This is a genomic window from Roseinatronobacter sp., assembly GCF_051859525.1.
Lineage (GTDB): Bacteria > Pseudomonadota > Alphaproteobacteria > Rhodobacterales > Rhodobacteraceae > Roseinatronobacter.
The window spans coordinates 1-42,753 of record NZ_JBHYFM010000026.1 but is presented as its reverse complement, the minus strand read 5'-3'; the positions used below and the strand labels follow the sequence as shown (position 1 = coordinate 42,753).

Here is a 42,753-nt window from a genome sequence, read left to right as displayed (position 1 = left end):
CTCGGACAGGGCGGAACGTGCACCGGTCGCCGTGCTGACATCGATATCATTCAGGGCTTCCAAACGGCCACCGATTTCGACACCATCGGTTTGCACCGCCTGGAGGCTGAATGTATCAGCAGCCGCACCGGTTTCACCGGTGAACGTTATGGTTGCAACGCCATCTGCGTCAACGGCAACCGTCGCACCAATCGTCGTATCCTCACTCAGCGTGCCCGCTTCGATTGCGGCCGCGACACGTTCATTGAAGGCATTGGCAAGACCATTTGCCATATCGGCCTGCGTGTCACCGTCGCGTGCGACATAGCTGACAGCACGGTTTGCATCATCAAATGCATCCCCGACTTCACCGCCAGAGGCAGAGATGTTGATCTGAACACCCATACCCGCCACAACGTTCTGAACCTCGAGAGATTGCTCGTTGGGTGTCGCACCGCCACCGATCGCAGTCGCGGCCGCCAACCCGTCAAGGTTCAGGGTTGCTGCGGTCGACGCAGTGCCTGCGCCCCAATCCGTCGTATTGGTTCCCAAATCCTGTTTTGCAACACCAATATTGGCGGATGCAACAGAACCGTCAGACGCGCGATCAAGCGAGGACAGAACATTTACTGTTCCCGACCCTGCAGTTTGTTCACGGTTCGACAACAGGTTCAGACCGTTGAACTGCGCCGCAGTCGTGATCGAGGTGATCTGCTCGCGCAGCGCCACGATATCCGTCTGGATTTTCGCGCGGTCGACATTGTCTTCCTGCGCGGAAACGATTGCCCCTTTCATCTGGGTCAGCAGGTCGGTCACGGTTTCAGCTGCTTGTGTTGCAACAGCCACAGTGGACCGACCCAGCGCCAGACTGTCGGAAATGGCAGAGAACCCTTTGACATCTGCCTGCATGGTCTTGGAAATGGCCCAGACGGCAGCGTTATCCTTGGCAGAGTTGATCGATTTCCCCGTGGAGATTTCGCTTTGGGTTTGCGCCATGTTCTTGTTGATCCCGCGCATTGTTTGCAGGGCAACCATTGCGCCGGTATTTGTCAGAATGCTTGACATGTTATGCCTTTCAGTTTGTGCATTTTGCACATGGATTTTCAGTCACCCGTCAGGGGTGAGGGTTGATGCATTCTGCATTTGGACGATAAAATGATTTTCCGCCGGTCGGGTCTTCTGCCAACTTCCGCCAATCTACCGCCAGCAAGTTACCAGAGGATGAACAAGGCGCCGATTCGGTGCGCCCTGCGGCGCATATTCGCAAAACTGGTAAACGGCCCGTCACGCGCGACGCGCCAGCTTGCCCGAGGATGGCAATAGCGGCTGTTGAGAGCCATCCTTCTGATAACAGGACGTATTTCTTGCGCGAATATGTTGCGCGATGATCGTGCGCACCCCTGACACACCCCGCCCCAATGCCGCCAGCAGGGCCTGATTATGCGCATTCGCGTCACGCAAATCCTGCAGGCGGCCATCGCGCACCCCGGTGGTGGACAGTTCCGCAATGGCGGCCTCCTTGCGGGCGGCCAAAGTTGCAAGGCTGTCGAAATCCGCACGCAGCAACGCCTGCTTTTCGTCCGCCAGCAATTTATGAATGTCGGCGACCAGCTTGTCAGACATCGGCCTTGCCCCCCGGTGCGACCGCAGCGCGCAAAACCATCTCGGCCAGTCCAATTCCGCCGTTTGCCGCGATCGCCCTTGCCTGCGCATCGACCAGAAATGACGCGAATTGATCTTCCCCGACCCCTGATTCGAAGCCGCTGGTCGGTTTTCCCACACCGGCTGCGCGCAGAAACTCTGCAAGAACAAGCGCTTCAAACTCGACAGCGCCCGCACGCTGCTGGGCATTGCGCGCGCTGATCTGATTTTCGTGAACCGGCACAGGTGCCTGTAGCGGCATGATTCCCGACATGTTTATGACCCTTTCAAGCGGTTGGAACGCCAAAATACCTGCCTGCTGGTAAAGATTCGGTAATTACTTTGTCGGATTATGGGTCATCCAGGAGGATGTGATGATCACAGGATTGACCACCGACATGCCCGCAGTGCCGGGACAGGCAGATACGAAGCCCACAGCGCGACCGTCGGGGCACGGGTCCGATTTCGCGCGCGTTCTGGCCGGTCAGTCTGCCGCCCTGCGGGAAAAGGCGGGCGCATATCCGGATCGCGGTGCATCAGACGCGCAGCAGGATGATGACACGGGGCACGCGCAGCCCGATATGCCTGATGCGAAGCTGCCTGATGCGGATGAATTCAACGAAGCGGCGTCACCGACACACCATATTCCGCCCGAGGGGGTTGACACCGATATATCGACGCGGACAGGGGGGGCGGAGCTGGTCCAACCTGTCGCGCCACAGAACCCGCATTCCCACACGACGCCGCCCCCGCAACACGCGGGGGACACCGCCCCTGCGGGTCATCCGGCGGGGGCCACCATAAACGCAGCGGCCCCTGCACAGGGCGACGTCCCGCGCGTTGCCACATCTGGCACGGGCAAGACCAAGCACCCGCACATAGCGCAACTTTCGCTTCTGGCCGCAAATACCCCTTCTGTGGCGGCGACAGAACAAACCGGGGCACGCCAATCCCAAGCGGTAGCGACCGCGTTTTATGACGACACATCCGAACTGACGGAAACCGGACCTTTGTTGTTGGATGCGGCGCCTGATCCTGACCGGCAATTCGCCATGACCGGTGCGGCTTGGGGAACAAGCCCCGCCAATTTGCCAACCGGTCTGCCGGTGAACATCACCGTTGCGCTTCCCAAAACGCCGCCCTCCTCAGGACTTCTGCGCGGTCTGCGTGACACCACAGCGGATGCCAGGACACCCGCGCCATCCGAAAGCTATGCGGCGTTGCAACCAACTGGCGCGGCCCTTATGCGCCCGCCACCAGCGGGCTGGACGCATGAAATGGCCGCAGCGCTTCAGTATGCGGGTCCTGAAAATGCGGTGCCCGAACTGCCAAGCACAGCGATCGAAACGCCCCCGATTGCAGCGCCTGACGGGACGGGCAATCATATCACGCGCGCCCCCATGCCACTTTTGCGAAACGATGCCGCATTCTCGGCCAGTCTTGCGCAGGCGATCCAGACCGCCGCTGACACGGGAAAATCGGTTTTTGAACTGGATATTCTGGAGGGAACCGGCGGAAAAATGCGGGTTTCCATCTTTGCAATGGATGGCAGTGTGCAGGTCTCCATACTGGCCGGACGGGCAGACATGCTGGACATGTTGAAACGCTCGCTCAACCTGCTGGCAGCCGACCTGACAGCGCTTGGGTTTACGGATGTCGACCTGCATCTGGGCAATCAGGGCGGAAACGGAGCTGCGCATCATTTGCATATCTCGAATTCCGCCACAGCAAATGCGCCCGAGCAAAACACCGAACCGCCCCAAGGCATCCTGAGCACGCAAGGGGCCGGAATGGATTTACGCCTGTGACCGCAATGACCGCCGCGCATCCGGCCCTCAATCGCAAGTTGCCAGGACATGGACGCCGGATATGCGGCGAAAACAAGGCTCTGTGAAAGGTTATACTGGAATGCTCGAACGCGAATATGCGCAGCATGCATTAGGTTCCTATCCCGACACCGGGCAGCACCCCCTGCCTCGGCAAACAAGTGAGTATCTTCATGCTTAACATCGACACAGCCGCCGTGAATGGACAGCCAGCCGCAAACGCCCCGCGCGCGGACAAGGGCAGCTTCAGCGACGGGTCCGACTTCGCCATGTTCTTGCGCATGCTAACAACACAAATGCAGAACCAGAACCCGCTGAATCCTGTAGAGGCATCTGATTTTGCCGTCCAGCTTGCGACATTCTCGGGCGTCGAACAGCAGATCCAGACCAACCAGCTTCTGGGCAGGCTGGCAGATCAGATGATGTTTTCCGATCTGGCAAACTGGCTGAACAAGGAAGTGGCAACAGATGCGCCCGTCACCTATTCCGGCGCACCGCTGCGCCTGCACGCCCCCGCCATTTCCGGCGCAACCAGCCGCGACCTTGTTATCTCAACCATCGAAGGGCGGGAACTTGCGCGGGTTGCGGCCAGCACCGGACAAAACAGCCATGTATTTGACCCCGCGCAGGATTTGCCCGATTCCCTGCCGCATGGGCAATATATCTTCACGATTGAGGATTTTCGCGGGAATGACACGATATCCAGTATCAAGGCGGTCCAATATTCCCCGGTGACGGAAGTGCGCAACAATAACGGACAAGTCGTACTGGTGCTTGAAGGCGGCCAGCAGGTGACCAGCGCGCAGATCTCGGCAATCCGCTAGGCTGCGCTGCATCAAACCCGCAACCAATCCTGCGCAACACCACGCTAGCGCCTGTCACGTTCATTCGCATTCGCACGACAGGCTCTAACTTATTGGTTTTGCCTGTTCGAGAAGCTCAAAACCGGATCCCACTTTTGCGCAACACGCTCTAGCGTTGCCTCTCGGCCCAATCCGGCACCATGGTTGGCGCCAGATTTTCGGCAGGAAGCAGGCGCCCCAGAATATGGTCGGCAATCTTCTCGCCGACCATGATTGAGGGGGCGTTCAGGTTTCCATTGGTAATGCGTGGAAATATCGAACTGTCCGCAACACGCAGGCCATTCACCCCGATGACGCGCCCCTGCGGGTCAACAACGGCGTCGGGGTCGTCAGCCTTGCCCATTCGGGCTGTGCCGCAAGGGTGATACGCGCTTTCAACATGGTCACGAATGAATGCATCAAGCTGAGCATCCTCAGTGATATCCGCACCGGGCTGTATTTCATAGCCCATGAAGGGCTTGAACGCCGCCTGCCCCATGATTTCGCGCGTCAGCCGGATACAAGTGCGAAACTCCGTCCAGTCATCCGGATGGCTCATGTAATTGAAACACACGCGCGGGGCGTCTTGCGCGTGAGGCGAGCGTAGCTTGACCCAACCACGGCTTTTGGATCGCATCGGGCCGACATGGGTCTGGAACCCGTGGCCCTCGGCGACGGCCTTGCCGTCATAGCGCACCGCAATGGGCAGGAAATGATACTGGATATCGGGATAATCTATGCCTGCCCGCGACCTGATGAAAGCGCAGGATTCGAACTGGTTCGACGCCCCCGGCCCCTTGCGCGTGAACAGCCATCTGGCCCCGACCCATGCCTTGCCCAGCAGCGACCAGTATTTATACAAGGTAATCGGCTGCGTGGCTGCATATTGCAGATACAGTTCAAGATGGTCCTGCAAATTCTGCCCCACGCCCGGACGGTTGGCCCGTATCGCGATGCCATGCGCCGACAGATGGGCGGCTGGCCCGATCCCTGACAGCATCAGTAATTTCGGCGTGTTGATGCTTGATGCGGCAAGGACAACTTCGGCATTTGCATGCAGGATACGGCCATCTGTCAGCTGCACACCGGTTGCGCGCTGCGTGTCATCAAAGACAACATGCGCAACCTCGCCGCGCACCAGATCTGCGTGACCTATCGCAAGGGCGGGACGCAAATAGGCGTCAGCCGCCGACCAGCGCTGCCCTTGCCAGATCGTTGCCTCCATCGCGGCAAACCCTTCTTGCGCGGCCCCGTTGTAATCGTCCGTGACGCCATACCCGGCCTGTGCACCTGCCTGAATGAAGGCGTCAAACAACGGGTTCGCGCGCGTGCCGCGCGTCACATGTAACGGCCCGTCCGTGCCACGCCATGGGGACGGCTGCGCCCCGTGCCAATTTTCCATACGCTTGAAATAGGGCAGCACATTGCCATAGCCCCAGCCACTTGCGCCGCTCTCGGCCCAATGGTCGAAATCCCGCGCATGACCGCGCACATAGACCATGCCGTTAATGCTGGACGACCCCCCGATCACGCGCCCGCGCGGACATGCGAGGGTCCGCCCGCCCAGATGCGGCTCGGGCTCTGTCATGTATCCCCAGTCATAGCGGCGCATATTCATGGGATAGGACAATGCGCCGGGCATGCGGATAAACGGGCCGACATCACTACCGCCCGCCTCCACAATCAGGACCGAATGTCCGGCTTGCGCCAATCGATACGCCACGGCAGACCCGCCGGACCCCGCCCCTACGATGATATAGTCTGCCTTCATGTCACTCTACCCCCGCCAGCGGGATTGCGCCTGCGCGCGCCCGCATGGGCGCGCCTGAAAAATGGTGTCGCGCACCGCAAGGTGCGCGTCCGCAAGGTCAAACCAGCTTGACCTGTCAATAGGGTGCGTCGACATCCCCAAGCCCCAGATAGACGGATTTTATGCGGGTATAATGCTCCAGCGCGGCATGCCCGTTCTCGCGCCCCACACCGCTGGCCTTGACGCCCCCGAAGGGCATTTCCACAGGGGTCAGGTTATAGGCGTTGACCCAGACGGTGCCCGCCTGCAACGCGCCCGCAACCCTGTGGGCGCGCGCAAGATCACGGGTGAACACGCCTGCTGCCAGCCCGTATTCGGTCGCATTGGCGCGGGTGATCACCTCGTCCTCGTCAGTGAAATCCAGCACGGACATGACCGGCCCGAAAATTTCTTCGCGCGCAAGCGCCATCTCGTCACGCACATCGGCGAATACTGTGGGCTGGACAAAACACCCGACATCTCCATGCCGCGCGCCGCCGCAAACCAGCCGCGCGCCAGCCGCAACCCCGTCTGCAATATGGCCCAGCACCTTGTGCATTTGCTGGTCCGAGACAAGCGGCCCCATCTGGGTCTGCGCGTCCAGCGGGTCGCCCAGCCTGATCTGGCGGCTGCGCGCGGCCAGCCGGTCCAGAAACGCCGCCTTGATGTTGTGGTGCACAAAAACCCGCGTTCCGTTGGAACAGATTTGCCCCGCCGAATAGAAATTGGCCAGAATTGCCGCACTGACCGCATTTTCCAGATCGGCATCGTCAAAAATGATCAGCGGCGACTTGCCGCCCAGTTCCATTGTGACGGCGCGAATGCCTTCGGCTGCCGCGGCATAGACCTTGCGCCCCGTAGGCACCGATCCCGTCAACGAGACTTTGGCCACACGCGGGTCGGTAACAAGCCCCGCCCCCACCGCACCGCGCCCTTGCACAACATTGAACAGCCCCGCAGGCAGGCCCGCCTCATGCAGGATTTCGGCCAGGGCCAACGCACTTAGCGGCGTCATCTCGGACGGTTTGAACACGACCGAATTGCCGAAGGCCAGCGCGGGCGCCGCCTTCCAGCTGGCGATCTGGATGGGATAATTCCACGCCCCGATGCCCACGCAAACGCCCAGCGCCTCGCGCAGGGTATAGGCCATGTCGCGCCCCAGCGGGATCGTCTGGCCGGTTACCGTCGGCGCAAAACCTGCGAAATATTCAAACGCATCCGCCCCCGATGCGGCATCGGCGACCAGTGTTTCCTGCAACGGTTTGCCGGTGTCCAATGTTTCCAGCACCGATAAGTCGTGATTGCGCGCGCGCAGGATCATCGCCGCGCGGTGCAGGATGCGCCCGCGTTCCACAGGGGCCAGCGCGGCCCATGCGGGTTGTGCGGCCTGCGCCGCGTCCAGTGCGCGCGACATGATGTCAGGTGTGGCTTCATGCAGCCGCGCGATCACCTCGCCCGTGGCGGGGTGGATGCTGTCGAATGCGGCCCCAGCGGTGTCCTCGACCCATTCGCCTGCAATGAAGTGGCTGGCTTTCGGTTGTGATTTCATCTTGCCCTCTTGTCCAAAGCGGCTTGCAGCCATCCCGTAACCTGTTGTTCGGCGCGGTCGCCATTCGGTTCCCCCGGCCCCAGCGCCTCGCGCAGGTAAACCCCGTCAATCATGGCCGCCGCCCCTTCTGCCAGATCCGCCGCCGCGCCGTCGCCCGCAAGCGGTCGCAGGGCGTGGCGCAGATTGCTGCGCAGGCGTTGCTGGTAAATGCGCAGCAGGCGCGCTGCCTGCGCATTGCGCTGCGCCATCACATAGAAATTCAACCATGCCGACACAGCGTCTCGACGAAAGTTGGTGCCGCTGAAGGACACACGGATCAGCGCCTGCAGGCGTTGCTGCGGGCTGTTGGCCATGGCCAGCGCGCCGCGCATTTCCGCGCCGTAAACCGCCAGAATATGGCGCATGGCCGCCAGAAACATCTGTTCCTTCGATCCGAAATAATGATGCGCAAGCGCCGATGACATGCCTGCACGCCGCGCGATACGGCTGACCGTCACCTCCAGCGCGCCGGTTGCGCCGATCTCGGCAATTGCTGCCTTGATCAGCGCGTCCCGCCTGATAGGTTCCATTCCAAGCTTCGGCATGGTCAATCCCTGTAACAACAAGACATGTTTTTGGTTGCAAGATGACTAGCTGATTGTTTATTGATTGGTCAATCAAGAAAAATCAAATCCGGGAGAAATGCCTATGACCCTACGTCTGACAACATTCGCCGCCGCCGCGACAGTTGCTGCCGCCCCTGCATTTGCGACATGCGAACAGATCACCTTTTCCGATGTGGGCTGGACCGACATCACCGCCACAACGGCTGTCGCGACCACGATACTGGACGCGCTTGGCTATGAAACAAATACACTGGTTCTGTCTGTGCCCGTGACCTACACATCCATGGCCAATGGCGATGTGGATGTGTTTCTTGGCAACTGGATGCCCACGATGGAGGCAGACATTGCCACCTACCGCGACGCGGGCACAGTGGACACCGTGCGCCGCAACCTTGCGGGGGCAAAATACACGCTTGCCACCAATTCCGCAGGCGCGGCCCTCGGGATTGAGAATTTCGGCGATATTGCCGCACAGGCCGACGCGCTGGAAAACCGCATCTACGGGATCGAGCCGGGCAATGACGGCAATCGTCTGATCCTTGACATGATCGAGGCTGATGCCTTTGGCCTGTCGGCATTTGAAGTTGTCGAAAGTTCCGAACAAGGCATGCTGGCGCAAGTCGCCCGCGCCGACCGTCGCGGCGAACCCGTTGTCTTTCTGGGGTGGGAACCGCACCCGATGAATGCGAATTTCGACCTGACCTATCTGGCCGGTGGCGATGACTGGTTCGGCCCCGATTTTGGCGGTGCGGAAGTCTATACCAACACCCGTGCCGGACTGGTCGAGGAATGCCCAAATCTGGGCCAGTTCCTGAACAATCTGGAATTCACGCTGGAGTTGGAAAACGAGATCATGGGCGCCATCCTGAATGACGGTGCCGTGCCCGAAGATGCCGCGCGCACATGGCTGTCGGCCAATCGTGATGCGCTGACCCCTTGGCTGGACGGTGTAACCACCCGTGATGGCGGCGACGGGCTGGAGGCTGTTCTGGCAGCGCTGGACGACTGATATAATGCCCGCTGGCCCCGGCAGCATGCCCGGGGCCGCAGGCGCGCGCCGGACACGCCGCCGGCGCCACTTGCCAGAACAGGAGCAGATGCGTGTCCGACATGCTTACAAAACCCATCACCGATGCGAAAATCCCTGTCGGGCGCAGCATCGCCGCCGCCTTTGACTGGCTACAGGACACGTTTATCACGGCCTTTGACGGGTTGGAGGCCGGGTTGCGCAGCATGATCGGGCTGCTTGCCACCATGTTGCAATCCCCCCACCCGTTTGCCGTGATTGCAGGATTTTGTGCCGTAACATGGGTGCTGCAACGGCGTCTGGTTCCGGTTCTGATTGTCGCGGCCTGTGCATTATTTGCCCTGAACCAGGGCTATTGGGTGCTGACGATGCAGACCCTGACGCTGGTGCTGGCGTCATGTATCGTGTGCATGGGTGTGGGGGTTCCCTTGGGCATTTATTCCGCCCATCACCCGCGCTTTTACCGCGTATTGACGCCGGTTCTGGACCTGATGCAAACCTTGCCGGTCTTCGTCTACCTGATCCCTGTGCTGGTCCTGTTCGGGCTGGGTATGGTTCCGGGGCTGGTCGCAACAGTGATCTTCGCAATGCCTGCCGCAATCCGCCTGACGGAACTTGGCATACGGTCCACGCCCACCGCCCTGAACGAGGCCGCCACCGCCTTCGGCGCGACCACCGGCCAGCGCATCCGCAAGGTGGAACTGCCCTATGCCTTTCCGCAGATCATGGCAGGGCTGAACCAGACCATCATGCTGTCGCTGTCCATGGTTGTGATTGCGGGGCTTGTCGGTGCCCCCGGTCTGGGCGTGCCGATTGTGCGCGCCTTGAACACGGTCAATGCGTCACTGGGGTTTGAGGCAGGCGCGGTTATCGTCACAGTCGCGATCATGCTGGACCGCATGCTGCGCGTAGAGGTGAAACCATGACCGACCCCGCAATTCGCTTTCGCAACGTCTCGATCGTGTTCGGAAACAACCCCTACAAGGCGATTCCGCTGATGGAAACCGGCCAAAGCCGCGATGACATCAAGCGCGCCACCGGACAGGTTCTAGGGGTGCATGACTGCACGCTGGATGTGGGACATGGTGAAATTGTCGTGCTGATGGGCCTGTCGGGGTCGGGCAAATCGACCCTGCTGCGCGCCGTGAACGGGTTGAACCCGATTGTGCAGGGGGATGTGCTGGTCCATGATGGCGATGCGCTGGTCAGCGTGCCGAAGGCGAACCGCGCCTCTCTGCGGCGGTTGCGCACACGCAGTGTTGCGATGGTGTTCCAGCAATTCGGCCTGCTGCCATGGCGCAGTGTGCGCGAGAATGTGGGCTTCGGGCTGGAACTGGCCGGTGTGGGGCGACGTGAGCGGCGCGAGAAGGTGGCCGAACAACTGGAACTGGTGGGCCTGTCGCAATGGGCGGACCAGCCGGTCAGCGCCCTGTCCGGGGGCATGCAGCAACGCGTGGGGCTGGCGCGCGCCTTCGCCACAGATGCGCCGATCCTGCTGATGGATGAACCGTTTTCCGCGCTGGACCCGTTGATCCGCGCGAAACTGCAAGATGAGCTGCTGGAATTGCAGCAACGCCTGAAACGCAGCATTGTATTTGTCAGCCATGATCTGGACGAGGCGTTCAAGCTGGGCAACCGCATTGCCATTCTCGAAGGCGGGCGCATCATTCAGTGCGGCACGCCCGCGCAGATCTATTCCCGCCCCGCAAACCAGTATGTCGCTGATTTCGTCGCCAATATGAACCCGCTTCAGGTGTTGCGCGCGCGCGATGCGCTGGCGCGCGCGAACACGCCCGCCGCCATCAAGACCATTGATGCCGATATGCCGATCCGGCAGGTAATGGACCTGATGGACACCCGCACCACCTGCCTTGCCGTCACCGAAAACGGGCACACGCTTGGCTTTGTGACACCGCAATCGGTTCTGGCCGCCCTGACCTCCACACGCGGGGTGGTGAACTGACGCGGGGTGCGCTGCGACGGGCCTGAGGGGGATCACCCAAGGCGCGGGCTTCATTCAGGTGCGAATGTGCCCGTCATGCGACAAAACACACGCACCCCTACCCCGCCTGCCCGATCCGGAACACGCAGCCGTCACTGGGCAGTTCCGGCAAGGTTGCGCACAAGCCGCGCGCAACCATCCACGACGCCAGCACCTTGGGCACATAATCGCGGGTTTCGGCAAAAGGCGGCACGCCCCCGTTACGCCGCACCGCCCCCTCGCCCGCGTTATAGCCCGCAAGCGCCAGCACGATGTCATTGTCGAAATGGCCCATCAGCCAGTTCAGATAGGCCACGCCCCCACGAATATTCTGGCCGCTGTCAAACGCATCCGCGACGGAAAACCGCGCCGCCGTCGCGGGGATCAACTGCATAAGCCCCTGTGCCCCCGCATGGCTGACCGCATCCACGCGGCCTGCAGATTCCACCGCAATGACCGCCAGCACGAGGGCGGGTGACACATTCGTGCCGACCGTGGCGCGCAGGATATCCGGCCCGTGAGCCTGTGCCAATTCTTGCAGGAACTGCAACCGCGGCACGGGCACATCGCGGCCCTGCGGGGGGGCATTCAACGTGGTCATTGCCGCCATGAACCGCCCCGAACTATCCTCCAGCGCGGGCGACACGCTGTCCCAGAACCACGCCAGACTGGACGCGGGCGCCGCCGCCGGCCCCTGCCCGTCACGGCCGGAACGCGCAATGGATTGCGGGCTGGGACGGGCCGCCATGAAGCGCGCCTGTTCTTCGGGGTCAATCTGCACCGTGATACGCGGCCCCGCAGTTGCCCCGGGAACCACACGCCGGAACGTAAAATCCGCCCCTTCGGCAAACACATGCTCGGGCATGACCGCGAATCCCGCCCCCAGAATCAAGGGCGCAGCCCAAAGCAGGGACAGGCGCGACGGCACGATTTTCTGCATCTGATTAACTGCTCTTTCAGCTTTTTGCAGCAGTATGACCTGAAATCAGGATTCGATCCAGCCCATTCCACATGGCAGGGAACCCAGCAAAAACAGACAGATACCAGACTTATACGTTATTTCCACAAAGGACGATTCAGCGTTTTTCCGGCCAGATACCCAAAATTAAAAAAACGTAAAAAAAAGCGAACGCACGAAAATCGTACCTTTTCTGCCCAAATCAGAACACGATTCACTGGCTTATTCAGTCTCAGCCAAGCGGTGAACAAAACATGGTCTGAGTAACCGGTTAGGCAGAGTAGTAAACGTTCAAATCTGGAGAATATATTATGAAACTGTTCGCAAACATCAAAAACTTCGCCGCTGATGAATCTGGTGCTGTTACCGTGGATTGGGTCGTTCTGACCGCCGCGATCGTGGGTCTGGGCATTGCAGTTATTGCGTCGGTTCGCACTGGAACCAGCGAACTGGCAGGTACAATCAGTACTGCAATCGGCGGCGCTACCGTCGGCGCGGGCGGTATTGAAATCACCGACACAACAGGCGGCGGCGACGAATAATACTCGCGACAGCATCAAAACCGACTTCCTGTTTGCCGCGCATCACCAGATGCGCGGCAACGTACTGTTGCATGCCACCTACCGACAACGGCACACGATCCCCACGGCCTTAATCTCCCGTGTGACTGCGCCCCCGCGCCGCCGGAATCCCAGCATCATTGCGCCACATTCGGCCGCTAGTGTCAGACATAGAAACAGTTGCAGCATCGTAATACGTACAATACCAAACAAGGACCAACGCTATGCGCCTTTTATTCGCAGCAATTCTTCTGGCAGGGCTTGGGCTTGCGGGCTTTGCCGTGTACCAGACCCAGCAATATGTCGGCCAGATGGAACGCGAACTGGTGGCGGCCCGCGCGGCGCAACCTGCGGGCAACACCATCGAAACCGTCGATGTCTACCTGACCAGCCGCAACCTGCGCTATGGCGAACGCATGACACCTGCCGACCTGATCACCGCGCCCTTCCCCGCCAATGCCGTGCCGGTGGGCAGCTTCACCGATATCGACGCCATTTTCCCAGATGGCATTCCGCACCGCACAGTCCTGCGCGCCATGGACACGCGCGAACCGCTGCTGACCAGCAAACTGACCGAACCGGGCAAGGAAGCGGGCATCACATCGCACCTGACACCGGGCAAACGCGCATTTACCATTGACGTGAACCAGACCAGCGGCGTTGCGGGTTTCTTGCGCCCTGGTGACCATGTTGATGTGTTCTGGACAGGGCGCACGCGCGAATCCGGCGATATGACCAGCCTGATCGAGCCGCGCATGCGCATCATCGCCGTGGACCAAAGCGCCGATATGGAACGCCGGTCGGAAGCCACACTTGCACGCAATGTCACCGTTGAGGCGCTGCCGGAACAAGCCGCGGCACTGGCGCAGGCGCAAAGTTCGGGCCGCCTGTCGCTGGCGCTGGTCGGCATCAATGACGATTCCATTTCCGGTGCCATCGAAATGACGCAAGACCGCCTGCTGGGTGTCGTGCGCGAAGAACAGGTCGCGGTTGAGGCAGAACGCACCTGTCATGTGCGCACCCGTCGCGGCAACCAGCTAGTGCTGATTGAAACCCCCTGCACCAACTGACAGTTTTCCGACTTTCTACATATAAACAGGCGCGCGACGACCCATCGCGCGCCTTTTCATGTGCCGCCCCGCCCCATAAGCCAGTTCTTGCCCCCTTGCCCGCACACTATATCCGGTAACATACGGGACGGTCGCCGCCACATGCAGCCGCTAGCCTGCCAGAAGTTGCAAATTTCACATCATCCCCTGCTGTGAGACACTGAAAAACTTGCAAAAAAATCGCTTTTGGGCCATCCTGTCGCAAAATGGGGAAAACCCCGCATATAAACAGGCAGTTGTTCGAGGCAGGTTCAGATGAATTTCAAGACATTGGCGGCGGCGCTGCTGGCAGGAAGCGCGATTGCGTTTGTGGTCCCGTCGCACGGGTATGCGGAAACGCTGCGCGTGCTGAATGGCGCGTCCTCCTCGACGCTGAGTATTCCGATGAACAGGGCGGTCGTGGTTGAAACCGACACACCCTTTGCCGAACTCTCGATCGCGAATCCGGGCATTGCCGATATTTCCACCCTCTCCGACCGGTCCATCTATGTGTTGGGCAAGGCGCCGGGGCGCACCACCCTGACAATCCTTGGGGCGGATGGCAGCCTGTTTTCCAATGTCGATGTGCAAGTCACCCCCGATATTGCCGAATTCCGCGAAAGATTGCGCCAGATCCTGCCGAATGAGCGTATTGAAGTGCGCACCGCCAATGACGGGATTGTCCTGTCGGGCGTGGTGTCCACTGCCGCGCGTCTGGATGCGGCAATGGAGCTGGCGCAGCGCTACGCGCCTGAACGTGTCTCCAACCTGATGAGTGTGGGGGGAACACAACAGGTCATGCTGAAAGTGCGGTTCGCGGAAATGAACCGCGAAGTGCGCAAGAACCTTGGCATCAGTTTCCAGCTGAATTCCAGCATCAGTTCCGGCCCGAATGTGCGTCTGGGCACAGGCGCACTTGACGGGTCGGCAAGCAGTGTGGACCTGCCCGGTTCGACCACGGGCCGCCAGGGCGCATTGGGCTTTCGCGTGGGTGGCGGCAGCCTGACTGCGCAAGTGCTTCTGGAAGCGCTGGAGGCACAGGGCATGGCACGCACATTGGCCGAACCGAACCTGACTGCCCTGTCGGGGCAGGAAGCGTCGTTCCTTGCGGGGGGCGAAGTGCCGGTGCCCGTGGCATCAACCGATGGAAATATCGCCGTGCAGTACCGCCCGTTCGGGGTCGAATTGCAATTCACACCGCGTGTTCTGGATGACAATGTCATCAACCTGTCGCTGAATGCGTCGGTCAGTTCGATCGACACGGCCCTGTCAGGCGATGGTATCGGCGCAGGCGGCATTCCGGCGCGCGCCTTCCGCACACGGGCCACGCAAACGACCGTTGAATTGCGCGACGGCGAGAGTTTTGCAATCGCGGGCCTTCTGGAAGATGATTTCCGCGCCAATTCCAGTTCAATCCCGTGGTTGTCCGATATTCCCGTTCTTGGGGCGTTGTTCCGCAGTTCGGGATATGAGCGCCGCCAGACAGAGCTGGTGATCATAATCACGGCGCATCTTGTCACGCCCACCCGCGGCGAGGCCCTGATGCTGCCCACCGACCGCGTGCGCCCGCCATCAGAACGCGACCTGTTCCTAAGCGGACGCCTGACATCGCGCAACAGCGGGGCCGAGGGCGAGGTTGCGCGCCAGGATTTCGGCGGCTCTTACGGGTATGTGTTTGATTGACTTAAGCGGCCGCGCTGGCCAGGCACTATGAAACGGGTGAATGCAATGAACAGACGTTTTTTCATGCTTGGCGGTGCGGGTCTTGTCCTTGCTGCATGCGATGGCCCCAATGCCCGCGAAGCAGGGATTGGGCTGGATGAGGGCGGATTTGGCAATCCGACGATGCACAACACACTGGTTCAGACCGGCCGTATCAACATTGCGGAAATCATGACCCGCCGCTTCGAGGCGGAAGTGCCCGCGATGGTGAATTTCGCCTTTGACAGCGCCACCCTTGATGGCGAAGCACAACGCATTTTGCGCCATCAGGCCCATTGGATGAAACAGTTTCCGGAACTGCGTTTCCGCATTTTCGGACATACAGATCTGGTCGGCAGCGCGGCTTACAACCAGCGTCTGGGCCAGCGCCGTGCGGATGCCGCGCGCCGCTATCTGATGCAGCAGGGCGTGCCAAGCAACAGCATTATCGCAACAGTTTCGCGCGGACAATCGCAGCCGTTGATTGTCACCCAGGGACGGGAACGCGCAAACCGCAGGACAGTCACCGAAATCGCCGGTGCAATCCGGCGGCACCCCACGGTCATGAACGGCGAATATGCGCGTATCCTGCACCGCGAATATGTGGCAAGTGCGGCCCCCGCGCCAACCATGGGCGAAAGCTCCCTTTAAACCGTCAGGTTGATATGCCGGTGTGGCCCTTGCTGGCGCAACTGCGCCAGATCTGCGCCTTTGCACCTGTAATATGCAGCAGGTGACAACGGCAACGCCCCCCCCCGCCAAAGAACGACACACTTGCGCATGCACTTATGTCGCGCATCATGCCCGCAAATCACCGTTTGGGGGCGAACTTGTCGAACAATTGCATTTGTTTGGCCTAAATCTTGCCAGATTTGTGGACAATCTTGGGACAGTATCCAAGGGAAGGTCTGTCTGACCACACCTTTGGGCAATGCCACCGCGTGGCATTTTTGTTTGTATTGAGGTTGGTCGAATGACGGGTAGCGCGAGCGGAGAACCAAAAATCAGGGCCTGCACAGTATGTCGGGACGTGCGCAACTTCGATCTTCTGATCGAAGACATGGAGGCAATCTACGCCGACACATGGGGCGAACTGACCTTTATCGAAACCGTGTCATTTCTGGACGATCCCGATGCGTCTGAACTGGAACTTCTGGCGATTGCGCTGGATGATGAGGACAGCGCACAGACAAATCTTGTGCGGCTGATCATCGAACGCGCGACGGCAAAATCCATTCGGGTCCTGCTGATCGCCGAGTCGCTCTCGCCAATTTTGCTGCACCAGATGCTGCGCGCCGGTGCCGATGATTTCGTGCCCTACCCGCTGCCGGAAAATGCCCTGAAGGACGCGATAGAGCGCCTTCGCAAAGCCGCCCAGACTGCGGCTGGTGTCCAAACCGCCGCCACACCCAGCGGTCGGAACGGCACGATTTTCGCGGTTCAATCGCTTGCAGGTGGTGCGGGTGCCACGACATTTGCCGTGAACCTGGCGTGGGAACTGATGCAGACGAAGGACAAATCCGATCTGTCGGTCTGCATCCTTGATCTGGACTTCCAATCCGGGACAGTCTCGACCTATCTGGACCTGCCGCGCACTGAAAAAGTTTATGAAATGCTGTCGCAAACCAGCACGATGGACCGCGATTCCTTCTTCTCGGCGCTGCAACGGTTTCAGGAAAAGCTGCATGTGCTGACCGCGCCGTCGGACATGCTGCCGCTGGACTTGCTGTCGCCCGATGAGATTGAGCGTGTCATCAGCATTGCGAGCGACAGTTTCGACATCGTCGTAATCGATATGCCCAGAACAATCGTTCATTGGACCGAAACTGTCCTGAGCGCGTCCGAGCAGTATTTCGCAATCATGGAACTGGACATGCGCAGCGCCCAGAACACGCTGCGGCTGATCCGCGCGCTAAAGGCGGACGGGCTGTCCATGGACCGTTTCCATTTCGTTTTGAACCGCGCGCCGCGTTTCACCGATCTTGGCGGGCGTTCGCGTGCCAAGCGCATGGCGGAAAGTCTGGGAATTTCCTTCACAACCTTCATTCCCGACGGTGGCGCGCAGGTGCGCGACGCGAATGATCACGGACTGCCCTTGGGGGAGTTCGCCGCCAAGAACCCCGCCGGAAAAGAAATACGCAAGCTGGCCCAATCAATTTCCGAGGCCAGAAACACCGCGAAAATCGCAGCAGAATAATAGGGGCTGTAACCATGTTTGCACGGTATCGCAAAGACACCACCTCAAAGCCGGTATCGGCCACCCCGCCACAAGTGGCGCCCAAGCCTGCCGCCCCTGCGGCTGCCCCAGCCGAGGCCCCTGTCGTACCCAGACGTGACACCGCGCGACAGGCCGCGCGCCCCGACGCATCGGACAAACTGGCGCAACGCAAGCTGCGGATAAACACAATCAAAAGCGACCTGCACAAGCGTTTGCTGGAAGACCTGAACCTTGCTGCGCTGGAAAAGGCCAGCGAAGCGGAAGTGCGCACTGAAATCAGCGCAATCGTCGCCGAGGCGCTGTCAGAATTCGATGTGGTCCTGAACCATGACGAACGGATGATGCTGAACCATGACCTGTATTTCGAGGTTATGGGTCTTGGCCCGCTGGAACCGTTGCTAAATGACGATTCCATCAACGATATTCTGGTGAACGGCCCGAAACAGATTTTCATCGAACGCGCTGGCAAGCTGGAACTTAGCGATGTGACATTCCGCGATGACCGCCACCTGATGCGGATTATCGACAAGATTGTTTCGGCCGTAGGGCGTCGTGTGGACGAATCCAACCCCTATGTCGATGCACGGCTGGCAGATGGATCACGCTTTAACGCGATGGTGTCGCCGGTTGCCGTGGACGGGGCGCTTGTCTCGATCCGGAAGTTCAAGAAAGAAAAGCTGGGCGTTCAGGATCTGGTCGATTTTGGCGCATTCTCGCCCGAAATGGCGCTGTATCTGGAAGCCGCTGTTGCCACGCGCCTGAATGTCATTGTGTCGGGGGGAACAGGGTCGGGCAAAACCACAACCCTGAACGCCCTGTCCGGCTTCATCGGGAACGAGGAACGCGTTCTGACGATCGAGGATACGGCAGAATTGCAACTACAGCAAATTCATGTCGGCCGTATGGAAAGCCGCCCCGCCAATATGGAAGGCAAAGGTGCCGTGACCCAGCGCGACTGTTTGCGCAACGCCCTGCGTATGCGCCCCGACCGCATTATCGTGGGCGAAACCCGCGGCGAGGAAGTCATCGACATGTTGCAGGCCATGAATACCGGCCATGACGGGTCAATGACGACAATTCACGCCAACAATGCCCGCGACGGCATCAGCCGGCTGGAAAACATGGTTGCGATGGCGGGGCTGGAAATGCCGTTGCGCGCGGTGCGCAGCCAGATCGGCTCGGCGGTGAACCTGATCGTGCAGGTGTCGCGCCTGCAGGACGGGTCGCGCCGAATGATGTCGATCACCGAGATCACCGGCATGGAGGGGGAAATCATCACCATGCAGGAAATCTTCCGGTTTGAACGCACAGGGCTGGAACCGGGTGGCAAGATCGTCGGGCATTTCACGGCAACAGGCATTCGATCGCATTTCGCGGACCGGTTCGCGCGCTGGGGGTATGAACTGCCAGCAACACTTTATGAACCCACAGGACCGAGGTAACACATGTCAGAGTCATTCGGCCTTCTGGTATATCTGGCGATATTTGGCGCCGTGGTTCTGGTTGTGCAGGGCGTCTACCTGCTGACCTTTGGCAAAAGTATCGAACATGCCAAAACAATGAACCGGCGCCTTGACCTGATGGAGCAAGGCCAGACCAAAAAAGAAGTGCTGGAACATCTGCGCAAGGAACGCGGGGCGCACGGGCGCGGGGTATCGGCACTGCCGCTATATGGTTTGCTGGAATCGCATGCCCGCAAGGCGAATGTCGCCTTCTCTCCGATGCAGCTGATCTTGTTGATGTGCGGCTTGTCCGCCTTCAGCCTCATCATGCTGACATTAAGCACGGCATCGGGCACAGGCCTGCGGGTCGCCCTTTCGGCGGCATTCGGATTTGGCGGGGTCTATTTCTGGCTGGCCAGCAAGGCCAAGAAGCGTGTTGCCGCCATCGAGGAACAACTGCCCGAAGCCATCGAACTGATTGTGCGCAGCTTGCGTGTCGGGCACCCTTTTGGCGCGGCGCTGAACATCGCATCAGAAGAAATCGCAGACCCGCTTGGCACCGAACTGGGCTTGATCGCCGACGAGGTCGCTTATGGCCGTGACGCTGGCGAGGCGATCGCAGAGTTTGGCGAGCGTGTCGACATGCAGGATTTGCGCTTTCTGGCGGTCTCTGTGTCCATCCAACAAAAATCCGGCGGCAACCTGGCCGAGATCCTTGAGGGGTTGTCGCGGGTCATTCGCGCGCGGTTCAAATTGTTCCGCCGCGTCAAGGCCATCACTGCCGAGGCAAAATGGTCAGGCATGTTCCTGTCAGCGTTTCCAATTGGCGCGATGGTCATGATTCAGGGCATCAAGCCCGACTATTATGACAGTGTGAAAGAGACCCCGATGTATATTCCGCTGGCCATTGTCGTCTGCGTCTTTCTGGTCGTGAATATTCTATACATGCGCAAGATGACAAATATCAAAGTGTAGCGTCGCCCCTGCTGCGGTGCGGGCGGATTTAACAAGGACAGGCATAAGGTGTTGGACATGTTTCAGGGTGCATTCGGAATGATCATTCTGGCCGGACTGGGTGGTCTGGCACTGATCGCGGTTGCCGGGCTGGCCTTTGTCGTCAATGCGCGTCCGGACCCTATGGCGAAATTCAGCGAAACCGCATCACGCGCGCGCGCATCCAAATCCGACGCACAGGCATTGCGCCGCGCCAGCACGGGCCTTGATCTGGCGGCATTGCGCAAATACGCCAAGTTTCTGGAACCCACGGACGAAAAGGAACTGTCCGAGGCGCGCAAGAAAATGGTGCTGGCAGGCTATCACAGCAAAAACGCCGTGCGCGACATGCACGCTGTGCAGTTCCTGCTGGCCATTGGCGGTATCACACTGTCGCTGTTGCTGGTTTTTGTTATCCTACCGGGCAAACTGGACGGAACTGCGGTTCTGGCGGCGGTCATGGTGGCGCCCATGCTGATCGGGTATTTCCTGCCGCGCCGTTGGGTGGAACAACGTGCCGCAGCCCGTCAGGAAGAAATCATGGCAGGGTTCCCCGATGCGTTGGACATGTTGCTGATCTGCGTCGAGGCGGGACAATCGCTGGACCAATCCATGCAGCGCGTCGCCAAGGAAATCCGGCCCGCATACCCCGCCCTGAGCGAGGAACTGACAACTGTTAGCGATCAGGTGCGCGCCGGTCGTGAACGCGGCGAGGTGTTGCGCGAAATGGCCAAGCGTGTGGATCTGCCCGACATCACATCCTTTGTCACGGTTATCGTGCAGGCGGCAACCTATGGCACATCCATCACCCAGGCCTTGCGCGTGTTTGCCGCCGAAATGCGGGACAAGCGCATTATGCGCGCCGAAGAAAAAGCCAACCTCTTGCCGACCAAGATGACATTGGGCACAATGATGTTCACGGTGCCGCCATTGCTGATCATTCTGATCGGCCCGTCTGTTGTTGGTGTGATGACAGAACTTAACCCGGCCGCCATTATGGGGAATTGATGCCGCGATCTGTTCTTGTTGCCTGCCTTTGCCTGTCCGGGCTGGTTGCGGCCTGTGCCCCTGCCCCGCAAAATGGCGCTGTCGATCTTGGCATGGGACCGGATCAGATGGGACCGCAGGCCAGCCGTAACGACATAGCCGAAGCCGTGGACGGTCTGATCGTCGGGCACAGGCTGATGGCCGCGGGCGAATTTGAACTGGCATTGCGCGCCTATTACCGGTCCATGGCCGAACAAGGCACATCGGTCGATGCGCTGTCTGCCATCGGTTCGGCCAATTTGCGATTGGGGCGCGTGCAGCAAGCCGAACAGATATTGCGGCGCGCACTGGAACTGGACCAGCAATTCGTGCCTGCGCATAACAATCTGGGTGTTGCCCTTGCAGAACAAAACCGCTGGGGCGAAGCGCAATTGCATTTTCGCAACGCTTTCGCCTTTGACAGCGGGCACTCGCGTGAAATCCGCGATAACTTGCGTTTAGCCATCGAAAAGACCGCCGAAACAGGCTATGATGACTCCGAGGCACATCAGCTTTCGCTGATGCGGCGCGGGAGTGGCAGGTTCTTGCTGCTGTCTGCGCCACTATAAGAGCAGTGAGGACGCAAAAATGCGCCACCCCGGATTGATTGCGCTGCTGGCAGGCAGTGTCTTTTTTGTATCTGCATGCGAAGACAGCAAGCAGGCATCAGTTTCCCGTGCGATTGACAGCGTGATCGATGTCGACAACCAGAATATGGCCGACCTGATGCTTGCTGCCGGAAACCCCGAAGAAGCGGTTTCCTATTTTACCACGCAAGTTGAACGTGACCCCGCACATCTGGGCAACCAGCGCGGTCTGGCACGATCGCTTGTGCGTGCCGGACGCGTTTCCGACGCGGTGCCAGTGTGGCGAACCGTAACAGCGCATGCAGACGCCACCAATGATGACCGCGTCATGCTGGCCGATGCGCTTATTCGTGCCAATCGCTGGGCCGACGCCGAACAGACGTTGAATGCCATCCCCCCGACACATGAGAGTTTTGACCGCTACCGGCTGGAAGCGATTATCGCCGACAGCAAGCAGGACTGGAACAAGGCCGATCATTTCTATGAAACGGCAGCGGGCATGACCACCAGACCGGCAAGCGTGTTGAACAACTGGGGGTATTCCAAGCTGACGCGCGGTGCACCGCGTGACGCGGAGGCGCTGTTTAGTCAGGCCCTGCAACATGATCCGGACATGTTTACGGCCAAAAACAACATGGCGCTGGCGCGTGCCGCACAGGGCAATTACAGCCTGCCGCTTGTCCGCATGAGTCAGCAGGAACGCGCAATGCTGCTGCATACGATGGCAATCGCCGCCATCCGCAAGGGCGATACCAATGTCGGCCGCACCATGCTGAGCGAGGCCATTGAGACCCATCCGCAGCATTTCGACGAAGCCGTGCGCGCGCTTCGCGCCCTCGAAGGCGGAGGGCGCGGCTGATGATGCTAAGCAGTTCTGCGGCACTGTGGTTCCTGCCATTCATCGCCCCCATCAGCCTGTGGGTCGCCTGGAGTGACATGAAATGGATGAAAATCCACAACAAGGCTGTTCTGGCCCTTATCGGCATCTATCTGGTCATCGGGCTTATTGCGCTGCCCCTGAATAGCTGGGCGTGGGGCTGGGCAAATTTCGCGGCCGTTCTGGGCGTGGGTTTCGTGTTAAGTTCCGTGGGGTTGCTGGGTGCGGGCGATGCAAAATTTGCAGCCGCCATGGCCCCGTTCATTGCGCTGGGGGATTTAAGCCTGTTCCTGCCCTTGTTAGGTGTGGTCATCATCATCAGCTTTGTCGCGCATCGCATTTTGCGCAGCACACCCGTTGCATTGCGCTTCCTGCCAGAATGGGAAAGCTGGCATCGCAGGGAATTTCCATTGGGGCTGGCCTTGGGGCCGGCATTGCTGTTCTATATCGCGCTTGCGGCATTCCTTGGAAACGGTTCGGTAAGCTAGAACGTCATCAGGGCTTGCCTGCCATCATTGCCCCCCGACCAGAGTATTGTGCATGAATAGTCCTACATCACAGATCCAGCCGCCGCAGACATTGCGCTCCCTTGGTGCCACCGGCCTGAATACAGTGCTGATGCGCGATATTCTGATCAAGACGATCTATCGCATGTCCCTGTCGCGGATAACGGATATTGCGCGCCAGATATGCCTGCCTATTCCGCAAACAATCGAACTGGTCGATCTGGTGCGCGCAGAACGCCTGCTGGAAGCGCGCAGCACCAAGGCCGGGGATGACGGCACCGAAGCCGCGTTCGAATTGACCGAGGCAGGCAAGGCACGCGCGATGTATGCGCTGTCACAGTCGGAATATTACGGACCAATGCCCGTGCCGCTGGACAGTTACCGCGAACAGCTGCAACGCCAGTCCATTCGGAATATCAAGATCACGCGGCGTGAACTGAAAATCGCGATGGGTGACCTGATCCTGCCGCCCACGCTTATGGACGACCTTGGCCCTGCTGTCAGTTCTGGGCGTTCCATCCTGATGTATGGGCCACCGGGAAACGGAAAGTCGTCAATCTCGAACGGAATTCGTGCGGCGATGGGGGATTGCATTTATGTTCCCCGCGCCATTGAAACGGCAGGTCAGGTGATCAGCGTTTATGACCCGATCGTGCATAAGCTGGTCAAAACCTCTGACGACAACCCGTCGCTGCTGCGCCAAAGCGGCAACCGTTTTGACAACCGGTATGTGTATTGCGAGCGCCCGACGGTCATTACCGGCGGCGAACTGACACTGTCGATGCTGGACCTGAACTATAACCCCACCACCCGGACCTATCAGGCGCCGCTGCAATTCAAGGCAATGGGGGGGGTGTTCATCATCGACGATCTGGGCCGGCAGGAGGAGCCGCCACAGGCGATTATCAACCGCTGGATCGTGCCCATGGAAATGAATTACGACATTCTGGCGCTGGCCTCGGGGGAAAAATTCATCGTCCCCTTCGATACACTGGTGATTTTTTCGACCAACTTTCACCCGAATGAAATATTCGATCAGGCGGCGCTGCGGCGCATTTTTTACAAGGTCAAGATTGATGGTCCCAGTCAGGCCGATTTCCTGAAAATTTTTGCGATGGTCGCTAAGAAACGCAGGGTGCCGCTGGATGAGGATGCGATCATTTATATGATCCAGAAAAAATACCCGACAATCAACAATGTTTATGCGAATTACCAGCCGGTCTTCCTGATCGACCAGATGATCAATATTTGCGATTTTGAAGGCAAACCGCGTCACATGTCACCGGAGCTGATTGACCGTGCATGGAAAAACATGTTCGTGCAGGTGGAAGAAATAACACGTTAAACTGTTATGGGGCCGCCATTTATGGCCGAAGTCAACCTTCGCACTTGGATAAAGCCCGCGCCATTGGTGGGCCGGGGTCTGCCGATCCGGCGTTGGTGAAGTTCACTTTATGCAGGCGGCATACTCCGACTTTCAAGGCCGGAAGCCCCATCAGCGCAATCGGCAGGCCGCGGGACGGCCCGCCGATGGTGTGGGCCACCTGCGGCCTTGTCCCGCACCTTCTGGCAATGCCTAGAGCGTGTTGCGCAAAACCGGTTCCCACTTTTGGGCAACATGCTCTAGCCCAGATCAACCGCCCGCGCTTCCAGCACATCAAACGGCACGCCCGGTTCGGCCTTCGCGCAGCGGATCACCAGCGATGTCTTGACCGTGGCCACGTTGTCGGCAGCCAGCAGGTCTTCTGTCAGAAAACTTTGGAAACTGGACAGATCAGGGGCCACGCATTTCAGGATAAAGTCGATCTCGCCGTTCAGCATGTGGCATTCGCGCACAAACGGCCACTCACGGCAGCGTTGCTCGAAACGCGACAGGTCGGCCTCGGCTTGCGAATTCAGCCCGACCATGGCGAAAACCTGCACCTCGAAGCCCAGATCACGCGCATTCACCTGCGCATGATAGCCGCGGATGTAGCCTGCCTCTTCCAACGTTCGCACACGCCGCAAGCATGGCGGCGCGGATATTCCGACACGCTTGGCCAGCTCGACATTCGTCATGCGGCCATCTGCCTGCAATTCAGCCAGTATCTTGCGGTCAATGGGATCAAGCTTGCTGCCTGACATGCGAAAACTCCTTGATATTTGCGCCTTATGTATGCCGAAGCGCCCGCACGCGCAATAATATTTCAAAGTTGCGCAATAAATTGTTGGCAGGAACACGCCGGCAAATGCCCAGCCCATTGCCCCCTTGTGTTGGCGGGCCACATGCCTACATTGCCCGTGAAATACAGTGACAAGGACATCACCATGACTGACACCCGCCACACACGGCTTCTGATCATCGGCTCCGGACCAGCGGGCTACACGGCTGCGGTGTATGGCGCGCGTGCCATGCTGGAACCTGTTCTGGTGCAAGGCATCCAGCCCGGCGGGCAGTTGACCATCACCACCGAGGTCGAAAACTGGCCCGGCGATTCCATGGTGACAGGGCCGGACCTGATGGTGCGCATGGAAGCGCATGCGCGCGAGATGGGCACCGAGATCATCTCGGACCATATTTCCACGCTTGATCTGTCCAAACGCCCCTTTACCGCCACCGGCGACACCGGCACCACCTATACCGCTGATGCTGTGGTTCTGGCCACGGGTGCACAGGCGCGCTGGCTGGGCCTGCCTTCGGAAGAAAAATACAAGGGCATGGGCGTTTCTGCCTGCGCGACCTGCGACGGGTTCTTCTATCGCGGCAAGGATGTCGTGGTAATCGGGGGCGGGAACACTGCGGTCGAGGAAGCGCTGTTCCTTACGAATTTCGCATCCAAGGTCACCTTGGTGCACCGCCGTGACAGCTTGCGCGCTGAAAAGATCCTGCAACACCGTTTGTTGAACCATCCCAAGATTCAGGTTCTGTGGGATCACAATCTGGACGAGGTTCTGGGCGATGCGGCAGCACCGGGTGTCGAAGGGGTGCGCCTGCGCCATGTGGCCACCGGCACCACGCAGGATATTGCCTGTGCAGGCGTGTTCATCGCCATCGGACACAGCCCCGCAAGCGAGTTGGTGAAGGACCAGCTGAAAATGCAGGAAGGCGGCTATGTCTGGGTCGACCCCGGCAGCACGCGCACATCCATTCCCGGCGTCTTCGCCGCAGGTGATCTGACGGACCACACCTATCGTCAGGCCGTGACCAGCGCGGGCATGGGGTGCATGGCGGCGCTGGATGCCGAAAAATATCTGGCCGGACAGGAGTAAGCCCCCGTATCGCGGCCCGGTCATGACGCCGGGTCGCAGTTGCGTCATCAACGCCATCCGGCACTGGTGCAGCGCCATCGCCCTGCCTATATTGTCGGAATGAAGAAATATGTCTTTGCATTCCTGCTTCTGCCAGCACCCGCCATCGCGGAATGTGTGGTCCTGTTGCATGGCCTTGCGCGCAGCGAATATTCCATGGCTGTCATGGAAGAAGCGCTGGAACTGCACGGGTACCAGACGGTAAACCACGGCTACCCGTCAACAGCAGCCCCGATCAAGGATTTGCTGGCCCATGTCGGCACCGCGGTTCAGGATTGCGACGCCGGGCCGGTCCATTTCGTCACCCATTCCATGGGCGGCATTCTGGCGCGCGGCTGGCTGGCACGCGAACGACCTGACCGGATGGGCCGTGTTGTCATGCTCGCGCCACCCAATCACGGCTCGGAACTGGTGGATTACTTCTCGGATATTGAGGCGTTTTCGTGGATGAACGGCCCTGCGGGGCTTGAGCTTGGCACACATGATGACGCGACACCGCAGACCCTGCCCGCATTCCCTGATTACGATCTGGGCATCATTGCAGGCGATGTCTCTTTGAACCCGTTCCTGTCAGCGCTGATCGACGGGGCAGATGATGGCAAGGTATCGGTTGAGAGCACGCGTCTGGACGGAATGCGCGACCATATCGTGATATCAGCCACCCACACCTTCATCATGAACAACCCGCTGGTTATTGCCCATACGCTGGAGTTTCTGGAAGATGGCCGGTTTGACCATGACATGACACTGCCGGACGCGCTGCGGTATCTGGCCACCCCGACACCCTTGGGCACATTCACGGAACCGGGGGCGTTCCAGTCCCTGCTGGATCGCAATGTCTTGCAGCATATCCCTGATTCAGACACGCTAAGCCGCTGGGTGAACCCCGAGATGCTGCGCAATCTGACCGGCACGCAGCCCAAGGGCACTGACTAGATTCGCGCTCAGGACTTGGGGCGCTGGATGTGGTTTACATGGCCCATTTTCCGCCCTGCGCGGCGTTCGGGTTTGCCATACAGGTGCAGCGCCACATCGCGCGCTTTCATCAGGTCCGGCACGCGGTCCATGTCATCCCCGATCAGGTTTTCCATGACCACATCCGCATATCGGCCCCCATCGCCCAAGGGCAGGCCGACAACCGCACGGATATGCTGTTCAAACTGGTCCACCGCGCAGCCATTCTGCGTCCAATGGCCCGAATTATGCACACGCGGCGCGATCTCATTGACGACCAGCCCCTGCGCGGTGACGAATAATTCCACACCCAGCACGCCGACATAGTCCAACGCATTCAATATTCTGGCGGCCATCAGCACCGCATCGCTGCGCTGTGCGGCGGTCAGGCGGGCGGGCACACGGGTTTCGCGCAAAATGCCGTCGCGGTGCAGGTTTTCACCGGGGTCATAGGCCGCCACTTCGCCCGACAGCCCCCGCGCGGCGATCACCGACACTTCGTGACTGAAGGTGACAAACCCTTCCAGAATTGCGGGCGCGCCCTGCATCGCGTCCCATGCGGCAGCGGCATCCTGCGCGCCCTGCAACCGCGCCTGCCCCTTGCCGTCATATCCCAGACGGCGGGTTTTCAGAATGGACGGCGTGCCAATATCCAGCAACGCGGCATCCAGTTCATCGGCAGTATCCACCGCCGCATAAGGGGCAGTCTGTAACCCCAGATCGCGCAGAAAATCCTTTTCGGTCAGCCTGTCTTGCGACACGGCCAGCGCCTGCCTGCCCGGACGGATGGGGCATACCGGTTCCAGCAGGTCCAGCGTGGCTGCGGGAATATTCTCGAACTCGAAGGTAATCACATCGACAGATGCGGCAAACTGCTGCAACGCGCGCAGATCATCCCATGCGGCGGTGACCACCTTCTCGGCGACATGGCCCGCAGGTGGCAGGGGGGCCGGATCATAGATGTGGCAACGATACCCCAACCGTGCCGCCGCAACCGACAGCATGCGTCCCAACTGCCCGCCGCCCAGAATTCCGATGGTGCTGCCCGCGCCCAAGGTTTCAGTCATCGCTAGGCTCCTGCGGGATAGAGGCCGAAAGATCGTCGCGCCATTTGTCCAGACGTTCGGCAATCGCCGCATCATTCAAGGCCAGAATACCAGCGGCCATAAGACCTGCATTCGCGGCACCGGCCGCCCCGATGGCCATTGTCGCGACAGGAAAGCCGCGCGGCATTTGCAAAATTGAATACAGGCTGTCCACCCCCGACAGGGCGCGGGTCTGGACCGGCACGCCAATCACGGGCACCCGCGTTTTCGACGCCATCATGCCGGGCAGATGTGCAGCCCCCCCCGCACCAGCGATAATCACCTGCAACCCGCGCGCCACCGCACCGCGCCCGTAATCCCAAAGCCGGTCCGGCGTGCGATGTGCGGACACGATTCGCGCCTCATAGGCGATACCCAGATCATCCAGCACAGTCGCAGCCTCGCGCATGGTCGGCCAGTCGGACTGGCTGCCCATGATGATTCCAACCTTGATATCCGTCATATTGCCCCCGGATTAGTATTTACGCGCACTATAGCGATGGTCTGCGCGGGCGCAATTCCATCACGCAATGATATCGGGGGTCAGTTCGTCCTCGATGCGGGAAATCTGGTCCTTCAGGCGCAGTTTTTCCTTCTTCAGGCGCTGGATGGTCAGTTGCTGCAATGCGCCCTGCTCCTGCAAGGCGGCAATCGCTTCGTCCAGATCACGGTGTTTCTGACGCAGCACTTCCAGTTTGACGCGCAGCACGCCTTCATGATCCAGTTCCTGAGGAGAATTCATTTTTGACCGTCATCTTTGTGTAACCTGCGCCCATAATAGCCGGAAATTCCGGTTCGCAAAAGTAATAGTGCAAATGACGGCCCAACTTTGCACGGTATGCGCGACTTGCGATTTTCAACAAGCGCCCCATATTAGGGATACGGGCTGCCGGAACGGGGCCTGCAGCAATGTCGCTTTTGAAAGGGCCGCGCTGATGAGCAAACTGACTTTTCCGTCGCACCCCCTTCTATTGGGGTTCGACCAACTTGAACGCCTTGTCGAACGCACCGCGCGGACAGGTGCAGACGGCTATCCGCCGTTCAATATAGAAGTGACTGGCAAGAACAGCTTTCGCATCACGCTTGCCCTTGCCGGTTTTCGTGAGCAGGATTTGTCCATCACCGTGGAAAAGCGCCAGCTTATGGTGCGCGGGCAACAACAAGATGATGGCAAGGATGACCGCGTTTTCCTGCATCGTGGCATAGCCGCGCGCCAGTTCCAGCGTGTCTTTGCGCTGGCGGAAGGTGTGGATGTCGCGCAGGCATGTCTGGAAAACGGCCTGTTGCATATCGACCTGAGCCGTCAGGAACCCGAAGACAGCGTGCAAACCATCACCATCAATCGTGCCTGAGGGAAAGGACTAATCCATGGATAAAACCTATCCTGTAAACAAATCAGAGCGGCCGATCGTCTATGTCCGCCCCATCAAGGCCAGTGATCTGCCCGAAGAAATTCGCGCGCAGCTGCCGAATGTGGCGCAGCTCTATGCCATTCACCATGAAGAAGGGGAACAGATGGCGGTTGTAACAGACCGCACACTGGCCTTTGTCATGGCGCGTCAGAATGATTACGACCCTGTCAGCGTGCACTGACAGGGCCGTGGTGTTGCTTGCGCGGGCGGCACAAACCCCGCCCCGCTGCTTGATCTTGTTCAGGTGAACATGTCGGCCACGATGCCGTTATACCAGCCAATGCTTTCTTCATAGGTTTGCTGGCGCAGCTCTGCATCCTCGCCGACCTGACTGATGAACCCCTCGACGCTGGCGATCTTCTCGTCGGTCGCCTCATAGGACGCGCCAACCTTTACCCCGTCATCCGTCGCAATCAGCGACCAGCAGGTATTGGCATAGCGTGCGGGGAACAGGCGCGCATCGGTCAGTTCATGCCGGATGGAATTCGCCGCAACCTTCGCCTGACTATTGGCCGAGAAACCGGATTTCGGCATGTCGCCCTGCGCAGATGCATCGCCAAGGATATAGACCTTGTCATCCATCCGGCTTTTCATGTTGGCGGGAACGGCAGGTGCCCAGCCACTATCGTCGGTTATTCCGGCCAGTTCGGCAATGCGTCCGGCCTTCTGGCCCGGAATGACATTGCACACATCAACATTCTCCACCACGCCATCAATGGACACGGTCATCGCTTCGGGATCGACTGACACAATGTCACCGCCAAAATCGGGGCCGACACGTTCGATCATGCCCGGATAGTGCCGCGCCCAGCCATCTTCAAACAGACCTTGTTTCGAGAAATTCTCTTTCGGGTCCACAATCAGGATTTTCGCTGTCGGATTGCGCTGCGACAGCACATGCGCGACCATCGAAATCCGTTCATACGGGCCAGGGGGGCAGCGGTAGGGGTTGGGGGGCGCGACCATGCAATAGGTGCCGCCTTCGCGCATGTTCTCGACCTGCGCTTTCAGCAGCTCCGACTGGCTGCCCGCCTTATAGGCGTGCGGCATGCGGTTTTGCGCAGCCACCGACCAGCCCGGCACACTGTCGTCGCGGAAATCGATACCCGGTGAAATGACCAGCCGGTCATAGGGCAGCGTGTCACCGCCCGCCAGCGTGACCGTCTGCGCATCGCGGTCTACGCCCACAGCCCAGTCATGCACGACATTGATACCGTGCCGTGCGGCCAGCGTGCCGTAGGAATGGCCCATATCCGCCAGTTCCCAGAACCCGCCCAGATACAGGTTGGAAAAATAGCAGGTGTAATACACGCGCGACGGTTCAACCAGCGTCACATCAATCGCGCCCTGACTGTCGCGCGCGATATAGCGCGCTGCAGTCGCCCCGCCCGATCCGCCGCCAATAACCACCACGCGCGGGCGCGTCTGGCCCATCACTGCAGGCGCGGACAGGATTGCAGCCCCTGCCGCCATCCCGCCCAGAACTGTGCGTCTTTTAAATTCCATCAGATATTCCTCCCTTACTGATGTTCTCAGTCGTCTATCGTGGCGAAATAGGCGGCCAGCGCCGCGATTTCCTCGTTATCCAGCCTGCGTGCCACGTTTTGCATGACCGCATGCGGGCGCAACCCTTCCTTATAGGCGTGCATGGCAACCACGAAACGGTCCTCTGGCCAGTATGTTATGGACGGGATCCCCATGGCCGCACCATCACGTTGATGACAGGTCGTGCATTCGCTGGCAAGATATTCGCCCCATTCCCTGTCCCCGCGAATGGCCAGCACTTCTGGCGGCAGCTCGATCTCGACGCGGCGCGCAGTGGGTTCGGCTTCGGGAATATTTGCGGGCATGTCGGAAAACTGGCGCATGAAGGCCAGAATATCCGCGCGGTCCTGCGCATCGGGCAGGCCGGGGTAACTCATGCGGGTGCCAGACACCAGCGCATAGGGGTTTTCGATATAGGCATCAAGGGTCCGGAACGTCCAGCGCAACCCGTCACGGCCCATGCGTTCAATCGATTCGGAATAAGGGAAATCCGCCACATCTGCGGCGCGCCTGCCATAGACCCGCGTCAGTTGGGGACCGATCCCGTTTTCGGCACCGCGCCCCATTTCATGGCAGGCCGCGCATTCATAGTCCCACAACTCCGCGCCGCGCTCGGCATTGCCCAGCGGTTCGGCCCCGCTGCCACTTTGGGCTTGCACCCCCGATGCACCCAAGGCGGCAAGGGTTGCCCCTGCCGCCAAGACTGCCTTAACTTTGTTGATCACCATCAAGCCTTACTCCGAATAGGTTGACAGATAGGCCACCAGCGCGCGCCGTTCATCCGCATCGCGCATGCCCGCATAAGACATGCGATTGCGGGGCAGATACCCGCGCGGGTCGGCGATGAACTCTGACACTGTCTCCTCTGTCCAGATCAAACCCGTATCGCCCGCTTCGGTCAAGACCGGCGAATAGCGAAACCCGTCAACAGTGCCTGCTGCGCGGCCAATAATGCCATTCAGCATTGGCCCGACCGCATTGCGCGCGCCCTCGCCCACTTGGTGGCAGGTGCGACAGGCGCGATACAGGCTTTCGCCTTGTGCAATCAGTTCGGGGCTATGGGCTACGCTGGCCTCCTGCGCCGCGCCGTCATCTGTATCATCGGGGGCCTGCACGGGTTCGGGCGCATCATCCGCCCCGCCACCGCCACCGGATGCCGCAGCCATGGCCCGCGCCTGTTCGCGCCGCGCATCGGCAATGGGATCATCCGGCGTGACATCCAGAACGGCCGCGCGCATGGTCACCTGCACTTCGGGTTTGCAATCACTCATGCATGGCTCTTGGGTGAACAGCGGCCATTCCAGTTCAACACGGTCATCCATATAGAAGCCGTCTTCATTGGGCAGGCGGATTTCCGTGAAGTTTTCGCGGCTTAATTCAAAATCATCATCCACCAGATCATTCAGATACATCAGATATGCCGTGATCGCATAGACTTCATCCGGTGTCAGGGATTGCGCCATTCCATAGGGCATGGCGCGATTGACATAATCCCACACTGTGGACAGATACGGCCAGTAAGACCCGATCGTCTTTTCCGGGTGTTCATGCGTCAATGTGCCGTGACCGCCCGCAACAACAGGCCACGACCCCATGCCTTCGCCAAAGGTGCCATGGCAATGGGCGCATTGCGCTTCGTACAGATCCTCACCCGTCCAGACATCGCCGGACCCGTCCGGCAGGCCCTTGCCATCGGGGCGGATATCAATGTCCCATGCAGCGACTTCTTCGGGCAAGGCCGGGCGCCCCAGACCATGGGTTTGCGCGATTGCAGGCAGCGCCGCCAGCGCGGCCCCTGCACAGAGCAGTGTAGATTTAAGAAACCTCGACATTCTCGGCCTCCCCGTTGGAATGGACATGCCATGTCTGGATGCCGTTATTGTGGTAAACGGAACTGACCCCGCGGAAGTTGCGCAACGCGTCCTTGGTGGGCTGGACATAGCCCGCCTCATCAATGGCGCGCGATTGCAGCAGCAGTTCACGCCCGTCCCAATCGAATTCAAAATAGAAGCGGTGCAGCGATTTATCGAAACTTGGCCCGCTGAGGCGCGCCTGCCCCCAGTTGCGCCCGCCATCTATGGACACATCCACCCGCGCAATCTTGCCCACGCCAGACCATGCCAAGCCGGTTATCACAGTTGGCCCATGGCCGTGCAGAATGGGGGCCTGGGGGCTGGGGTTGGTGATGACCGATTTTGCGTGCATTTCCCATGTGAAGCGGCGCGCGCGCCCGTCAGCCAGCAGGTCGGTATATTTCGACGTTTCTTCACGGTGGTGCCATGGCGCATCGCCCACTTCCAGACGGCGCAGCCATTTGACCCACATATTGCCTTCCCAGCCCGGCACGATCAGCCGCACCGGATAACCCTGTTCGGGGCGCAGCGCCTCGCCGTTCATCTTGAAGGCGATCATGCAATCATCCAGCGCCTTTTCCATGGGAATGGACCGCGACATGGCTGATGCATCTGCCCCTTCGGCCAGAAGCCAGCTGCCTTCGGGCTTTACGCCCGCTTCATTCAGCAGCGTGCGCAGCGTGACGCCCGTATACATGCAGTTATGGATCATCCCATGCGTAAACTGCGCGCCATTCAGCTGCGCCCCCCGCCATTCCATGCCGGAATTGGCCGCACATTCCAGAAAATAGACATGGTTTTCGCGCGGCAGGCGCAGCAGGTCTTGCAGCGTGAACACCAGTTCGCGATCGACCAACCCGTTGATCATCAGCCGGTAATCCTGTGGTGCGATATCGGCGACACCGGCATGATGGCGTTCAAAGCACACACCATTCGGCGTGATAATCCCGTCCAGTTCATGGATGGGCGTGAAATTGACGGAACTGGACGTGTCCGCCGTCAACCATTCCACATTGCGCCGGATCACATGCGCTTCATGGCGCGACGGCTTGCCATAGGGGGCGGCGTCCACACCGTCGCCCAGAAACTGCGCCCAAGGCTGCACTTCGGTAATCAGCGGATCGGGCGAGGCCGCGCGCGCAGCACCTGATCCCGCGACCAGCCCCGCACCCGCAAGCCCTGCCCCGCGCAGAAACCCGCGCCTGCTGGTTGTGCCAGACCGGCCAGCACTGGCCCTGCCTGTAAGTTCTTCCGACATCTGCCATGTCCTCCCTAGCAGTCAGGCCCGCCTCCCGCAGGCCGCAAATACATCCGGGCCTTAGCCCGTTATCACATCAATCCTTGTGCTTTCGGGCACGCTGACGCGGCCCTGCTGGCGAATATAGCTTTCGACCACATCCCATATCTGCGGCCCCTCGGTGCCTTCATTCACGCTGGCCCAGCCCGCGACCATATAGGCGCGGTCCATCGCGACGGGCGCACCGCTGGCCAGATGCACCATGTCCGAGATCCGTTCCCCCATCGGTGCGTCAACGGCAATCCGGTAGCCCAGCCCGCCCACGCGCACCATATCGCCGCCCTGCTGGAAATAGGGGTCGGGGTGGAACAGGTTTTCGGCAATATCTTCCAGCGCGCCATGCAGTTCTGCGCCCGTCATTTCGCGGCGGTACACCTGCCCGTAACTCATGGCGGTCATGCTATAAATATCTTCGCGGGTGATCGCATCCCCCGGCATCAGGCTTGGCCCCCAACGCACACCGGGCGACAACGCGATTTCGGCGTCACGTTCCTGCATCAAGGCATCGCAGATCAGGTCATCCCATGTGCCGTTGAAATTGCCGCGCCGGTACAGCAGGCTGTCGGTATGGCCCACAATTTCAGTCAGTTCATCCAGATAGGGGGCGCGTTCGGCGTCAATCAATGCGGCCATATCGGCATCAGGTTCAATTGCATCGGCAAACACCGGTATCAACTTGTGCCGGAACCCCATCATGCGCCCGTCGCGCACATCCAGATCAAGCCGCGTGACGAACTTGCCGTTTGATCCCGATGCAATCAACAGCGTTTCCCCAACCAGCAGCGGTTCGGGCAAGGCGTCATGGGTATGGCCGGTCAGCACAATATCAATCCCCCGCACCCGCGCGGCCATCTGGCGGTCCACGTCGAACCCGTTATGCGACAACACCACCACCAGATCAGCGCCCAGCCCGCGCACCTCATCGACCATCTCCTGCATGCGCTGTTCGCGTATGCCGAAACTTAAGCCCGGAAACATCCAGGACGGGTTGGCAATGGGCGTATAGGGGAAAGCCTGCCCGATCACGGCAACCTGCACACCCCCGCGTTCAAATATGCGGTAGGGGTCATAAACAGGCTCGTTCCAGTCGGTGTCAAAAATATTCTGGCCCAGAAACGCGAATGGCAGGTCCGCCACAATTTCGTCCACGCGCTCCGCCCCAAGGGTGAATTCCCAATGCGAGGTCATGGCATCCACGCCCAGTGCATTCATCACATTAACCATATCCTGCCCATTGCTGCGCAGCGCGGTCATGGACCCGTGCCATGTATCGCCCCCGTCCAGCAACAACGCATCGGGGCGGTCGGCGCGGATGGCATTGATGACCGTGGCCACCCTGTCCATGCCCCCCATCCGCCCGTATGCCTGCCCCAAGGCCACAAAATCATCATGCGTCAAGGCGTGCGCCATGGCCGATGTGGCCTCCAGCCCGTAATGCGCCAGAAAATCCTGCCCGACCAGATGCGGTGGCTGGCCGCGCACCGGTGCCGCCCCCAGTTTGACCGAGGCTTCGCGAAACCAGACCGGTTTAAGCTGCGCGTGAATATCGGTGATATGAATCAGTGACACATTCCCGAATGTATCAAACTGCAACAAGTCATCCTGATGCAGCGCCTGCTGCGCCATGGCCCGTGTCCAGCCCCCCTGCCAGCCAAGCAAGGCACCGGCCGCAAGGGACGCCTGCAAAAACTCTCGCCGCGAAATCATGGCCGTTTCCCTTTTTGGCACAGCGGTATCAGGCGCGGGAACCGTGCCCCGCGTCCAGCCGTGGTATCGATTGTCTGGATTAGAGAATGTCGCGTTCATTCGCGTTCACGCGACATGCTCTAACTTATTGGTTTTGCATGTTCGAGAACCTCAAAACCGGTTCCCACTTTTGAGCAACATGCTCCAATCGAAAGCGTTTCAGCTTTGGGTCGCGCTGGTTACATCCACCGAAACACCCTGCCCCATGGTCGAGCTGAGCGAGACTTTACGCAGATATGCGCCTTTCGCACCCGTGGGTTTGGCTTTCGCAACCGCATCCACGAAGGCGCGAATGTTTTCAGCCAGTTGGGCCGCATCGAAGGATGCCTTGCCAACGCCTGCGTGAATCACACCGGCTTTCTCCGCCTTGAACTGGACCTGCCCGCCCTTGGCGCTTTCCACAGCCTGTGCAACATCCATGGTCACCGTGCCCACTTTGGGGTTCGGCATCAAGTTGCGCGGACCAAGGATTTTACCCAGACGGCCCACGATGGGCATCATGTCGGGGGTTGCGATGCAGCGGTCGAATTCGATCTTGCCGGACTGGATGGTTTCCATCAAATCCTCGGCGCCAACGATATCCGCGCCAGCGGCTTTGGCCTCGTCCGCTTTGGGACCGCGGGCAAAAACAGCGACGCGCACGGTTTTACCCGTGCCATTGGGCAGGGTCACAACGCCGCGCACCATCTGGTCGGCATGGCGCGGGTCGACACCCAGATTCATGGCAATCTCAACTGTTTCGTCGAATTTTGCCGTTGCATTCGCCTTGATCAGCGCAACAGCATCTTCAACGCTCAGGTTCTCTTTACCGGCAAAGGCTTCACGGGCGGCCTTAACGCGTTTTGCAATTTTAGCCATGACTTACCCTTTCACCTCGATACCGATCGATTTCGCGGAACCGGCGATGATTTCCATCGCGCCCTCGATGCTGTTGGCATTCAGGTCTTTCATCTTGGCTTCTGCGATTTCGCGAATCTGCTTTGTGGTCACGCTGCCAGCCACAACACGGCCCGGCGCTTCGGACCCTTTGGCGCGGTTGCGCTTGCCCACAGGCTTCAGACCGGCGGCCTTCTTCAGGTACCATGACGCGGGCGGCGTCTTCAGGTCCATGGTGAAGGATTTGTCCTGATAATATGTAATCAGCGTTGGGATCGGTGCGCCCGGTTCAAGCTCCGCAGTGCGGGCATTGAATTCCTTGGTGAACATCATGATGTTCAACCCGCGCTGACCCAATGCCGGACCAACGGGGGGGGACGGGTTGGCTTTGCCCGCCGGAATTTGCAGCTTCAGCTGCCCTATAACCTTCTTGGCCATCTGGCCTCTCCTTTATCACCTCACCCCATGCACGCCTGCGCGGGGCATCTGCGGTTTAGTGGTCCGGCCGGATCAGGTGCGCCTGACGACCTCCCACGCGTGTATTCACATCAGAGTTCCTTGGAAACCTGTGTGAATTCCAGATCGACCGGGGTTGCCCGGCCAAAAATCGATACCATGACCTTCAGACGATTCGCGCCCTCGTCAACTTCTTCCACCAGACCGGCGAACCCTTCAAACGGGCCATCCGTCACCTTCACCTGTTCGCCCACTTCAAAGTGGATCAGGGTGCGTGGTGCGGCCTCGCCTTCCTCAACACGGTTCAGAATGGCGTTCACTTCCTCATCGCGCATGGGCATTGGTTTGCCCTGCGCTCCAAGGAAGCCCGTCACACGGTTGATGGAGTTGATCAGATGGTAGCCCTTAGGCGTCATTTCCATGCGCACCAGCACATATCCGGGCATGAAACGGCGTTCAGACGTCACCTTCTTGCCGCGCCGCACTTCGATCACTTCTTCGGTCGGAACCAGAACCTCTTCGATCAGGTCTTCCAGTCCGCCTTCTTGCACAGCAACGCGGATCGCCTCGGCGACTTTCTTTTCGAAATTCGACAGAACGCTTACCGAATACCAGCGCTTGGCCATGGATGTTCTTCCTGTTCCTGATGGCCTTGCGGCCAGTGTTGGTCCCTGCCAAGTGGCGAACCTGTCATCGACTCAAACAAAACAGCGCACCAGTGCGGTGCGCTTTTCTTGTCGATGCTGTTACAGCGCAATGCGCGCCATTTCAAGCCCTGCGCGCATCAAACGCACATGGCTGGCCGTATTAATTGAACATCCCCAACAGGCCCGACAGGCCCGTGCGGATTGTCAGGTCCACAAGGAAGAAAAACACCGCCGTCAATGCCGCCATGATCAGCACCATAACAGTGGTTACTGTCACTTCGCGGCGTGTGGGCCAGGTGACCTTGGCGGTTTCCGCCCGGACCTGTTGCATGAACTGAAAAGGGTTCGTCTTGGCCATGAATGCATACCTGTTCTTGTCTAGGGGCTGACATACGCAGCCAAAGCCCCAGATTCAAGCGCGATTCGCCCTATTGGCCGGATTCCGCGCCGGTATGGGGCTGAACAAACACCACCTTGTCCAGTGATTGCAGCGTGATCAGGTCATCGCGATAGGCTTGCATCCCTTTGGCCAGATCCTGAGCTGTGAAATACTGCGGGCCAGGCCATTGCGCAGATTTCGGGAATTGCGCCTCTGCTTCGGCAATGGCGGCCTTGGGCGGCAGCGCGGGGTCTGCCTGAATGCGCGCGCGTGCATGTTCAATCGCGCGGGCCGAGCTGCCAACCTGACGGGGCAATGATGACATGTGCAGGCCCGCTGCTGCATCAGGGCCCAGCAACGTCGCAAGTATGTCGGGCAGGATCCGACCGTAATCCTCGTATCGCCACAGTACCAGCCGCCCCACTGCCGGACATGCAACAAGGCGTTCGACCAGTTCCGACCAGCGTAGCGCCACAGGGTCGAACCCCGCAACATAGCGTTCGAAATCAATCAGGTTTCCGCCTTTGATTTGTTGGCCATAGGCAGAATTCACAAAATCCGGCGGATTGCGCACCGCCAGATACAATGTCGCGTCCTGCGCGCCCAGCAGTGCCAGAAACCGCGCGACCCGCCCGTCCGCATGCGGATAAAGCCTGTCACCACAGGCAATGATGTCGGCCCGCGTGGTGCCCAGAATATTTTCTTCTGAAATGACCAGTCGCTGCCCGCGCGATCGGGCCTTTTGCAACGCAAGGGCCAAAGGGGCAATACTGCGGCGGCTGGCAGGATGGTCGGCCCCAAGTTGGGGCAGTTTCATCTTGTTGCGCAGCAGTTTCGGCCCGAAACAGGCAACACCACCGGCCCGAAGATGCGAAACATTCTGCCGAAGCAATTCCTGCAAATGCGTGCTGGCGGTTTTATGCGCACCGATATGAAGGTGAAGTTTCATTCCGACCCCCGCGCGGGCAATACTCAATGCACGCAGGCGGTATTGTCCGGAATGGCAGGGGCAGAGGGACTCGAACCCACGACCCTCGGTTTTGGAGACCGATGCTCTACCAACTGAGCTATACCCCTATTCCATGCGCATCGATTACTGGAGCAGTGGCGCGGTTGCAAGCCACCAATGCAGCGTTGCGGGTCTTTTTTTATACACGGCGCAGCAGGCCGCCCCGAAACCTGACAAATTCAGAATGATGACCAGACACCCAGACGCCACCCCGATTCGTGCCACCCCCCGAATGTGCGGCTGTATCCGACTGTCATCGAGAACCGCTTTGTCACGTCGACCGCCGCAGAAACTGTCATGCGCGACAAGCGCACATCGTCCGTGAAAATCCGTCCCGCATCCACCCAAGCCCGCACGCGGGGCAGGATTGTGACGCCAAGCTGCGCAGTAATATCGCGCTGGCCCTGTTCCCCGCCATCCGACAGACCTGCCGATGCCCCAAGCCTTGCCCATGCTGCGACATCAAGCACCTCGAAACTATGGCCAATATGCGCCGCCAGACGCACGCGGTCCCCGTCAAGCGGGGCATTATGTGCGACCTGCACCTCCAGCGCGACAGGTGTTCGGGCCACCACCTCGCCCATATGCACGCGCAAGAACAATCCACTTTGCACTGGCACACCATAGAACCGCGCCAAAGGGGGCAGTTGTGCGGGATTGTCCCATCCGGTCTGCTGTTCCACCTTCGCGCCAATGGTCAGGTGATCTGTCAGGCCGTATTCCAGATAATGCCGGTGTGACAGGCGATCTGCACCGCCCTGCCGGTCCACCGCAACCTCGCTTGCGAAAAACACGTTCCCTGCCCCGCGCGGCCAAGGACCGGCCAGCCCCGTGCCTGCGTACACGACACTGATGCCCAGAACCAGAACTGCAATAAGACTTAGGGGGCGACATACAAGCATGTGCCCATCAGCGCTGAAAATGGTTAACAACCGGTTACGATTTGCAGCCGCCCCTGTGGTATCCGCCCGTGCGCGGAAACGGCGGGCAAACCTGCCCGCCCCCGCTTATGCCTGCGGCAGAAACCCGCCCGATTGCCGCGCCCAAAGCCGCGCATAAAGCCCGCCTTCGGCCAGCAGTTCCGCATGGGTGCCCTGCTCCACGATGCGGCCTTCATCCATGATGATCAGCCGGTCCATCGCCGCAATCGTGGACAGGCGGTGTGCAATCGCAATCACGGTTTTGCCTTGCATCAGGCGGTCAAGCTGGCCCTGAATGGCTGCCTCCACCTCGGAATCCAGTGCGGATGTGGCCTCGTCCAGAATAAGGATCGGCGCATCTTTCAGGGCGACACGCGCAATCGCGATACGCTGGCGCTGGCCGCCTGACAGTTTGACGCCGCGTTCGCCCACATGCGCGTCAAGGCCGCGGCGTCCCTTCGCATCGACCAGATCGCCAATGAACTCGTCCGCTTCGGCCATGCGCGCCGCCTGCCAGATTTCGGCATCGGTCGCATCGGGCCTGCCATAGGCAATATTGTCGCGCACGGACCTGTGCAAAAGCGCCGTATCCTGCGTGACCATGCCAATGGCCGCGCGCAAACTGTCCTGTGTGACGCTGGCAATATCCTGACCGTCAATCAGAATTCGGCCCGACCCCACATCATAAAAACGCAGCAACAGATTGACCAAAGTGGATTTTCCGGCACCGGACCGCCCCACCAACCCGATCTTTTCACCCGGCGCAATCATCAGATCCATGCCGTCAATCACAGCGGGTTTATGCCCCCCCACCAAGGCAGGGTCATAGCGGAAGGTCAGCGCATCAAACCGGATTCCCGCGTTCCGCACTACCAATGGTCTGGCATCGGGCGCGTCCTGCACCGCACGCGCGGCCGCAAATGTGGCGATTCCGTCGCGCACTGTTCCAATGTTTTCAAACAGCGCGGCAAATTCCCACATGATCCAATGCGACATGTTCCCCAACCGCAAGGCCAGCGGAATGGCCACGGCCAGCGCGCCAAGTTCCACCTGCCCTTGCAGCCACAGCCAGATGCCAAGACCCGTGACAGCGCCCGTCAGCAGCGCGTTCAGCGCATTGACCGACACATCCTGCACCGCGACCAGCCGCATCTGGCGGTAGACGGTCTGCAAGAACCCGTCCAGACCATTGCGCGCATAGGTTTCTTCGCGCGCGCTGTGGCTGAACAGCTTGACGGTCGCGATATTGGTGTAGCTGTCGACAATGCGCCCCGTCATATCGGCGCGCGCATCCGCCTGTTGCTGCGCCACGCGCCCCAGACGTGGCACGATCACCCACAACAGCCCGCCATAGGCCATGGCCCATAACAGAAACGGCAGCGCCAGCCAGACATCCTGCGTGGCAGCAAGCCACAGCGACCCGATGAAATAGGCCAGAATATAGACCGCCACATCCATCAGTTTCATGGTGACTTCGCGCACCGCCAAGGCGGTCTGCATCAATCTGGTGGAAATGCGGCCTGCGAATTCATCCTGAAAATAGCCCAGCGACTGGCCCAGCAACCAGCGGTGACCCAGCCAGCGAATGCGCTGCGGGAAATTGCCCATAATCGCCTGATACATGACCAATGCACCGATCACGGACACAACAGGCAAGACAAGCAGTTGCAGCCCCGCCATTGCGCCCAGGCGCGCGCCTTCCTCGGCCAGAAAGCGCTCGGGGCCAAGTTCGGTCATCCGGTTCACCAGCGTTCCCAGATAGCCCAGCAAAATGATCTCAATCGCGGCAAAAATGATCGACAGCCCCGACATGAACAAAAGCCATGGCAGAACCCCGCGCGCAAAATGCAGCACAAAGCCCAGCATGGTTTCGGGCGGGCGCTGCGGCGCATCGTCAGGATAGGCGTTGATGCGCCCCTCGAAATAGGAAAACAGCCGTTTCATCATGTGCTCCGACATAGAAAAGGGGCATGCAGTGACCCGCATGCCCCCATAAAATCGAAGCGGATCAGATGATTACTCGATGATTTTTGCAACGACGCCGGCGCCGACGGTGCGGCCGCCTTCGCGGATGGCGAAGCGCAGTTTCTC

At 59.6% G+C, this 42,753-nt stretch carries 45 protein-coding genes and 1 tRNA gene; 21 read left to right on the top strand and 25 right to left on the bottom strand.

Annotation, left to right across the window (positions count from 1 at the left end; all coding sequences use genetic code 11):
• The 3 genes from ACTIE1_RS14560 to ACTIE1_RS14550 form a co-directional block, all read right to left on the bottom strand.
• Positions 1 to 1,044 (bottom strand): flagellin N-terminal helical domain-containing protein (locus tag ACTIE1_RS14560; RefSeq protein WP_439563458.1); only part of this gene is annotated, 1,044 nt, incomplete at its 3' end.
• A 219-nt stretch (positions 1,045 to 1,263) separates the two neighbouring features.
• Positions 1,264 to 1,602 (bottom strand): hypothetical protein, encoded by a 339-nt coding sequence (locus ACTIE1_RS14555; RefSeq protein ID WP_439560841.1) that lies wholly within the window; start codon positions 1,600 to 1,602, stop codon positions 1,264 to 1,266.
• Complete coding sequence (locus ACTIE1_RS14550; RefSeq protein WP_439560842.1) at positions 1,595 to 1,894, bottom strand: rod-binding protein; 300 nt, start codon at positions 1,892 to 1,894, stop codon at positions 1,595 to 1,597. The genes ACTIE1_RS14555 and ACTIE1_RS14550 overlap by 8 nt, the downstream gene beginning before the upstream one ends.
• A 100-nt stretch (positions 1,895 to 1,994) precedes the next feature.
• Between ACTIE1_RS14550 and ACTIE1_RS14545 the strand changes: the two genes are divergently transcribed.
• The gene (locus tag ACTIE1_RS14545; protein ID WP_439560843.1) at positions 1,995 to 3,428 is read left to right on the top strand and encodes a hypothetical protein; all 1,434 of its coding nucleotides are present in this window, start codon (positions 1,995 to 1,997) and stop codon (positions 3,426 to 3,428) included.
• 191 nt (positions 3,429 to 3,619) lie between these two features.
• Entirely contained in the window at positions 3,620 to 4,270 is a 651-nt protein-coding gene (locus ACTIE1_RS14540; protein ID WP_439560844.1) for a flagellar hook capping FlgD N-terminal domain-containing protein, read from the top strand.
• Positions 4,271 to 4,418: 148 nt separating this feature from the next.
• On the opposite strand, the gene betA is transcribed toward ACTIE1_RS14540, so the two are convergent.
• The 3 genes from betA to betI all read right to left on the bottom strand — a co-directional run bounded on the left by betA (position 4,419) and on the right by betI (position 8,210).
• Positions 4,419 to 6,059 (bottom strand): choline dehydrogenase, encoded by a 1,641-nt coding sequence (betA, locus tag ACTIE1_RS14535; protein ID WP_439560845.1) that lies wholly within the window; start codon positions 6,057 to 6,059, stop codon positions 4,419 to 4,421.
• A 115-nt stretch (positions 6,060 to 6,174) separates the two neighbouring features.
• Positions 6,175 to 7,626, bottom strand: a complete 1,452-nt coding sequence (gene betB / locus ACTIE1_RS14530; RefSeq protein ID WP_439560846.1) for a betaine-aldehyde dehydrogenase — start codon at positions 7,624 to 7,626, stop codon at positions 6,175 to 6,177.
• On the bottom strand, positions 7,623 to 8,210 hold the full coding sequence (gene betI, locus ACTIE1_RS14525; RefSeq protein ID WP_439560847.1) for a choline-binding transcriptional repressor BetI: 588 nt from the start codon (positions 8,208 to 8,210) through the stop codon (positions 7,623 to 7,625). Before betI ends, betB begins: the two co-directional genes overlap by 4 nt.
• A 103-nt stretch (positions 8,211 to 8,313) precedes the next feature.
• On the opposite strand from betI, the gene choX reads away from it, so the two are divergent.
• From choX to choV, 3 genes are all read left to right on the top strand, one after another.
• Positions 8,314 to 9,240, top strand: a complete 927-nt coding sequence (gene choX / locus ACTIE1_RS14520) for a choline ABC transporter substrate-binding protein (RefSeq protein ID WP_439560848.1) — start codon at positions 8,314 to 8,316, stop codon at positions 9,238 to 9,240.
• A 101-nt stretch (positions 9,241 to 9,341) separates the two neighbouring features.
• Positions 9,342 to 10,184, top strand: a complete 843-nt coding sequence (choW, locus tag ACTIE1_RS14515) for a choline ABC transporter permease subunit (protein ID WP_439561182.1) — start codon at positions 9,342 to 9,344, stop codon at positions 10,182 to 10,184.
• A complete protein-coding gene (gene choV, locus ACTIE1_RS14510; protein WP_439560849.1) occupies positions 10,181 to 11,221 on the top strand; it encodes a choline ABC transporter ATP-binding protein in 1,041 nt (346 codons plus the stop codon). Before choW ends, choV begins: the two co-directional genes overlap by 4 nt.
• Before the next feature lie 97 nt (positions 11,222 to 11,318).
• Here choV and ACTIE1_RS14505 read toward each other — a convergent pair whose 3' ends face one another.
• A complete protein-coding gene (locus ACTIE1_RS14505; protein WP_439560850.1) occupies positions 11,319 to 12,179 on the bottom strand; it encodes a lytic transglycosylase domain-containing protein in 861 nt (286 codons plus the stop codon).
• Between the two features lie 329 nt (positions 12,180 to 12,508).
• On the opposite strand from ACTIE1_RS14505, the gene ACTIE1_RS14500 reads away from it, so the two are divergent.
• From ACTIE1_RS14500 to ACTIE1_RS14445, 12 genes are all read left to right on the top strand, one after another.
• The gene (locus tag ACTIE1_RS14500) at positions 12,509 to 12,739 is read left to right on the top strand and encodes a Flp family type IVb pilin (RefSeq protein ID WP_439560851.1); all 231 of its coding nucleotides are present in this window, start codon (positions 12,509 to 12,511) and stop codon (positions 12,737 to 12,739) included.
• Between the two features lie 242 nt (positions 12,740 to 12,981).
• Complete coding sequence (gene cpaB / locus ACTIE1_RS14495) at positions 12,982 to 13,827, top strand: Flp pilus assembly protein CpaB (protein WP_439560852.1); 846 nt, start codon at positions 12,982 to 12,984, stop codon at positions 13,825 to 13,827.
• Positions 13,828 to 14,121: 294 nt separating this feature from the next.
• Complete coding sequence (locus ACTIE1_RS14490; RefSeq protein ID WP_439560853.1) at positions 14,122 to 15,528, top strand: type II and III secretion system protein family protein; 1,407 nt, start codon at positions 14,122 to 14,124, stop codon at positions 15,526 to 15,528.
• A gap of 45 nt (positions 15,529 to 15,573) precedes the next feature.
• The gene (locus ACTIE1_RS14485; protein WP_439560854.1) at positions 15,574 to 16,197 is read left to right on the top strand and encodes an OmpA family protein; all 624 of its coding nucleotides are present in this window, start codon (positions 15,574 to 15,576) and stop codon (positions 16,195 to 16,197) included.
• Between the two features lie 379 nt (positions 16,198 to 16,576).
• On the top strand, positions 16,577 to 17,743 hold the full coding sequence (locus ACTIE1_RS14480; RefSeq protein WP_439560855.1) for an AAA family ATPase: 1,167 nt from the start codon (positions 16,577 to 16,579) through the stop codon (positions 17,741 to 17,743).
• A gap of 14 nt (positions 17,744 to 17,757) precedes the next feature.
• Complete coding sequence (locus ACTIE1_RS14475) at positions 17,758 to 19,206, top strand: CpaF family protein (RefSeq protein ID WP_439560856.1); 1,449 nt, start codon at positions 17,758 to 17,760, stop codon at positions 19,204 to 19,206.
• A gap of 3 nt (positions 19,207 to 19,209) precedes the next feature.
• On the top strand, positions 19,210 to 20,181 hold the full coding sequence (locus tag ACTIE1_RS14470; RefSeq protein WP_439560857.1) for a type II secretion system F family protein: 972 nt from the start codon (positions 19,210 to 19,212) through the stop codon (positions 20,179 to 20,181).
• A 57-nt stretch (positions 20,182 to 20,238) separates the two neighbouring features.
• The gene (locus ACTIE1_RS14465; RefSeq protein ID WP_439560858.1) at positions 20,239 to 21,207 is read left to right on the top strand and encodes a type II secretion system F family protein; all 969 of its coding nucleotides are present in this window, start codon (positions 20,239 to 20,241) and stop codon (positions 21,205 to 21,207) included.
• Positions 21,207 to 21,794 carry a tetratricopeptide repeat protein gene (locus tag ACTIE1_RS14460; protein ID WP_439560859.1) on the top strand — a complete coding sequence of 196 codons (588 nt, stop codon included), beginning with the start codon at positions 21,207 to 21,209 and terminating at the stop codon, positions 21,792 to 21,794. Before ACTIE1_RS14465 ends, ACTIE1_RS14460 begins: the two co-directional genes overlap by 1 nt.
• Before the next feature lie 19 nt (positions 21,795 to 21,813).
• Complete coding sequence (locus tag ACTIE1_RS14455) at positions 21,814 to 22,671, top strand: tetratricopeptide repeat protein (protein WP_439560860.1); 858 nt, start codon at positions 21,814 to 21,816, stop codon at positions 22,669 to 22,671.
• Positions 22,671 to 23,177, top strand: coding sequence for a prepilin peptidase (locus ACTIE1_RS14450; RefSeq protein ID WP_439560861.1), 507 nt, complete (start codon positions 22,671 to 22,673; stop codon positions 23,175 to 23,177). Before ACTIE1_RS14455 ends, ACTIE1_RS14450 begins: the two co-directional genes overlap by 1 nt.
• A 52-nt stretch (positions 23,178 to 23,229) precedes the next feature.
• Positions 23,230 to 24,540 carry an ATPase gene (locus tag ACTIE1_RS14445; protein WP_439560862.1) on the top strand — a complete coding sequence of 437 codons (1,311 nt, stop codon included), beginning with the start codon at positions 23,230 to 23,232 and terminating at the stop codon, positions 24,538 to 24,540.
• A 278-nt stretch (positions 24,541 to 24,818) separates the two neighbouring features.
• On the opposite strand, the gene ACTIE1_RS14440 is transcribed toward ACTIE1_RS14445, so the two are convergent.
• Complete coding sequence (locus ACTIE1_RS14440) at positions 24,819 to 25,319, bottom strand: Lrp/AsnC family transcriptional regulator (protein ID WP_439560863.1); 501 nt, start codon at positions 25,317 to 25,319, stop codon at positions 24,819 to 24,821.
• 183 nt (positions 25,320 to 25,502) lie between these two features.
• Between ACTIE1_RS14440 and trxB the strand changes: the two genes are divergently transcribed.
• Both trxB and ACTIE1_RS14430 read left to right on the top strand, forming a co-directional pair.
• A complete protein-coding gene (gene trxB / locus ACTIE1_RS14435) occupies positions 25,503 to 26,444 on the top strand; it encodes a thioredoxin-disulfide reductase (protein ID WP_439560864.1) in 942 nt (313 codons plus the stop codon).
• 39 nt (positions 26,445 to 26,483) lie between these two features.
• A complete protein-coding gene (locus ACTIE1_RS14430) occupies positions 26,484 to 27,419 on the top strand; it encodes an esterase/lipase family protein (RefSeq protein ID WP_439560865.1) in 936 nt (311 codons plus the stop codon).
• Positions 27,420 to 27,427: 8 nt separating this feature from the next.
• Here ACTIE1_RS14430 and ACTIE1_RS14425 read toward each other — a convergent pair whose 3' ends face one another.
• The 3 genes from ACTIE1_RS14425 to ACTIE1_RS14415 are packed head-to-tail and all read right to left on the bottom strand — an operon-like array spanning position 27,428 to position 29,264.
• Positions 27,428 to 28,504, bottom strand: coding sequence for a 5-(carboxyamino)imidazole ribonucleotide synthase (locus tag ACTIE1_RS14425; RefSeq protein WP_439560866.1), 1,077 nt, complete (start codon positions 28,502 to 28,504; stop codon positions 27,428 to 27,430).
• The gene (gene purE, locus ACTIE1_RS14420; RefSeq protein WP_439560867.1) at positions 28,497 to 28,985 is read right to left on the bottom strand and encodes a 5-(carboxyamino)imidazole ribonucleotide mutase; all 489 of its coding nucleotides are present in this window, start codon (positions 28,983 to 28,985) and stop codon (positions 28,497 to 28,499) included. The genes ACTIE1_RS14425 and purE overlap by 8 nt, the downstream gene beginning before the upstream one ends.
• Before the next feature lie 60 nt (positions 28,986 to 29,045).
• Positions 29,046 to 29,264 carry a YdcH family protein gene (locus ACTIE1_RS14415; RefSeq protein WP_439560868.1) on the bottom strand — a complete coding sequence of 73 codons (219 nt, stop codon included), beginning with the start codon at positions 29,262 to 29,264 and terminating at the stop codon, positions 29,046 to 29,048.
• A gap of 193 nt (positions 29,265 to 29,457) precedes the next feature.
• Here ACTIE1_RS14415 and ACTIE1_RS14410 point away from each other — a divergent pair, with 193 nt between their 5' ends.
• On the top strand, positions 29,458 to 29,874 hold the full coding sequence (locus ACTIE1_RS14410; RefSeq protein ID WP_439560869.1) for an Hsp20 family protein: 417 nt from the start codon (positions 29,458 to 29,460) through the stop codon (positions 29,872 to 29,874).
• A 16-nt stretch (positions 29,875 to 29,890) separates the two neighbouring features.
• On the top strand, positions 29,891 to 30,115 hold the full coding sequence (locus ACTIE1_RS14405) for a DUF1150 family protein (protein ID WP_439560870.1): 225 nt from the start codon (positions 29,891 to 29,893) through the stop codon (positions 30,113 to 30,115).
• 59 nt (positions 30,116 to 30,174) lie between these two features.
• Here the strand turns inward: ACTIE1_RS14405 and ACTIE1_RS14400 are convergent, their stop codons facing one another.
• The 14 genes from ACTIE1_RS14400 to ACTIE1_RS14335 form a co-directional block, all read right to left on the bottom strand.
• On the bottom strand, positions 30,175 to 31,440 hold the full coding sequence (locus ACTIE1_RS14400; RefSeq protein ID WP_439560871.1) for an FCSD flavin-binding domain-containing protein: 1,266 nt from the start codon (positions 31,438 to 31,440) through the stop codon (positions 30,175 to 30,177).
• Between the two features lie 26 nt (positions 31,441 to 31,466).
• Complete coding sequence (locus ACTIE1_RS14395; RefSeq protein ID WP_439563457.1) at positions 31,467 to 32,207, bottom strand: c-type cytochrome; 741 nt, start codon at positions 32,205 to 32,207, stop codon at positions 31,467 to 31,469.
• 6 nt (positions 32,208 to 32,213) lie between these two features.
• On the bottom strand, positions 32,214 to 33,311 hold the full coding sequence (locus tag ACTIE1_RS14390) for a c-type cytochrome (RefSeq protein WP_439560873.1): 1,098 nt from the start codon (positions 33,309 to 33,311) through the stop codon (positions 32,214 to 32,216).
• Positions 33,295 to 34,590, bottom strand: coding sequence for a sulfite dehydrogenase (gene soxC / locus ACTIE1_RS14385; RefSeq protein ID WP_439560874.1), 1,296 nt, complete (start codon positions 34,588 to 34,590; stop codon positions 33,295 to 33,297). Before soxC ends, ACTIE1_RS14390 begins: the two co-directional genes overlap by 17 nt.
• Before the next feature lie 60 nt (positions 34,591 to 34,650).
• Positions 34,651 to 36,336, bottom strand: coding sequence for a thiosulfohydrolase SoxB (soxB, locus tag ACTIE1_RS14380; protein ID WP_439560875.1), 1,686 nt, complete (start codon positions 36,334 to 36,336; stop codon positions 34,651 to 34,653).
• A 198-nt stretch (positions 36,337 to 36,534) separates the two neighbouring features.
• The gene (gene rplA / locus ACTIE1_RS14375; protein ID WP_439560696.1) at positions 36,535 to 37,233 is read right to left on the bottom strand and encodes a 50S ribosomal protein L1; all 699 of its coding nucleotides are present in this window, start codon (positions 37,231 to 37,233) and stop codon (positions 36,535 to 36,537) included.
• A gap of 3 nt (positions 37,234 to 37,236) precedes the next feature.
• A complete protein-coding gene (gene rplK / locus ACTIE1_RS14370; protein ID WP_439560697.1) occupies positions 37,237 to 37,689 on the bottom strand; it encodes a 50S ribosomal protein L11 in 453 nt (150 codons plus the stop codon).
• Between the two features lie 110 nt (positions 37,690 to 37,799).
• Positions 37,800 to 38,333, bottom strand: a complete 534-nt coding sequence (gene nusG / locus ACTIE1_RS14365; protein WP_439560698.1) for a transcription termination/antitermination protein NusG — start codon at positions 38,331 to 38,333, stop codon at positions 37,800 to 37,802.
• 181 nt (positions 38,334 to 38,514) lie between these two features.
• Positions 38,515 to 38,712, bottom strand: a complete 198-nt coding sequence (gene secE, locus ACTIE1_RS14360; protein WP_274351221.1) for a preprotein translocase subunit SecE — start codon at positions 38,710 to 38,712, stop codon at positions 38,515 to 38,517.
• Between the two features lie 70 nt (positions 38,713 to 38,782).
• Positions 38,783 to 39,682 (bottom strand): hypothetical protein, encoded by a 900-nt coding sequence (locus ACTIE1_RS14355; RefSeq protein WP_439560699.1) that lies wholly within the window; start codon positions 39,680 to 39,682, stop codon positions 38,783 to 38,785.
• 52 nt (positions 39,683 to 39,734) lie between these two features.
• A tRNA-Trp gene (locus tag ACTIE1_RS14350) sits at positions 39,735 to 39,810 on the bottom strand.
• A gap of 111 nt (positions 39,811 to 39,921) precedes the next feature.
• Complete coding sequence (locus ACTIE1_RS14345; protein ID WP_439560700.1) at positions 39,922 to 40,644, bottom strand: hypothetical protein; 723 nt, start codon at positions 40,642 to 40,644, stop codon at positions 39,922 to 39,924.
• 105 nt (positions 40,645 to 40,749) lie between these two features.
• Positions 40,750 to 42,606, bottom strand: coding sequence for an ABC transporter ATP-binding protein (locus ACTIE1_RS14340; RefSeq protein WP_439560701.1), 1,857 nt, complete (start codon positions 42,604 to 42,606; stop codon positions 40,750 to 40,752).
• A gap of 72 nt (positions 42,607 to 42,678) precedes the next feature.
• A partial coding sequence (locus tag ACTIE1_RS14335; RefSeq protein ID WP_439563459.1) for a hypothetical protein occupies positions 42,679 to 42,753 on the bottom strand: 75 nt, incomplete at its 5' end.

Coding starts and splice junctions, on each gene's coding strand:
- ACTIE1_RS14500 (WP_439560851.1), top strand. CDS start 12,509: ATGAAACTGTTCGCAAACATCAAAAACTTCGCCGCTGATGAATCTGGT.
- ACTIE1_RS14455 (WP_439560860.1), top strand. CDS start 21,814: ATGCGCCACCCCGGATTGATTGCGCTGCTGGCAGGCAGTGTCTTTTTT.
- ACTIE1_RS14550 (WP_439560842.1), bottom strand. CDS start 1,894: ATGTCGGGAATCATGCCGCTACAGGCACCTGTGCCGGTTCACGAAAAT.
- ACTIE1_RS14355 (WP_439560699.1), bottom strand. CDS start 39,682: ATGAAACTTCACCTTCATATCGGTGCGCATAAAACCGCCAGCACGCAT.
- ACTIE1_RS14345 (WP_439560700.1), bottom strand. CDS start 40,644: ATGCTTGTATGTCGCCCCCTAAGTCTTATTGCAGTTCTGGTTCTGGGC.
- ACTIE1_RS14470 (WP_439560857.1), top strand. CDS start 19,210: ATGTCAGAGTCATTCGGCCTTCTGGTATATCTGGCGATATTTGGCGCC.
- ACTIE1_RS14450 (WP_439560861.1), top strand. CDS start 22,671: ATGATGCTAAGCAGTTCTGCGGCACTGTGGTTCCTGCCATTCATCGCC.
- ACTIE1_RS14340 (WP_439560701.1), bottom strand. CDS start 42,606: ATGAAACGGCTGTTTTCCTATTTCGAGGGGCGCATCAACGCCTATCCT.
- betI (WP_439560847.1), bottom strand. CDS start 8,210: ATGCCGAAGCTTGGAATGGAACCTATCAGGCGGGACGCGCTGATCAAG.
- ACTIE1_RS14395 (WP_439563457.1), bottom strand. CDS start 32,207: ATGGTGATCAACAAAGTTAAGGCAGTCTTGGCGGCAGGGGCAACCCTT.
- ACTIE1_RS14425 (WP_439560866.1), bottom strand. CDS start 28,504: ATGACTGAAACCTTGGGCGCGGGCAGCACCATCGGAATTCTGGGCGGC.
- ACTIE1_RS14485 (WP_439560854.1), top strand. CDS start 15,574: ATGAACAGACGTTTTTTCATGCTTGGCGGTGCGGGTCTTGTCCTTGCT.
- choV (WP_439560849.1), top strand. CDS start 10,181: ATGACCGACCCCGCAATTCGCTTTCGCAACGTCTCGATCGTGTTCGGA.
- ACTIE1_RS14410 (WP_439560869.1), top strand. CDS start 29,458: ATGAGCAAACTGACTTTTCCGTCGCACCCCCTTCTATTGGGGTTCGAC.
- ACTIE1_RS14465 (WP_439560858.1), top strand. CDS start 20,239: ATGTTTCAGGGTGCATTCGGAATGATCATTCTGGCCGGACTGGGTGGT.
- secE (WP_274351221.1), bottom strand. CDS start 38,712: ATGGCCAAGACGAACCCTTTTCAGTTCATGCAACAGGTCCGGGCGGAA.
- ACTIE1_RS14490 (WP_439560853.1), top strand. CDS start 14,122: ATGAATTTCAAGACATTGGCGGCGGCGCTGCTGGCAGGAAGCGCGATT.
- rplK (WP_439560697.1), bottom strand. CDS start 37,689: ATGGCCAAGAAGGTTATAGGGCAGCTGAAGCTGCAAATTCCGGCGGGC.
- ACTIE1_RS14540 (WP_439560844.1), top strand. CDS start 3,620: ATGCTTAACATCGACACAGCCGCCGTGAATGGACAGCCAGCCGCAAAC.
- rplA (WP_439560696.1), bottom strand. CDS start 37,233: ATGGCTAAAATTGCAAAACGCGTTAAGGCCGCCCGTGAAGCCTTTGCC.
- ACTIE1_RS14460 (WP_439560859.1), top strand. CDS start 21,207: ATGCCGCGATCTGTTCTTGTTGCCTGCCTTTGCCTGTCCGGGCTGGTT.
- ACTIE1_RS14390 (WP_439560873.1), bottom strand. CDS start 33,311: ATGTCGAGGTTTCTTAAATCTACACTGCTCTGTGCAGGGGCCGCGCTG.
- ACTIE1_RS14545 (WP_439560843.1), top strand. CDS start 1,995: ATGATCACAGGATTGACCACCGACATGCCCGCAGTGCCGGGACAGGCA.
- soxB (WP_439560875.1), bottom strand. CDS start 36,336: ATGATTTCGCGGCGAGAGTTTTTGCAGGCGTCCCTTGCGGCCGGTGCC.
- soxC (WP_439560874.1), bottom strand. CDS start 34,590: ATGTCGGAAGAACTTACAGGCAGGGCCAGTGCTGGCCGGTCTGGCACA.
- choW (WP_439561182.1), top strand. CDS start 9,342: ATGCTTACAAAACCCATCACCGATGCGAAAATCCCTGTCGGGCGCAGC.
- trxB (WP_439560864.1), top strand. CDS start 25,503: ATGACTGACACCCGCCACACACGGCTTCTGATCATCGGCTCCGGACCA.
- ACTIE1_RS14475 (WP_439560856.1), top strand. CDS start 17,758: ATGTTTGCACGGTATCGCAAAGACACCACCTCAAAGCCGGTATCGGCC.
- betA (WP_439560845.1), bottom strand. CDS start 6,059: ATGAAGGCAGACTATATCATCGTAGGGGCGGGGTCCGGCGGGTCTGCC.
- ACTIE1_RS14405 (WP_439560870.1), top strand. CDS start 29,891: ATGGATAAAACCTATCCTGTAAACAAATCAGAGCGGCCGATCGTCTAT.
- ACTIE1_RS14555 (WP_439560841.1), bottom strand. CDS start 1,602: ATGTCTGACAAGCTGGTCGCCGACATTCATAAATTGCTGGCGGACGAA.
- nusG (WP_439560698.1), bottom strand. CDS start 38,333: ATGGCCAAGCGCTGGTATTCGGTAAGCGTTCTGTCGAATTTCGAAAAG.
- choX (WP_439560848.1), top strand. CDS start 8,314: ATGACCCTACGTCTGACAACATTCGCCGCCGCCGCGACAGTTGCTGCC.
- ACTIE1_RS14400 (WP_439560871.1), bottom strand. CDS start 31,440: ATGGAATTTAAAAGACGCACAGTTCTGGGCGGGATGGCGGCAGGGGCT.
- ACTIE1_RS14415 (WP_439560868.1), bottom strand. CDS start 29,264: ATGAATTCTCCTCAGGAACTGGATCATGAAGGCGTGCTGCGCGTCAAA.
- ACTIE1_RS14505 (WP_439560850.1), bottom strand. CDS start 12,179: ATGCAGAAAATCGTGCCGTCGCGCCTGTCCCTGCTTTGGGCTGCGCCC.
- cpaB (WP_439560852.1), top strand. CDS start 12,982: ATGCGCCTTTTATTCGCAGCAATTCTTCTGGCAGGGCTTGGGCTTGCG.
- ACTIE1_RS14440 (WP_439560863.1), bottom strand. CDS start 25,319: ATGTCAGGCAGCAAGCTTGATCCCATTGACCGCAAGATACTGGCTGAA.
- purE (WP_439560867.1), bottom strand. CDS start 28,985: ATGACGGATATCAAGGTTGGAATCATCATGGGCAGCCAGTCCGACTGG.
- betB (WP_439560846.1), bottom strand. CDS start 7,626: ATGAAATCACAACCGAAAGCCAGCCACTTCATTGCAGGCGAATGGGTC.
- ACTIE1_RS14445 (WP_439560862.1), top strand. CDS start 23,230: ATGAATAGTCCTACATCACAGATCCAGCCGCCGCAGACATTGCGCTCC.